Raw genomic sequence first — 56255 nt, 5'->3', positions numbered from 1 at the left:
GAAGGAGTTCATGTTCTTGAGCTCGGCTCGGGTGCCGAATTTCTCCTGGCCCCATGGACGAAGGCTGATGTTGGCGTCGCAGCGCAGGCTGCCTTCTTCCATCTTCACGTCGGACACGTCGCAATACTGCATGATGGCGCGCAGCTTTTCCAGATAGGCCTTCGCTTCCTCCGGGGTGCGGAGATCCGGCTCGGATACGATCTCCACAAGCGGAGTGCCGACACGGTTGAAGTCCACAAGGGAAGCGAAACCGCCTTCGACATGGGTCAGCTTGCCGGCGTCCTCCTCCAGATGGAGGCGGGTAATGCCGATCCGCTTCGTCTCGCCGTTCACTTCAATGTCGATCCAGCCGTTCTCGCCGATCGGCTGATCGAATTGGGAGATCTGATACGCCTTCGGGGAATCGGGATAAAAATAGTTTTTACGGTCGAACTTGCTGATATCGGCCACGGTGCAGTTAAGCGCCATGGCCGCCTTCATCGCGTACTCGACCGCCTGCCGGTTCAGTACCGGCAATACGCCGGGGTGGCCGAGGCAGATCGGGCATGTATGGGTATTCGGCGGCGCTCCGAACGATGTCGAGCAGCCGCAGAAAATTTTGCTGGCGGTATGCAGCTCCACATGCACTTCAAGCCCGATCACCGTTTCGTACGAATTGTATTCCGTCATGGATAACGTTCCTCCTGCTTGCAAGATACGGGCGCTTACAGCTGCGGGCGCGCCTTGTGGTGGTCGGTGTGCTGCTCGAAGGCATGGGCGGCGCGAAGCACGGTCGCTTCGTCGAACGCCTTGCCGATCAGCTGCAAGCCGACAGGCAGTCCGTCCGCGAAGCCGCACGGCACGCTGATGGCCGGCACGCCGGCCAGGCTGACCGGGATGGTGACGATGTCATTGAGATACATCGTCAGCGGGTCGCCGATCTGCTCGCCGATGCGGAATGCAGGCGTTGGAGCCGTCGGTCCGAGCAGCAGGTCGAAGTTCTCGAACGCCTGGTCGAAGTCGCGCTTGATCAAGGTGCGTACCTTTTGCGCCTTCAAATAGTAAGCATCGTAGTAGCCGGAGCTGAGCGCATACGTGCCGAGCATGATGCGGCGCTTCACCTCGTCGCCGAAGCCTTGACTGCGTGACTTGCGGTACAGGTCGATGAGATTGTCCGGATTGTCGGCTCGCACGCCGTATCGGACTCCGTCGAAGCGGGCCAGGTTGGAGGACGCTTCAGAGGAAGCGAGCAGGTAATAGGTCGCGACCGCATACTCGGTATGAGGCAGCGATACTTCTTCCCATGTCGCTCCAAGGCCCTCGTACACTTTGAGCGCGGCCAGGACGGCCTCCTTCACTTTAGGATCGATGCCTTGACCCATATATTCCTTCGGAACGCCGATGCGAAGACCTTTGACATCTCCTGTCAAAGCGCTGACGTAATCCGGAATGGCAACGTTCGCCGAGGTCGAGTCCATGCCGTCATGTCCGGCAATGGCTTGCAGAACATAAGCGGAATCCTCGACGTTTTTGGTCAGCGGCCCGATCGCATCCAGCGAGGAAGCAAATGCGACCAGACCGAAGCGGGACACAAGGCCGTAGGTCGGCTTCAAGCCGACGACGCCGCAATAGGATGCCGGCTGGCGGATGGAGCCCCCGGTGTCGGACCCTAGAGCGAAATACACTTGGCCGGCTGCAACCGACGCTGCCGAGCCGCCGCTGGAGCCTCCAGGGACGTAGTCCGTATTCCAAGGATTGCGGACCGGGTGGAAGCTCGAGTTCTCATTGGAGCCGCCCATCGCAAATTCGTCCATGTTGAGCTTGCCGATCGTGACCGCTCCGGCATCGCGCAGCTTGGAAGCCGCGGTCGAGTCGTAGATCGGATTGTAATTGCTCAGGAACTGGCTGGCGCACGTGGTGCGAAGCCCCTTCGTCACAATGTTGTCCTTGATGCCTGCGGGGAGTGCGTGCAGCAGCCCCTTCTCCGCTCCTGCATCGCGGTCCAGCCCTGCAGCCCTGGCACGCGCGGATTCCTCGTTCAGCGTCAGGAAAGCCCCTATCTTGCCGTCCGTCTCCGCGATGCGCTTGAAGGAAGCATCGGTCAGCTCAGCAGCCGACAGCTTGCCGGCGGCGAGCTCGTTATGTACATCCTGAAGTCTCTTGTCAAATAAAGCCAAGCGTTGTTCCTCCTTTCAGCTAGGGATCCTATTCCAGCACGGCAGGCACTTTGAACTGCCCGTCCTCTTCATCCGGCGCGTTCAGCAAAGCGGTCTCGTTGGAAACCGATCCGCGCACCTGATCTTCCCGCATGACGTTCGTCACCGGCAATACATGGCTCGTAGGCTCCACATCCGTCGTATCCAGCTCTCCGAGCTTATCCGCATAAGCGAGTATGGCGCTGAGCTGCTGGGCAAATTGCCCCTTCTCCGATTCCGTGAACTCCAGCCGGGCCAGTCCCGCCACATGCTCCACATCCCGAATCGTTATATTCATCGCGCTGTTCCCCCCTTGCCTCTTCGTCATTCCTTGTATTATACCTTGAGTTCCACAACATTCTCAATGAGCTGCAAATGCAAAAAAGAAGGCGTCCGCCAAGTTGGCGGCGCCTTCTGCGCTTACTTGCTTGCTGTGCCGGAATATCACTTCCAGGCAGAGAGATCGACCTTGGAGCCCGGCTCCACGACCTGGCCCTTCAGGCCGAGCCCTCTCAAGCTCTCGACAAAAGCGCCGGCATCCTGACGGATGGGCGGAAACGTATCGTAATGAATCGGGACGACATGCTCCGCTCCATACCATTCGGCCGCCTGCAAGGCATCCTCTGGTCCCATCGTGAAATGGCCTCCGATCGGGATGAAGGCGATATCCGGCTTGCTGCGCTTGCCGATCAGAGCCATGTCCGAGAACAGACAAGTATCGCCGGCGTGCAAAATCCGCTTGCCGTCCACCTCAATGACAAATCCGGCCGGCATGCCGCCGTAAACGATTCTCTGCTCGTCATCCAGCACGATGCCCGAACTGTGGAAGGCCGGTATCATCGTCGCCTTGGCGAACCCGAGGTCGACCGTTCCGCCCATGTTCATGCCGATCGTCTCGGCACCTTGCCAGGACATGTAGGCAGCCAGTTCGGGAATAGCGACGATCGGAGCTCCGTTCGCCTTGGAAATGTCGGCGGCGTCCAGGATATGATCCTGATGCGCATGAGTAAGAAGAACGTAATCCGTGCGGATATCGGACGGATTGCTCTTGGACAGCGGATTGCCGCTTAGGAATGGATCGACCAGCAAAGATTTCCCGTTATCCGCCGTAATTTGAATGCAAGATTGGCCGTGAAAAATAATTTCCATCCTCATCATCCTCCTCTATCGACTAAAATCCGCTCCGCTTCTTAAATCCAGGCCTTGAGATTGACTTGCCGGATAAAGTCGTCGCGGCTTTGCAGCTCTTTGGATCCGGGCTCTTCGGCAGGCTCTTCGGCTGCGTCGCCATTCATGATCCGGTTGAACAGCTCTTCGTTGCGGGTCGCCAAGGCATAATCGATCAGAGCCTCCCGCTCCACGCGGTCAGCCTCCAGACGAAGCAGGATCTCCTCCAGCTCCACGTCATCTCCCGGAACGAGAAAATTGCGGTTTTCCGCTGGTATGCGGATGACATAATCAAATACATTGTCCGCATTGCGGTCATAGGCAATAATATATCCATACTCCCCGACAGGAAGATTCTGCTCATATTGATCAGCGATGATAACGACCTTGTCTCCGAGCTTCAGCATTGTCACTCGCCCCCCTGCTCTTTGCCGCGGCCTATTGAAATAAACAGAAATGATAGGCTCGCGGACAGCTCTTTTAAAAAGTTTACTAGAAGTAGCGGGGTGAGTGCAAACGGATATGTTCAAGAGCCGGCAGATGAAGAGAATAAACCGGGCCGGAGGCATGGAAATTAACAGTATTGACATGGTTTTCCTGCACGGCAGCACCCTATGCTGCGGCTCCAAATCAAAAGCTAAGTGCTGTGGTTCTTATTAGGCTGTTAGCTGTGGTCTGATAAGGAGCTAAGTTCTGCTGACCTGATTAGGTTAAGTGCTGCGGTTCCCGATCAAGAACTAAGGCTTGTATAGACTGTATTCATCGGGCCGGTCAGCTCGGCGGTTCCTTTCACATGCCAGACAACCGGCTCCATCATGGAAAACAACCGCGGGTAAGAGACGGCTATGATCATGACGACGCCGGGCCGATCGAGCGTCACTTCGTAATTGTACCGGGAATTGCGGTACGTGAAAGGAAACGGCTGGCCGGCGTTGATGACTGCCCAGTCTTCCAGCACGACGCGCTGGCGCAGCCTGGAGCCGGGAAGCGGATGACCCGAAGCATCCAGCAGCAGATTGAGCCGCAAGTATTCCATCGCCTTCTCGTACGCCGCCTCTGCATTGATCGTGAACCGGCCTTCGGCCAAATCCTCCTTGTTCAACTGCTGGGCGGCCGCATGGACGGCTCTGCTGACGGAATGCTTGCTCTCGAACAAGGTGCGGATCGATCTTTCCTCATCGATCTGCAGCGCATGGGCGGAAGCCCAGACGGTCAGCATAAGCATGATAAGCAGCAATTTGGACATGGTTTTCCCCTTGCGTGATCAGGATCAGGCATTACGGTACGTATTCGCTCATTTTAATGCCCGATGCGGACATTCTCTCCTCGGGATCAGGCCCAGCAATCCCTATCAGGCTGTCGATCTGGAACAGCCTTTCGTAGGGATAGCTGATCGTAAGAAGCAGCCCCTTTCCTCTCAGCAAAGGTCTGGACGAAGAAGTGGCGACGCCTCCATCCGAAGCCGATATGCGGTACCGGATCTGATCCCGCCTCATTCCAGCCTGCTCCAGCCTGCTGCGGGAGGCTTCGACCATGGCATCGTCAATATAGCCGCGGCTGCCGCTCGCCCCCGTTTCGAGAAGGTAATCCACTTCCTTCTGGAGGAGAGCTTCCCTGACGATGAAGACATGCTTGTAAATCGGCGAAAACATCATCCAGCACAGCATTCCCGCAAACAGGACGAATACCAGAATCTGCTTCATGGATCGGTGCTTCGGATTTCTTCCGCCATCCGGCTGCCCATGGAGGCCAACCGGACTTTCGATCCTTCCTCTCCGTCCACGACGGATAGGTAAATGGCGATGACCGTTACCAATAAAAGCATGGATACGAGCAGTTCCTTCATGGATCCCCCTTGCTTTCAGCCAGTCGATTGGAGACTTAGGAACTTAAGGCAGCAGGCTGCTGATTTGGCCGTTCGCAGCCGTTCCGTGATTCTGAATCTGCACCCGCGTACCGGTGCCGTTGTCTGCGATTATGGAATTGAACAGCAGCATTACGACAACCAGCATCATGACCGTAACTAAAATATTGCGCATCATCTCACCTCCTTGAATAGCATTTGCCTTGCACGGAAGCATGAAACGATGGATTCAAGCAGGAACACAACTGCTGAGCTGCTTGAGCTGTCGAGTTGGATGAGCCGTTGAGCTGCATAAGTGTCGAGTTGGATGAGCCGTTGAGCTGCATAAGTGTCGAGTTGGATGAGCCTTGAGCTGCTTGAGCTGTCGAGTTGGATGGGCCGTTGAATTGAATGAGCTGGAACAGCTGCTTGATCGGCTTAGAGAATTGCGCTAGTTGAGCGAATCGAACAGAGCCTGGCTCTCCCTCACCCACGGATAGATGAAGACCTGAAAGGTATACAGGATCGGAATACCCGCGAGCATGAACAGCATGTACGAGCTCGACTCCTTGCGGCTTTCCTTCAATAGCTCCAGCTTGTCCTTATAATCGCGGATACGTTCCCTTAACAGGACGTAATAGGCCTCGTGATCATGCACCCGCAGCGATTCAATCGTCTCGGCGAAGCTCATTCCCTCCTCCGTCCCGATCCGATGCTTGAACTGGCGGATGGATTGTTCGGCATCGTGATACCATTCGCCCAGCAGCCGCTGAAGGTCGCTCCGAATGAATCGTGTATAGGGCACGCATCTCATGAGTTTGGCGTGGATATGCAGGCTGGAGCCTTGCATGTACAGCAGTTGTACGCTTATGGCATGCACTTCCTGGATGACACGCCTCGATCTGGCTTTCTTCCAGGCACCGAGGATGGATTTGTCGGCATAGGCGCAGACAAACACCGCCGCGAATACGGCCATGATAACTGCTTGAACGGGTCGCGCCTCTCCTATTGCCAGCCAGGCTCCGCATCCTGTCACCCCGAGAATGCAAGACTGCATGGCTATCCTCCGGACAAGCAGGTAAAGCCCCGGATCGTACTCCAGACCGCATCCGGCCAACAGCGCCGCTCTTGCTTTATAATCGAGGCTATCCCTATAAAGCTTCCAGAATGCAAGCCTTTCATCCGTCACCCGAACATGCTTCCAAGGACGATCGGGAAGATGGAGCCAGCGCTTGCGCTTCGCAGGAAGCAGCTTCCCTAAGAAAAAGATCGAAACCGCGACAAGCACAAACTGTCCCAAAACAGATGCATAGAATAAGACAGCGGCCCAGCCTTCCATCATAATCATAACCACCTGTGTCCTTTACATTTTTTTGCGTGAGAGCCAAAGCCCCATCAAGAAAGACATGAAGATAAGCAGCAGCGCATTCAGCAGCATGTCCCTGCCAGCGGCGTCCTGCAGATAGTACCGATAGGAATTGTCTGCGTTGTACCGGATATTGATCCCCATGAAAACGGCAAGAAAGAGGATCGGCGTAAAATTCGCGATTCGGATCTCCAGAAGCTTATGGCGTTCCTGTTCTGCAATCCGCCTCGACTTGCGCATGTCTCCCACCAGCTCCCGCAAATTTTCGGATACCGGATTGCCTTCAACGAGTGCGATTCGGAGAATTTCGACCAAATAATCGCCCCACATATGACCGAGCGACGAAGCGAAAACTCGAAGGCTGGCTTCGTCATCCCCTCGGACGGACAAGTTGCGGTACAACTGCTCGAATACGGGCTGCATCGGTCCAAGAAGCCGCTGTTCCTCGACAACCCGCTGCAATGCCCTGCGAATCTGCCGTTCGCCCGTAATCATATAGCACTGGTAAAAGAGCTCCACCGCCGGAAGGAAGTCCATTCTCGCCTGCATCTGCCGATGCAGCAGCAGGCTTCTAAGGAAAACGTAAGGGATCAGCCCTCCCATGGCTCCGGAAAGCAGACTTCCCTTGAAGCTCAAAAACAGCAGCGCCCCTCCCGCAGATCCGGCGGCCAAAAGAAAGAAGGAGAGAAGCAAAAAGCCTTCGGGTTTGATTTTAGACTGCACCGATTCAAGCAAGAGGGAAATATGACTGTACAACCGCTCCTGCTTCGCTAACAAGGAAGCAAGCCTTGCCTTGACGCTGCGGTCGCGGCGGTAGTGAAGTCTGGCAGCCGAATAATAGGCCCTCTCTCCGTGACGAAGCATCGCCATCACCAATATGAAGAGGCATAGTCCGAGAAGCAGAGAGGCCGCTGCGGCAAGTACCCCTCCGCTCACAGCTGCAGCGCCTTCATCGGAATCTCCGTCCGATATTCGCCAGCTTCAGCTTCGGTGACCGCAAATCCGGCAGAAGACATCGTAAATCCTGCTTCGGCAAAGCGCCTGCAATCGTCCGGATCAGGAGAAGCAGCCACATGCCAGCTGCCTGATCCGCGTACATAGACGGCCCAGTCGAGCACGCTTGCTTGTCCCCGATCCCAGCGGATCCGGCCTATTCTTACGATTCTCCGCCTGCCGTCCAACACTTGCATCTCGATTCCGATCTGGGTCACATAACCCGCGATCCGCTTGGAGAGCCGGTCCGGATTCATGGCTCTGCCGTCAAGCATACACATATCGCAGATCGTATCCGGTATATCTTCAAGACGGTTCGCATGAACGGTCGTCATGCTGCCCGAGTGCCCCCGGGTGCAGGCTCTTACGTAGATGTTCGCATCGTCATCCCGAATCTCGGCATGGATGATCCTATCGGGAGATTGTCTGAGCGCCAGCTTGAATGCTTGCTTGGAACGGTGGAGCGGATCATCCTCGTCCATTTCGTATTCCACCGCGTTTTTGTTTGGAAAGTCTCGGCTAAGCATCATCTCCAGCCGGCTTTCCAGCGTGACGAGACGCTCGTCATCGGGCAGCTCGGCGATGAGAGCCTTGAGCAGATGGGTTTTGCCCGAACCCGTCGGACCGATAATGACCAGATTGTACCGGCAATCAAGCGCGGCTCTCAGCATGGCCGCCATGGCGGCGTTCATCGTGCCGCATTCGGGAGAGATCAGCTCTTTCAGACGAAAAGCCTTTGATGCGTAAAAACGAAGCGTAAGCGTCGGCTGGGACGTGAATCCGAATCCCGTCATCGTAACGCGGGTGCCGTCTCGCAGCATGACTTCGGCCCATCTTTTGCGGGGATTGATGCGGTCGTTATTGTAAAGAACAAGATTTTGCTGGATCCGCTCCACTTCCTTCAATGACTGGAAACGGTATGGAGACCGCGAGACCCGACCTTCCCGCATCACATAAATTCTTGTTCCTACGACCTGGATTTCTTCCAAGCCGATCCGCTCCTGAAGGACAAGCTCCAGCGCCCCAAGCCCGATGACTTCCGCGAACAGCGCCTCCGCCAAGGAAGGATATCCGCCAGCTGTTCCGGGCAGCTCGTGAATGCGCAGCCTCAACAGCCTGTCCGTGATAAAAGCCAGAATCTCCTTGCGCTCTCCTGAATAACCGAGAACGGCCCGATTCAGCTTCTCGCCGTATTCACGCCGCTCTTCCTCCGTCAAGCCGCGGGGAGAAGCTAGATATGCCCTCATGTCATCCGCCGCTTTGGCAAAGTCGGACGGCTTCCGAGCCTGATCCTCGTCAGCTTCATCGACGTCTTTCATCATCATCCGGACGACCGGAACGGTTCCGGCTTGCTTCGGCTTGCTTTCGTTCGGGTCGTCGTTCTTGAGCTTCGCGGAATAGGCGGAGGGAGAGAATCGCTTCTCTCCGCTCATACTCCCAGCTCTCCCCGATGAGCGCGCAGTCTGCGGTACCAAGGCTGCGATTCCACATCCGGCCGCTGCCTCAGGCCATGCCGTTTCACAAGCGTCTCTGCAGGACCGCTCATAGCCTGGGCTCCGGCAGCATCCTTCTTGAGCCAATGCCCGTATCGGCCATGGTCAAGGGAATCATAAAAAGCTTCATTCGTTTTAAAACTCCCGATTAGCGGCAGTCCTGTTTCTTTTCCAATTTCCTTCATCTTGTATCCTCCGGTTCTCCAAGGGGTTTGAATGGGAAGCAGTTCGTATCGGCTCGGATCGACTCCGAATAAAGGGGACACCTGGCGAATCCAGCGGCTGCAATCCTCCTGGAAATGCGAGAGCGCTCCGGTCGTGCACAATATCCGGGAATCTGCGCGCCGAGCCGTACTGATCGTCGCGGCATTGTCCCAGCAGCAGCCGGCGTCCGCCACGACCGCCGAAAAGGTCCGTGCAGCTGTCTCCAACAGATGCTCCGCTTCCTCCGGCGTGAAATATTCGGCCTGATCCCTGAGCAGATTGCCAAAGAGAGCATGTACGCCAGGCTCATCCGGGAAAGGCCAGCAAGCCCGCCTCAGCATCCGAGGCGTTAGGGAGCGGGATTTCAGCTCGGGACGGATCGCGTCCAGCGTATGAGCAGGAGCATCGCTCCCAAGGTAACGATGGATTTTGGCGCTCTTCAAGTTCAGGCATAGGAAGCCTACCTCTCCGCCGGTCTGCTCCGCGATTCGGCAGGCTGCCGCATAAGCCGCCGCCGTCGTCCCGATGTTGGGCGTCGTCCCGATAAAGGCGATCAGCGGTGCCGTCATGGCCTGCCTCCCGCGGCGGCAGCCGCCACAGCGTTGAGCGAGTCGGGGCTATAGGCCACGACGAGCTTGCTCTCCCCCGACTTGCAAAGCGAATCGATCCGCAGCCATTGCTCTTCCGTCAGATTCAGGTTGATGTCCTCGATTCTTCCGTTCGCATCCCGGCGGGAAGCATACATCTTCTCGCGGTCGCCAGAGGCAAGCGACAGCAGATTGGGATTGTCCATGTCGTCGATTTCCTGGTTTCCTCCGGTCTTCACCGAAGCGACGATGACCGGTTCCGGGAACAGCCTTTCCGACAGCTCAGCCGCTCCCGATACGTACAGCTGCACCCGATCGCCGGCACGGATGCCGTTGGATACCGAAAGCACATAGCTTCGGGGCAGCTGGAAGGTAGATTCGTTTTTGGCCGGCATGAGCCGGTATCCGTCCATCTTCCAGCTTCGAAGCGGCTCTCCTTCTCCAAGCGGGACGATTGCCTCCTTGCCCGCAGCCAAACCCATCTCCGTCATCATGTCGGCATTGAACGCCATCTCCGGAATCGACATATAACGCAGATCTTCCGCAGCTATCCTCTCTCCGGCTGCAATGAAGCGCTTGGGAGCGACGATCTGCACCGATTGCCGCCTCTCCAGCATGTTGGATTGGACTTGATAAAGGCCGTATACAAGTACGGCGGATAGCGCAGCTGCCAGAAAAACGGTTGATTTTTGATTTCTTTTGAACATGTCGCTCCCTTCTCTGCCCCGGAAAAACAAAAAACGCAAGCAGGAACCGGTAATCCGGTTCAACTGCTTGCGTTCTTCGCGAGCAAAACGATGCCATGCATCGTATACGGTTATGTTTGAGTCTATAGTATCAACAGAATAAATACCTGTCCAGCATTTTTTTCCATATTTTCCTCATCGGACACAATCGCCAGGCAGAAAATGGCGGAGCCGATTATCTGCCGGCTTAAAAGTCGATCAGACCGACGCTGATCTGCAGCGCGTCGTCGACATGTCTCATCATCTCATCGTCGAGATGCGTAATCTTGTCAGTAAGACGCTGCTTGTCGATCGTACGGATCTGCTCGAGCAGGATGACTGAATCGCGATCGAAGCCATGAGCCTTGGCGTCGATCTCAACATGGGTAGGAAGCTTCGCCTTCTGGATCTGGGCCGTAATGGCCGCTACGATGACCGTCGGGCTGAAGCGGTTGCCGATATCGTTCTGAAGGACAAGCACCGGGCGCACGCCGCCTTGCTCGGAGCCTACGACGGGAGATAAGTCTGCAAAGAATACGTCGCCGCGTTTGACGATCAAGAGCTACACCCCGCTGACGAGGCGGCCCAGCGCACGGTCTGCGTCTTCCTCCGCGTGGAAAGCTTCCGAGGCCATGTTCAAGTTGATCTTAGCCATTTCCAGATAACCGCGCTGCATCAATTCACGGATCTGACGTTTTTTGCGCTCCACGAGATAAAGCTTCATCGCCTGCCGAATGAACTCGCTGCGGTTGGAATTCTCCTTGGCCACGATTCCGTCCACTTCTTCCAGGAGCTGGTCCGGGATACTGATCATGATTCGTTTGGTATTCTGCAGATTGGCCACCAACTCGCACCTCCAAAACTTGTCAAAGCCTATTACCATTATGTCTCCGTTGGTATCGAGCTATACTCAACCATACCTATGAAAGGGCACTTTTCGTTAGAACGGCAAGATCCTTCAATAGTCGTTAAAAGGCTATTCGCCGCATAGCGACGCGATTCCTTCTTGACTTCTTCAAAAAATGACAAGAAGCCTCACATCCCTCCGCCGAGAAGCGGATTCGACACTTCGACGACCGCACCGCCGCGAATGTAAATCCGCGGGACGCGCGCAGCAAGCATGCAGGTAAGCTCGTAATTGATCGTGCCGAGCTTGTCGGCAACCTCTTCGGCCGAGATCCGCTCTTCCCCTTGCGAGCCGATGAGGATGACTTCCTCGCCCGGCAGCACCGGGAATGTACCCGCATTGTCTGCGGCTGCAAGCGCAATCATGCTCTGATCCATGCAGATCGTGCCGACAACCGGAACTCTGCGGCCGCGCAGCAGCGCTTCTGCCTTGCCGGTGAGCATCCGGCTGAAGCCGTCGGCATATCCGACCGGCAGCGTGCCGATCCGGGTATCTTCGTCGGCGACGAAGCGGGTGCCGTAGCTCACTCCCCAGCCAGGGGGTACCGTCTTCACGTGCACGACTTCGGTCTTCAGGGACAAAACCGGACGCAGATTCACTCTGCCGAATTCCACTTCATTCGACGGATATAGACCGTACATGCCGATGCCGAGACGGAGCATGTCTCCGCCCAGCTCCGGCGTATCCATGCCTGCCGCCGTATTGGCGCTGTGCAGGATTGGAATCGGAAGGCTGCGGCTGCGCACGTAATGCATGATCCCGGCAAACCGCTCGTATTGCAGGAGCGTGTAGCTCTTGTCGGCCTCATCCGCTTTGGCGAAGTGGGTGAACACACCGTCGACCTGAAGCTGAGGAATCGCGAGCGCCTTCTCGATGAACCGTTCGGCCGCTCCGCTGCCGTCGGCGAGCGTCCCGAGCCGGCCCATTCCGGTATCCACTTTGATATGAACCTTAAGCTTGCGCCCATCATCCTCGGGCAGCGATGCCGCCGCCTCCAGAACATCCTCCCGGAATAAGGCGATTGATACATCATGCCGTCGCGCCGCCGGCAGTCCCTCCGGCGGAACGTATCCCAGCACGAGAATCGGCGCGGAAATGCCCGCTCTGCGGATCGTGAGAGCTTCGTCAAGAAAAGCCACACCCAGATAATCGATTCCGCAAGCCTCGGCTTCGCGGGCGACCTGGATGAGGCCGTGTCCATAGGCATTCGCCTTGACGGATGCCATCATCTTCATTCGTGCCGGCAGCGCGGAGCGGAAGGCTGCAATATTGTGAGCCAGGGCATCCAGGGAAATATGAGCTGCGGTCGGCCGATAAAATGCCGCTTCATCCATCGTATTTCAGTCCTTTTCTTTTGAACCCAGTGCCTCTAATGTTAAACGCTGACCTCGGGACTGTCAATGAAACGGGGCCGGTTCGGCACTGGCACCTGTTGCCAATTCGGCATCGGCAGGTAGGGAAAAGAGGCGCCGCCCAATGCCCGCGAACGCCTCTTGCATGATTGTTTATTTGCCCATTTCATCCACTACAGACTGGGCTACCGCAATCATTTGGTCCTGCGGAAGATCGCCGCTGGTCAAGCGGAATTCCTTGCCTCCGTAGGTCCAGGTGAGCGTCGTCTGGTCGCCTTCGTTAAGCTGGGCCCACGTATAGCCGAGATCCACCAGCCGGCCGCTGCCCATCGCCACCGCCGTATCTTCCGGCTGGGTTTCGATCAGCGTGTAATTGTAGGTGCCCGTATAACGCTGGATGTAGCCGGGCTCACCGCCGAATACGATCTCGCTGGAATCCTTCAGCGCAATGCCGTCGCCGCCAAGATAGGATGGCTCCATCGGCACGAAGCTCGTCGGATCTGCCGCTGCATCCTGCTGCCCATCCTCGTCCTGCGCTCCGGATGGATCCGCCGAGCCTGCGCCCTGCTGATCATCGCCTGCAGACGCTGCTCCGCCTTTGCCTGCGTCGCCGTCCTTGCCGGCCGGGTCGGCCGCCTTGCCGTCCGTCGCATCCGACTCCGGAACGGCTGTCGTAGGCTGCGAGCCGGCCGCAGGTGAGGACTGGAGATTCGACTTCGTGTCGAACACGCTTTTGTCCAGCTTTTCATTGAATTTGAAGGAGTCGAACTTCACATCGACCAGCACGGAAGCATTCGAATCGCTTACTTCGACCTGCTTGGGCGCATAGTCGGATTTATTCAGCCAGATTTTTTGCCGGGCCAGGGAAGCATTCTGATAATTAGCCATGACATCGAACACATAGCTGTCCTTCTCGGAAGCGAACTGGAGCGAGTTGTCGAGCAGGATGCTCTTCACCAGCGTCTGGTACAGATAGACTTGACCTTGGTCTTCCGGCCAGTTGCTTTGGAAGCGGAATACCTTGTTCAGGCTCGGGGTCAGGACGAACACGCCCTCGTCGTTGCGCAGCACGATCTGTGTCAGGTCCTTCTTCTCGTTGGTAAGCGCGATCCGGTAATAGTTGGGCTTCTGGAACTTCACATCCACCTTGTACTCCAGCGGCTGCGTGGCGGTATGAAGCGTCATCGTCCCCGTTCCCTGGTAAGTCTCGGTCTTGTCCTGCAGCTTGCCAAGCTCCTTCACCACGGAGCCGGCGTCCTTGCTGCCGCATCCGGCCAGCACCAGCGTAAAGCAGGCAATCAAAGCCGCGATCCATGTGATGCGACGCATGTAAATCATCCCCTCTGCACATTGGTTTTCCTAAGCTGATAACATGTCTATGAGGGGTCTTGGCCAATTATGCGGACGGGTTTCAGCTTGGCCGAGTTTTTGTCTGGAGCAAGCCCAAAGAAGGCCTGTGATCCAGCTAATTCCGATATGTGCAGGGTTTTGCCGAGCGGGGGCCGCAGGACGCAATGCCAGCCAACTCCGCTTTAATGATAGAAAAGAATTCTTATCTCTATCGCTGGCCGTGCTTTCCACAAGCTTGCCATGCAGGAATGCCTCCAAAATCCAAGTGATTCGGGAACACAGACCTTCAGACCTTCAGACCTTCAGACCTTCAGACATTCAGACCTTCAGAACTCAAACCTCTAAATCATCAGAACTTCAAATCTGCAGAACTCGTCAGGGCTTCAAATCTGCAGAACTCGTCAGGGCTTCAAATCTTCATAACTCCAGAATCCCAGACCTCCGCCGCAGCCTCCGAGCTTTTAATCGGCAGCGCGACTTGCGGCCCATTGATTTCATCCCTGCTGCCCTTCCACTGCCCCAGCTGGAAATAAAAAGATGATTTTCCCCTATTGGCCATAAAATAATCCCCCATGTCCATAGGAATATCCCCCTCCTTTAGAACCAATCTTGCCTTGGCGGGCTGCTGGAAACCTTCTAGACTTTATCTAAGCAGATCAACGATCTGTACGATAAGACTTAGCTAAACTAAGGGGGATCATCGTCGATGAAGAAGAAGTCCCAAGCTCTGTGCGCCCTTTCCGTGGCGACTGTGCTGCTCCTGTCTGCATGCGGCAGCAACGGAAACAACAACTCCGGAAATACCGGCGGAGACGCAAGTCCGGCACCAAGCCCGGCAGCAAGCACATCGCCGAGCCCGGAAGCGTCCAAGGCTCCGGAAGCCAAGGACGTCACGCTCCGCGTATTCTCCACCTTCGCCGGAACGGACGCAGCCAAGCCTGCTTTCCAGAAAGCGCTTGACGATTTCTCCGCCAAATTCCCGAACATCAAAATCACGAACGACGCGATGTCCGCGAACGACGACAGCTTCCGCACGAAGGTCAACACGGACATGTCCAGCGGCAACGAGCCGGACCTGCTCTTCTACTTCGTAGGAGCCGACGCCAAAGGCTTCGTCGATGCCGGCAAGGTCGTTCCGCTGAACGCTCTGCTCGACGAGGACGCAGAATGGAAAGCCGGCTTCAACCCTGCGGCTCTCGATGCCGTCAAGCAGCCGGACGGCAACATCTATGCCGCTCCGCTGACGGGCTACTACGAAGGCCTGTACGTCAACAAGGACATCTTCAAGAAATATAATCTGGAGCTTCCAACCGACTGGGACAAGTTCACGACGGCCATCAAAACGCTGAACGAGAACAAGGTCATCCCGCTCGCCGCTCCATTCGATCAATCGCACTACCTGATCGAGCACTTCGTCCTCGGCGCCGCCGGCGGCGCAGGCCACAACTCCGGCATTCTGGATGCCGTCAATCCGGACTGGGAGCTCGGCCTCTCCAAGCTGAACGAGATCGGCAAGCTCGGCGCCTTCCCTAAAGACGCCGCCACGATCGACCTGAACATGGCTGCGAAATACTACTCCCAAGGCAAGGCTGCCATGGTCATCGAAGGCTCGTGGGCGCAAGGCAGCTTCTCCGACGAAGTCAAAGCGGCTTCGACCGTGCTTCCTTTCCCGGCCATTCCAGGCGGCAAAGGCGACGGCAAGTCCATCATCGGCGGCTTCGGCTCCGGCTTCTACTTGTCGAAGAGCACGTACGACAACGCGGACAAGAAAGACGCTGCCGTCCAGCTGCTCAAGTTCCTGACGTCGCCTGATACGATCAAAGCGATCGCGCAAGCCAACTCCGGTACGCCTGCCGCTGCCAACGTGCAAGTGGAAGGCCTGCCGCAGCTCGCTCTGGACGGCTTCAAGATGGCCAGCGAAGCTCCGACGATCAACGCTCCGATCGACACGCAGGTCGCTCCGGAAACGTTCACGACGATCCGCCAGCATATCCAAGGCATCGTATCCGGCAAGGATACGGCGAAAGCAGCCCTGGAAGCCGCTCAGAAGATCGAAGTCGCAAACAAGAAGTAAGGCGTCCATATCCAGGCGATAGCCAACCCGACTCGCCGCCCGCTTGCTTGAAGGGCGGCGAGTTTCTTTAAAAGACAGGGGCTCGACGATAAACCGCAAAAAGGTGATTGAATGAAGGGCGATAAGAACTATATTTTGGCTTTCCTGCTGCCGGCTTTCCTGCTGCTCGGCACCTTTGTCTACTATCCGTTCCTGAAAAGCTTCTATCTCAGCTTCTTCCGCACGAACGGCTTCTTCAACAAGAAATTTGTCGGCTTGGACAATTACGAGCGCCTGTTTTCCGATGATCTCCTGGGCGCCGCTACCTTGCATACGCTGGAAATCATGCTTTACGTCCTGATCTTCCAAGTCGGAATCGCGCTTGTGCTGGCCGTCATGGTCGACAGCATCTCCAAGGGCAAGCAGTTTTTCCGAACTGTCTTCTTCTTCCCGATCGTCATCTCCGGAGCCGCGATATCCCTCCTGTTCGTGCTCATCTACAACTACCAGTTCGGCCTGCTCAACGGCATCATCGCCAAGCTGGGCTTCGAGCCGATTCTGTGGATGAGCGAAACGGGCTCCTTGAAAGCCGTCGCGGTTCCGACCGTATGGCATTACGTCGGCTTTTACTTCGTGCTCTTCCTTACCGCCATGTCCAAGATTCCCTCCGATTTCTATGAAGCAGCCAAGCTGGAAGGAATCGGCGGCATCAAAAAGACAACCATGCTGACCATCCCGCTTATTTTGAGCGACATCAAGGTCGTCATGATCCTTGCCATCACCGGCACGCTCAAAATTTTCGACTTCGTCTTTATTTTGACCCGCGGCGGCAACGGGACGGAACTGCTCGGCACGTACATGTACAAGAAGGCCCTTGTGGACCAGAACTTCGGTTACGGTTCCACTATTGCGATCTACATCGTCATTTTCGGGGTCGTCCTGTCCTTGATTACGAACCGTCTCCTTAAGAGAGAAGAAGTCACATATTAAGTTGCAATGGGGTGGAAAGTGAATGCAGCAAGTCAATCCTGCCAATGCCGTACCTGTAACGAGAGGCCGCTCCGGCAAGCGATTCCCGTTCGGGATGGCCTTCGTTTATCTATGCCTTTCCTTATGGGCGCTCACGACGATCTATCCGCTCATCTGGATCATCAACAATTCGTTCAAATCGTCCGACGAGGTCATGGACAATTCGTTCAAGCTGGCGATTCCGCCGGACAAGCTGAATTACACGAACGCTTTCGAGAGCATCAGCATCGGCCGGGCATATGCCAACAGCTTGATCATGTCCGTCTCCGTCGTCCTGCTTGTCCTGATCGTCGCCGGGCTCGCGGCGTATATTCTGTCGCGCTTCAAGTTCCGGGGACGCAACCTCATCAACTCGCTGCTGGTCGCGACGCTGCTCATTCCGACCTTCGCCACCGTCGTGCCGGTGTACGAGCTGCTGATCAAGTGGAAGGTGGTCAACACCTACTTCGGCCTCATTCTGCCGCAGACGGCTGGCAATCTGTCCTTCGCCATCCTCGTTATCGCAGGGTATCTGGCTACAATCCCCAAGGAGCTGGAGGAAGCCGCCTTCATCGACGGCTGCAACCGGTTCAACATGTTCACGAAAATCTTCCTGCCCGTTGGAAGGCCGGTCTTCGCCTCGACCAGCATCTTCGTCTTCCTGTGGTCCTACAATGACCTGTTCTCCGCCATCATCTTCGTCAACAAGGATTCGGTAAGGCCGATCGTGGCGCTGCTCGCTCAGATCAGCTCCCAGTACGGCACCGACTTCGGCCTCATGGCCGCCGCTGTCGTGCTCACCGTCATCCCCGTTCTGATCGTATACCTCTTCATTCAGAAGTACATTGAAAAAGGGATGACCGAAGGCGCGATCAAAGGCTGAATTCATTTTCAAAAAAAGAACCCTGCGGTCACAGCTGTGACCGCAGGGTTCTTTCGTTTTGCGTCAATCATGAATGATGAGGCTTGCTGCTAGCTGGATCCGTTCTCCGGGACCTCTGCGTCCCCGGAAGGAACGGACTTGGATTGATCCTCCGCAGCTTGAGGAGGAAGGCTTTTGAGCCTGCCGCTCTTCTTCAGCGATTCGCGGAGCAGATATTCGATATGCGCGTTTACGCTGCGGAATTCGTCGCCGGCCCATTTCTCCACGGCCTGGTACAGCTCCAGGTCCAGGCGCAGCGGAAACGCCTTGCGTTCTTTGGCCATTAGACGGCTGCCTTAATTATAGAGCGTACCGGTATTGATGACCGGCGTCGTTCCCCGTTCGGAGACGATGGCAACCATAAGATTGTTGATCATCGCCGCACGCCGTTCGTCATCCAGTACGATTCCGTGGTGCTTCAGCTGCTGCAGGGCCGACTCCACCATGCCGACAGCACCGTCTACGATTTTTTGCCGAGCCGCTACGATCGCTTCCGCCTGCTGGCGCTGCAGCATCGCACCTGCAATCTCGGCTGCATATGCAAGGTGGGACAGACGGGTTTCCAGCACTTCCACGCCAGCTACGCTGAGGCGCTCCTGAAGCTCGGCGAGCAGCCGTCCGGAAATTTCGTCCGCGTTGCCCCTAAGCGAGATGACGGAGCTGTCCTCGTACGTGTCATAAGGGTACTGCGCCGCGATATGGCGGATCGCCGTCTCGCTCTGGATTTCCACGAACGTCTCGTAATCGTCGACGTCGAATGCCGCTCTGGCCGTATCCGTTACCTTAAATACGACCACCGCTGCAATTTCGACCGGGTTGCCGGAAGCATCGTTGACCTTCAGCTTCTGGCTGTTGAAGTTCCTGACCTTGAGCGACATCCTGGATTTGACGGTGAACGGAACGACGATCCACAGCCCGCTATCCGATACCGTGCCTTTGTAACGTCCGAAAAACGTAATGATTTTCGCCTGATTCGGCTGAACGACCGTAAGCGAGCTGAACGCCACGAGCGCCAGCAGCAGCAGGACGACGCCCAGCACATTCATGCCAGCCGAACCATCGTCGGCATTGCCCGATACAAAGCACCAGATCGCTGCCGCTGCCGCCGCGATAGCAGCCAGCGTCGCCAGGAAACCGTTCGCATGCCAAGCCTGATGTTCCTTCATCCCCATCACACTCCATATCAACTTGATATGATTATGATATCACTTTTTCTTTGAAATGGAAAATAAAAAATCCTTCCTTATGGGAAGGATTTTTATCGAACCTAAAGGTCGCTGCCCCATCGCCCTCTCTTCCATCAAGAGGGCCGTGTACCGTCCATCTGATGAGGTCCCTTCGGCGCTGGAACCTTCAGCTTCCCCTGCTCATGCAGGCTTTTCAGCTCGTCGCGAAGCTGCTGCTCCGACTTTCCCTCGACTTTGATGCCTTGCTTGGCGGCAAATTCCTTCATTCTCGCGAAGCGTTTTTCCTTCATGCTCGCTTTGAAGGCCGTCCATTTCTCCGGCTGCTTTTCCTTGGCCGCGTGAATTTCCTGACGGAGCTGCTCCTCCGTCTTGCCGTCGGCTTTGATGCCGAAATAAGCCGCGGCTTCCTTCAGCATGGCGAGCTTGCGGGCTTCGCGGTATCGATCGTGATGCGGATGGCCTTTCGGATTCCGCAGATCTCCTTGATGGTTGTAGCGGTCCGGAGCGCCCATATCCTGCGATGCATGCGGAGATGCCTGCGGAGCTGCCGGAGACGCCTGCGGCGCGGCGTAAGCGGCGGCTGGCAGGGCAAGAGCGGCAAGCAGCAAGGCAGCCGCTGTCCAAGTTGCTTTCATCGATGCTGTCATCCTTTCGGTCTTGGATTCCTTCCTTTCGTATACTTCCCTCTTATTGTTTAATTATTCCAACCTTGCTGAAAATCAAAAAAGCGTCCCCGGAGGGACGCCCGCTGCTGTATGAAAAGGAATGGATGTTATACGGACTGGCTCTGGAGCTTCTCGCTGAACTGCTGCTCCGTCATATCGTCCTCCAGCACTTCCGACACGGGGATTTCCGGACAATCCGCCTTCGTGAACGATTTGCCTTTGAGATAGTAACCGTTCTTCCTCGCAATGGAGTAGAAGCTGCACAGCTGATCCGCGATCTTGACCGCTGCTTCTTCCGAAGTGGAGCTGGCCAGGTTGTTGCCGAAGCTGAGCGGATTTTTGGAGCTCTGAATATTGACTCGGTACGGAGCAACAGAGTCCGACTCTTCATGCTTGACCAGAATCTCGATGTCGGAGCAAGTATTACGATATTTGATGGTCATCATCAACACCGCCTGTTGAGACCTCGTATGAGGTAGATTCGGTCAGTGCATTCCAGCGCTGCCGTACTAGCTATTACACGGCTCAGGCAGCTGTTAAACAGCGTGCCCAAGCCTTCCGCCAACATTTTCTGCCGCATGCCCGTCACAGCCGTTCCCGTCGGTTGTCCTCCCGGAGAAGATCCCCCATCCAGCCTTTCGTCCGCATCCAGAAATAGACGCCGACCGTAGCCGCCAAAATGACGGCAAGCCCGAATACGTATCCAAGCTTCCACTTCAGCTCCGGCATCTGCTCGAAATTCATCCCCCAGATCGCGCCGATCGCCATCATAGGCGTGCAAAGAATCGTGAACACCGTGAGCGTCTTCATGATTTCGTTGCCGCGGTAGTTCGAGATATTGTCCTCGAGCAGAAGCAGCGACTCCACCTCCTGCCGGTACTCTTCCTGCAGCATGATCATCCTCTCCAGACGCGAGTTGAACGCCTGATGGATGAGACTCTCCTTCATCTCCTCGGGAAACGCTTCTTCCAGAGCAAACCGGATTTCGCGGACCGGCCTCGTCAGTCCGGTCCAGTGAAGCAGGCCGTAGCGGAGCTCCAGAATGCGGTGAAACATATAGCCGCCATTGCGGTCCCGGATATTCTCCTCCATCTCGCGCAGCTTCTGCTCGAAATTGTCCATCCCGTCGAAGAACGGCTCCATGATGCCGGCAAGCAGCTTGATGAATCCGTCCAGAGCCGTCTCCGACTGCTCGATTTCCGCAAAAAAATGAGCGGCTCCTTCACAGCCGTCGACAATATCCTCTTCATCGAAACCGATCGTATACAGATTGCGGTGCCCGAGGTAAAAATGCATCGTGCAGTTGCTTCTCTGGTCATCATCCGATCTGCCCACGACAAGCGTCCCGAACACCGCATTTCGGCTCCCTTGAAAGGAAGTAGCCGCAAGATGGTTCACATCCCGATCCTTGCTTCTTTCGATCCATTTCCGCACGGACTCGTCCTGCCGCCACATTTCCGCCGCTTGCCCGCTGTCGCCGCTCCGATGCCACGCCCAGCTCCGGCCTTCCGCCGACGAGCGCTTATCCTCGTTCCCCATCGTTCCCACTCCTGACTGACTGCATCTTGACCGTTTACTACCCTTCCATTACCCTGCCCAGCCGCCCTCGGAATCAGTTGGCGACATGGCAATGATTGAAAAAAAGCCCCGCAAAAATGCGGGGCTGCTGAAAAACAAGCGAAGGGCGCGGAATCGTTCCGGAGAAACGGAATGTGGTCGCCTTTGTCACCGGATTTCAACCGCAGAAACGGCAACAATCAAAGAAATACGGGGACAACAGCGATCGGAAGAATGATTCGCGCACGCAGCGACTACTTTTTCAGTGGCCTCAAAAATGCGGGGCTGCTCTCAGCCGATAATGATCCGGCCCTCCGGATATCGGAACGGTTCTTTTTTGGATTTGGAGCGGATCGCGAACGCCAAGGTTAACAGCCCGAGCCTGCCGGCAAACATCAGGAAAATGATGACCCCTTTGCCGACAGGGGTAAGATCAAAGGTGGCTCCAAGGCTGAACCCGACCGTGCCGAACGCCGACACGGCCTCAAAGAGAAGAACGAGGAAGGAAGCATTCTCCACGGTCGTCAGGATCATCGTGGAGGCGACGATAATGATGACCCCCATGAGCGTGACCGTGATGGCCCGATACAGCTCCTTGGCTGCAATCCGGTACCGGAAGATCACCGCATCCTCGCGGCCGCGCAAAATCGCATGGATGCCGGCAAGCAGCACGACGAAGGTGGTCAGCTTGATCCCTCCTCCTGTAGAGCCCGGCGCGGCTCCGATGAACATAAGGATGATCATCAGAAGCTGGGTCGCCTGACGGAGCTCCTCGATCGGCACCGTATTGATTCCTGCCGAGCGCAAGCTGAATGATTGAAAAAAGCTGGCCCAGATCTTGCCGTTCAGCCCCAGATGGCCGAAGCTCCTTGTATTCGTAAATTCAAAGATAAAGAAAAGAATGGCGCCGCCCAATGTGAGGACGACAGAAGCCCACAACACGACCTTGCTGTGCAAGGAGATTTTGCGCCTCTCGGGAAACCGGATCAGATCCGCCATGACAATGAAACCGATGCTGCCGAAGAAAATAAGCGTCATCGTAATCAGATTGATCGCGGGATCGCTGACGAACTGGCTCCAGCCCCCGATAATTTCGAAACCGGCATTGTTGAACACGGAAACCGCGTGGAATACGCCGAAGTAGGCCGCTTTGGACAGCGGCATGGAGTCCATCCAGATGAACGTGTACAGCAGCGCTCCGACCCCTTCGATAGCGGCGGAGAACAAAAAGATCCTTATAACGAGCTGGACGATTCCGCTCATTTCCGTCTGATTGAGGGACTCCTTGAGCACGAGGCGGTCACGGAGCGATATTTTGCGGCCGAACGCCAGGGCAAACCAGGTAGCGGCCGTCATGAAGCCCGTCCCTCCTAGCTGGAACAGCACGAGCAGCACGATTTGTCCGAACAAGGAATATTCGGTGCCTGTGTTCATAATGGTGAGCCCCGTCACGCATGTAGCCGAAGTCGCCGTGAACAGAGCATCCAGTACAGGAATCCGCACCCCGTCAGCCGAAGCGGCAGGGGTAGCGAGAAGAATCGTGCCAAGCACGATCAGAGAAAGAAATCCGCCCGCAAGCACCCTCGGAGGTGTCAGGTAGGTAGAGCGGATATAACGATTGGACAGCACGGCTCGAAGCCCCTTTCCGCTTCATTTCTAAAAGCGTGGTGAAAAATAGATGACCTGCGGTCGGAACGGGTCGCCAATCGCTGTTGTCTCCTTGGCAAGCCTTCCCGGCCCGGACATGCAAAAAGCAGCCCACATCAATGCGTGGACTGCCTGCCCATGGTCCAGTCATAATCCAGATACCGGCCGATAATCGCTTCAAGCATCTCCAGCCGGATCGGCTTGCTGATATAATCGGTCATCCCGGCTTCCAGACAGCGCTGCCTGTCTCCCGGCAGCACGTTGGCGGTCATCGCCACGATGACCGGCTGCTTGCCGGCACGCGCGTCTCCGTTGATGAGCCTTGTCGCCTCAAGTCCGTCCATGACCGGCATTTTCATATCCATGAAGATCATATCATAGAATCGGTTTTTTGCCATCGCCACGGCCGCTTCCCCGTTCTCCGCCACATCCGCTTCGATGCCGAGACGATCGAGCAGCTTGAGGATCAGCTTCTGGTTCACGTCGTTGTCCTCGACGACGAGAACCCGGGAACGCTCGCTCGGCGCCGGCACGCCGCGATCTCCAGTGCCGAGCGTGAATGGCAGGACGTTGGCCTTCAGGACAAGGCGGCTGGCTGCGCTCGTCTCGCTGGCCGCAGTAGTCTCGGTATAGGTCTCGCTCAGCATGGCGGAGAAGGAAAAGGAATCCGAATGAGGAGGGGCTTCCCATGGACGTGAGCCGGGCAGCGGGTGGTCTTCGGCTGGATCTCCCTCCAAAGCCGGATAACATTCCTCCATCTGCTTGAGGCGGACGGTGAAGGTGAAGCAGGCTCCTTTGGGCTCATTGGCGCACGCTTCGATCGTCCCGCCCATCAGCTCCACCAGATTTTTGCAGATGGCTAAGCCTAGTCCGGTTCCTCCGTACTTGCGGGTCATGGAGGAGTCCAGCTGGGAGAACGGCTGGAACAGGAGGGGGAGCTTATCCTCCGGAATGCCTACCCCGGTATCGCTCACTCTGAACTGGACAACGATGCCCTCTTCCTGGCGCTCGGCATCGTCGGGCGAATCCTCGGCAAGGCGAACGTCGACATCAATATGCCCTTCATGCGTGAATTTGATCGCATTGCTGATCAGGTTCATCAGAATCTGGCGCAGCTTGGTTACGTCCCCGTACAGATACTCCGGCAAATCCGGGGATATCGAACAGAGGATATCGAGATTGCTCTCGCGCGACTTGGCGATGAACAGATCCAGCGATTCGTCCACGCAGCTCTTCAGATCAAAAGGAACCATCTCAAGTTCCAGCTTGCCGGCTTCGATCTTGGCGTAGTCCAGAATGTCGTTGATGACGCTGAGCAGGCTGTCGCCGCTCTTCAGGATGATCTCGGCAAAATCCTTCTGCTCCTCGTTCAGTTCCGTCTCCATGAGAAGATTGGTCATGCCGAGAATGCCGTTCATAGGCGTTCGAATCTCGTGGCTCACCATCGCCAGGAACTCCGTTTTGGCTCTGTCGGCCACCTCCGCTGCTTCCTTGGCCGCTAGAATTTCCTCCTCCGATTTCTTGCGCTCGCTGATGTCGCTGACCGTGCAGGCGAAGATGACTTCCTCATCCACCAGCGTGCTGCCGAGCTTGATCTCGGCATGGAAGACACTGGCGTCCTTGCGGCGCGGCATGACTTCGATCAGGCGCCCGGAAGAGATTCCGTCCATCGCGGCTTCGCCCATGAGATCCAGCTGCCTGACGCATATTCCCGGGATAAGCTCATCGACCTGCTTGCCGACGACTTCTTTTTCCCGGTACCCGAACATCGGATAGACCGACGGATTCACCGTCAAAATGGTTCCGTTCTTGTCAAACGTAATCATCGTATCCATCGAAGTCGAGCTGATGACGCTTTTGACGGCTTCCGACTTGGTCAGCTGGTAGGCCGTGCGCATCAGCTCCTTGTTCATGCGCTCCAGCTCCTGCGTCTGCTGCTGAAGCAGGACGGCTTGCTGCTGCAAGGTTTTGTTGCCGACGTACATCCGGACAAAGCCTTCGATCTTGGAACGGAAAATTTGGGGAACGAAGGGCTTCAGCATATAATCGATCGCGCCGACGGCGTAGCCGGCGAACATATGCTGGGCTTCCTTGCTCGTCGCCGACACGAAAATGATCGGTATCTCCTTGGTCTTATCCCTGGATTTGATCATTCGAGCGGTTTCGAAACCATCCATCCCGGGCATCTGGACATCCATGACGATGACGGCAAAATCATCCTTGAGAAGCGCCCGCAGCGCCTCCTCGCCGGAAAGGCATTTGACGAGATTGTAGTTGAGATCGCCAAGGACGGCTTCGATAGCCAGCAAATTTTCGGGGTAGTCATCGACCAGCAGGATATTGATAGGCCCGTCATAAGAGATCATGGTTTCCCCCCTCCCTTGTCTGTGGCTTTACTTGACTTTGCGGTAGATCCGGTTGATCAGGTCCAGCTCATCGAACTGATCCGCATGCCGGGTGAAGTTGATGCTTTCCTTGGTTCCCAGCAGCAGCACGCCGAACATGCTGAGACTGTCGTAGAGCAGCCCATGCACATGGTTCTGGAGATCCTTGTTGAAGTAGATCATGACATTGCGGCACAGGATGACATGAAATTCGTTGAAGGAGCCGTCCGTGACGAGATTGTGCTGGGCAAAAACGATATTTTTCTTCAGGAAGCTTTGGAAAATAACCGATTCGTACTTGGCCGTGTAGTAGTCCGAGAACGACTCCTTGCCGCCGCCGTCCTGGTAATTGCGCGTATACTGCTGCATCCGCTCAATCGGGAATACGCCCTGCCTCGCTACATCGAGAACGGTCGAGCTCATATCCGTGGCGTAGATTCTCGTGCGGTCGTAAAGCCCTTCCTCATGAAGCAGAATCGCCATCGAATAGACTTCTTCGCCGGTCGAGCAGCCGGCATGCCAGATCCGGATGAACGGATACGTCTTGAGCAGCGGAACGACATTTTTGCGGAACGACTTGAACACTTCCGGATCGCGGAACATCTCGGTGACATGGATCGTGAGATCCGACAGAAGCCTTTCCATGCAGCCACGGTCGTGGATCACCCGGTCCGTCAGCGACGTGATCGTCGTCAGCCGTTCCGCATGCACCCGATGCCATATTCTCCTACGGATCGAGGCATAGGCATAGTTCCTGAAATCATAGCCGTAGAGCTTGAACATGGCCACGAGCAGCATCTCGATCTCCAACTGTTCTCTTTCGTCCGAGTCGCTCGGACGAGGTTTGACGCTATTTATACAACCACACCCTCATTAGTGAAAGAAGTTGATCAACGTTGACCGGCTTGGCGATGTAATCGCTGGCCCCGGCTTCAATGCATTTGTCCCGATCGCCTTTCATCGCCTTGGCGGTGACGGCAATGATCGGCAGCTTGTCGTAGCGGGAGTCGGCTCGGATGAGCCTCATCGCTTCGTACCCGTCCATTTCCGGCATCATGATGTCCATGAGCACGAGATCAAGATCGGGATTTTTCTCGATCTGCTCGATAGCCTCCCGGCCGTTCTCGGCATAGGTAATGTTCATCTTATACCCTTCAAGGACATTGGACAAGGCGAACACGTTGCGGATATCGTCGTCGACGATGAGAACGTCCCTGTTTTCGAAAATGGTCTCCACGCTGTGAAGCTTGCGCAGCACGTTGCGCTTGTCTTCCGGCAGCTCGGCTTCGACCCGGTGCAGGAAAAGCGTCGTCTCGTCAAGCAGCCGCTCCGGCGACTTGACGTCCTTCACGATAATCGTCTCGGCGTATTTCTTGAGCATCATTTCCTCGCGCTTCTCCAGGTCGCGGCCGGTGTAGATGATGATCGGCAGATCATGCAGCTCTTCGTTGCGCCTGATCTGGTCCAGCAGCTCGAAGCCGGTAATGTCCGGCAGGCCGAGATCGAGGACCATGCAGTCGTAGTGATGCTCGCTCAGCTCCTTGAGCGCCTCGCGTCCGGACGATACTCCCGTAATGACCAGATCGTCATGGCCGATCAGCTCTTCGATGGCGTGACGCTGGATCTCGTCGTCCTCCACAACGAGCAGACGCTTCATATTGCGCTCCATGAACAATCCGATCTGCGTAAACAGATTGTCGAGATGCTCCTTGGAGACCGGCTTCTTGAGATAGGCGATCGCTCCGAGCGCGAGACCCTGCTGGACCTCGTCGATAACCGAGATCAGATGGACCGGAATATGGCGAGTGTTGGAATCGTTTTTCAGATGATGGAGAACGGACCAGCCGTCCATGACCGGCATTTGGATATCCAGGAGAATCGCATCCGGAAGGTACGTTCTTGCATAGGACAGGCCCTTGTCTCCCTGTCCGGCAACGATGGCCTTGAAGCCTCGCGAGCGGGCGATATCGACGAGAACTTTGGCGAAAGCGACGTCATCCTCGACGATGAGGACGACTTTATCCCCTTCCTTCAATTCCTTGAGGTCGTCTTCCACATCGAACGCATGGCGGGCAAGCTCGGGCTTCGGCTTCCGTTCCGCCGGGATGACCGGCGACGGAAGCGCCGCCGCCGCTTCGTCCATGCCGCTGAACGAGCTTCTTGAGACTTCGAAGTCGGATCCGTCGTTCATTTTGACGAGATGGAATTCCGGAAGCGTGAGCACGAAGGTGCTTCCCTCTCCCGGCTTGCTCGTCAGATGGATGTCTCCGCCAAGCAGTCTGGCCAGATCCCGGCTGATCGCGAGGCCAAGTCCGGTACCGCCGTATTTGCGGCTTGTCGTCCCGTCGACCTGCTGGAAGGCTTCAAAGATGATCGCCTGCTTGTCCTCGGGAATTCCGATGCCCGTGTCCTTGACTTCGAACGAAATCCAGCTGCCCTGGGCGCCTTCCGGCATCTCGGCCGGGGTGGATTTGCGGATCCGCATGCTGATGGAGCCCTGAGTCGTGAACTTGAACGCATTGGACAGCAGATTGCGCAGGATCTGCTTGACCCGGTGGCTGTCCGTGAACATTTCCGCCGGCACGTCCTCCTCCGTCTCCGTAAGGAACGGCAGCTCCTTCTGGATGCTGACCGGCTGGAAGCTGCGTACGGCATACTGCTCCAGATCCCGCAAAGGAACATGTTCGGTGACGACGTCCATCTTGCCTGCGCCGATCTTGGACAGGTCGAGAATTTCGTCGATCAGCTTGAGCAGATCGCTGCCCGAAGTATGAATGGTCGTTGCGAACTCGATCTGCTTCTGGGTTAGATTTCCGTCCTTGTTGTCCGACAGCATTTGGGACAGAATAAGCAGGCTGTTGAGCGGAGTCCGCAGCTCATGCGACATGTTGGCCAGGAACTCGGACTTGTACTTGGAAGCGAGGCCGAGCTGGACCGTCTGCTTCTCGAGCGCGTCCCTCGTCTGCTCGATCTGCTGGCTGTGCTTTTTCGTTTCCTTCATCTGCAGCTCCAGCAAATGGGTTTTCTGCAGCAGCTCCTCGTTCGTCTGCTCCAGCTCTTCCTGCTGGCTCTGCAGCTGCTCCTCGGAAGCCTTGAGCGCCCTCGTCTGCTCTTCGAGACGGTCGTTGGAGCTGCGCAGCTCTTCCTGCTGGCTGATCAGCTCTTCGGATTGGGATTGGAGCTCTTCGCTCATCGTCTGCGATTCGCGCAGAAGCTCCTCGATCCGGATCCTTCCGAACAGGTTGTGAAGCACCATGCCGGCAGACTCGCCGATCTGCTCCAGCAGCTCGTGGTGCAGGCTTGTGAACGACTGCAGGCTGCCGAGCTCAAGCACAGCCACGACGGAATGCTGATAATGGACCGGCAGCAGATAGAGCTCCCGGATCTGCGTCTGCCCGATGCCCGAGCGGATGTTGAGATATCCTTCCGGCACCTCGGTCAGATGCATCGACTTGTTGTCCGCCGCGATTTGGCCCACGAGTCCTTCTCCGAACCGGAAGGAGGAAGCCGCTTGCAGACCCTCCGTCCCTGCATAAGAAGCACGCAGCGTGAAGGTTCTGCCTTCACCGAGATGATCGCGGATATAGAGAGCTCCATAGGTCGCTCCCGTAAGAGGGGCGACGGAGGAAATGAATTTCTCCGCCAGGTTCTCCAGCTCCGTGATGCTCTGAACGCCAACGATGACGTTGGCCAGGCTCGTTTTAAGCCAGGTCTGATCCTGCATCATCTGGTTGTATATTTTCTCCGCCTGCGTCTTTTCATCCAGATCGTCCGCGAGCTTGTAGAAGGAGTCCGCTACCTCCTTGAACTCGCCCTCTTGGACCATCGCATCCAGGCGCGTCTCCCGGGTCGATTCTCCTCGAGAGAACCCGACAATCGCGGAGGAGAGGAACCGGAAGCCGCGGTTGAGCGTCTTTGTATTCCAGATAATGATGAACAGGCCGAGCAGGACGCCCGCAATCGTCACGGCAACCATGATATTGGTCGTCGCCTCGTTATCGTTGCGCGTCTGTTCGACCAGCTGGTCCAAGGCGCGCTGATGATAAGCGGCCATCTCGTCGGCATTATTGACGAGCGTCTCCTGATAGCGGAGGCCTTCGCTTTCCCGCAGGGCGACGGCTCCCGCTCCGTTGCCGGACTCTACGAGCTTCATCGCCCGGTCGACATACGAGAAGAAGTCGGATGTTCCGGCTTCCATCTTGTCCAGCATCTGAAATTCGGATTCGGATGAGGCAATGCCTTCCAGCTTTTTAAGGGCGGCCTGGACCGATTCTTTGTTCTTTTCAATGCTGTCTCGGTTGCGGTCGACCGTTTCCTTGGTAGGCACGGTCAAGATATTCACCATATACTTGGCCATGTTGTTCACGTTGCCGCGCATGCTCGTCGTGGTGGCCACCTTGGTGTATCTCTGATCGTAGATCTCGTTCAGCTGATTGCTGAGATTGAACAGATTGCGAATTCCCGCGCCGCCCAGGACAATCATGATGGCGAGCAGGATGACAAACCCCAGTTGAACTTTTGTCCGTATTTTCATGTCAGCCGATCACCGGATCCCCTCTGAAGTAATAGTGGATGAGCTGTATATGTGAGAACCTTAATCTTTCCCTCTATGAATTCTCTATGAATCCTCTATGAATCCATTCACTCTATGAATACAATTGTACAAATAATAGAGCCGGGAGTCATCCTCTCTCGACGTATTGGCAGCATTTCCTGGCCAACACACGAATCGGCCGCCTCCCTCAAGGGTTGCGACCGGACGTTGGATCAAAGTTTTCTATTCTTTACCCTGCCGAAATGAAATTGAACCACCTTTTCGACAGAAATCTATGTTTTTTTCATCCGCGGTTATTCCTCTACTCCATGTCCGCCCAGAAGAAGTCGACGGATAGAACTTGGCCCGTCTTCTGATTCAGGAACAGCTTGGCGGCAAAACCGTTGGCATCCACATATCCGACGCCATCCTCGGCCTTGTACTGAGGCTCTCCATACCGGCCTACCCAGCCTTCCAAGGTGACCGGAAGCTCCTCATCCCCTACCCGAACCGACCGGTTCGAGGAAGGCACGCTTACATAATCCACTTCCGTACCTGTGAAAGCGATGTTCATGTCGGGATAAGTCCAGCGCGTCTGCTCGGCGAGAAGCTCATCCTGAGCCGCTTCGAGCGGAAGTCCAAGCTCGGAGACGATCTGCTCCTTGTCGTCGGTCAAGCGGACTCCGTTGATCGTGCCGAAGTCCATCGTCCCCGGAACGGCATTTGTCGAGGAAGCGGATTCCTCTTTCAGCAAAGCAATGACAGCGGGAGGAGCAGGCTGGCCTGCTGCCGTCTCCGTCCCCTTGGCCGGCGCGGCGGCAGACGGCAAGGATGCGACGGGGCGGGTCAAGGAAATCGCCATTCCTATAACCAGAAACAGGCAGGCAACCGAAGCTGTAAGGATCGTCTTTTTCACATTGCTTCCTCCCTTTCCACATGCTGCTGATCCAATAGTATCCATTAACCAGCGGACTCAGCGCGCGAAACAGCAAATCAGCCTGCCGGAAGCCGGCAGGCTGGAGGTCGTCTTTATTCGGCTTGATCCGTATGCCCCGCCTCCAGAACGGCAAGCCGCTCCAGCACTTCGCCTCGCGAGAAATGCTCTCCGATGAACACGATGGCGTCGCGCATGCTCTCGGCCGGAGACAGAGGAATGAAATCCGTCTCCCTGTACGCGAATTGAAAATGGTACCGGCTCGCCGTGTCGGCGAATGTGACGATTCCTTTCGCCCGGTACACGTTGTCGGGCAGCGTCTGGAGCATGCTTTCGAAGTCCATGCTGTCATAAGGCCGCTGCGGATAATAAGTCACTGCCATCAGATGCTCGTGGGCATGGGCATGGCTTTCTTCCTTCCTGGCAGCGGATGCATCCCCTGTTCCCCCATCGGTCCTAGCGGCGACCTCCTCGGGCCTCAGGGCAGCTCCGGGATCAGCGGACAGCACGCCCTCGATCCATTCCGCCTCTGCGCGGCCATGCCGGACGGTGACGAGCGAAGCATGGGAATTGAGCTCCCGAATCCGCTGCTGAACCTCGACCAGCTCCTCGGGATGGAGCAGATCGGCTTTGTTCAGCACCAGCTTCGTGGCGCAGCGGATTCCGTCCTCCATCAGCTTCATCGTACGCCGGCTCCCCTTGAGGCGAAGCACGCCCGGGCCGTCGACGACAGTGACGACAGCGGACAGGTAGAGCGATTCGTGCAAGGCGGCGTCCATTACGCCTTCCACCAGCTCCAGCGGATTCGCAGCTCCGGTAGCTTCGATGAGAATGACACCGGGCCTCTCCCTCCTCGCCAGCAGGACCAGCTCTCCGGCCAGATCGCCTTTCATCGTGCAGCAGATGCAGCCGTTCAGCATTTCCTTGAGCGGAACGCCGGAATCGAATCTCGCCCCCTCCAGATGAAGGTCTCCCAGCTCGTTGAGAACGACTGCCGGCTTGATGCCGGCTTCCCGGCAGCCGTCCAGCAGGCGTGTCAGCAAGCTCGTTTTGCCGCTGCCCAGAAATCCGGCCAGAACGACGACCGGTACAGGAGTGACTTGTTCTTCCATTTTCTCCCCATCCTCTTCCGCTAATCGTCTTTAAACCCTTCCAGTATAACGGATTCCGTTCCGAAGGCACAAAAAAACGCCCGGCCGGATCGAATCGATCCAGCCGGACGTCCAAGCTTCGGGGGCATCTCAGTGAGGCTTGGCGATGACCAGGATTTTGCCTTGGTCAAGAACTTCCTCATAGCGCTCGGCTTCCATTTCGGTCAAACCTACCGACTCCAGCTTGGAGCGCAGCGCATCGCCGCGGGAGCGGAACATATTCGCCATGGAATCGAAGACGCCTTCCTCCTGCATGCCGATGCTGTTGGCTTGTGAATTTTCGGCCAGGCGATCCGTCTGGTCTTTATCGTGGGCAAGCACATAAATCTCGTCCTTGTCATATCCGCGTCGATTGAGCTCGCGTACTGCCGACATTGCGTCCATTCCGCTTTCTACAACTTGAATGCTTGGTTTCATGGTGTATCCCTCCAAATGGTATAGTTGTCGGTTCGGCCCCGCCGTGGCAGGGCGTTCAAGCTTACAGGTTAGTACCCCTGCCCCGATGCTCGTGAAACATTCCGCTTGGCGACGCCGAGGCGGCCATTCCGACTCTCTACAGATTAAAATGCCTGCGGAAAATCTAGGGAAAAGGATATCATTGGAATTTTCTCATCTTGGTTTCAAAGATTTTCAGGCCGTTTACTTATACCGTATAAAGAATTCGAACGAGACAACGGAGGTAACACAGATGAATGTTAACAACGAATGCATGGCAATGCTCCTCGCGGGAGGAGAAGGCAAACGGCTGGCGCCGCTGACGAACCGGCTGGCGAAGCCGGCTGTTCATTTTGGCGGCCGCTACCGCATCATCGATTTCCCGCTGAGCAATTGCGTTAACTCCGGAATCGGCAGCGTGGGCATCCTCGCTCAATATATGAAGCAATCCATCAGCGGCCACGTTGGCGACGGCTCCGCTTGGGACAACACGGACATCACGATCCTTAATTCCGAGGATCAAAAGACCGGCTACAAGGGAACGGCAGACGCCATTTTCCAGCACATCGATTTCATCGATTCCCATCAACCGGAGCATCTGCTCGTCATCTCCGGCGACCATATCTACCAAATGGACTATAAGGAAATGCTCAGCTTCCATAAAGCCCGCGGCGCGGCCGCGACGATCGCCGTCAAAGAGGTTCCTTGGGCAGAGGCTTCCCGCTTTGGCCTCATGAATACGGATGAGCGGCTGAACATTACGTCCTTTGAAGAAAAGCCGGCCAAGCCTCAGAGCAATCTGGCCTCGATGGGCGTTTATATTTTCCGGTGGGCCGATCTGCGCGAAGCGCTCATTCTGGATGCCATGCGCGCCGATTCTTCCCATGATTTCGGCAAGGACATCATCCCTTCCCTTCTGGCCTCGGAGGAGAAAATCATCGCCTTCCCATTCAAAGGCTACTGGAAAGATGTCGGTACGCCGGGAAGCCTGTGGGAAGCCCATATGGATCTGCTCCAAGGCACGATCGACCTCAACCGTCCCGAATGGCCGATGTATACCCCATCCCTGTCGGTAAGCCCGGCCATCTATGTGGAAGGCAAAGGGGAAGTAAGCAATTCCATCGTCCAGCGGGGCTGCCGGATTCAAGGAGATGTGGAGGGGTCCATCCTCTTCCACAGCGTCCAGATCGGAGAGGGCAGCACGGTGACGGACAGCATCATCATGCCGGGGGCGAGAATCGGCCGCAATGTGAGCATTCACCGCGCCATCATCGGCGAGGGCGCTTATGTCGCGGACGGATCCTCCATCGAGGGCAGCGATGACAACCTGACTGTCATCGGCGCGGGCGAGTTCCGCTACAGCCGCTCCCCGCTCCGCAGAACCCGCCCGACGGCTATGCTGGGAGACGTACGGACCGGTTCTTGATTATGAAGATGCACAAAAAGTCTGCCTTTGACGGGCAGACTTTTTGTTGTGTTCAGGGATGCTGCTGCACTCGCTCCTGCCCATCCAAGAGTCTGGAATCAAAAAATGTCCATGCTGAGATATCTCTCTCCGCTGTCAGGCGCGATGCAAAGAATGCGCTTGTCCTTGCCGATGCGGCGCGCTTCCTGAACCGCCGCCCAGACGGAGGCTCCTCCCGATGGACCGAGCAGGATGCCTTCCTTGGCCGCAAGCTCCCTGCATGCGGAAATGGCCGCATCGTCCTCGACCTGCACGATGTCGTCGTAGACATCTGTATTCAGAATCGGAGGCACGAAGCCTGGACTCGTACCGACCAGCTTATGGGGTCCGGGCTCGCCGCCCGACAGGACGGGGGAACCCTGCGGCTCCACGACAAGAATGCGCAATGCCGGCAGCAGCTTGCGAAGCTCTTCTCCCGTTCCGGTAATCGTTCCTCCGGTGCCGCTGGAGGCGACGAACACATCCATTCGCCCTTCCATCTGCTCCATGATCTCCAGCGCCGTCGTTCCCCGATGCGCATCTGGATTGGCGGGATTTTCAAATTGAAGGGGAATGTAGCTGCCTTCAATTCCTGCAGCCATCTCCTTCGCCTTGCGGATCGCTCCCGGCATCCTCTCCGCTGCCGGCGTCAGCACGACCTCGGCTCCGTAAGCCCGCAGGATGCCGATCCTCTCCTTGCTCATATTGTCCGGCATGACGAGAATGGACTTGTATCCTCTCGCCGCCGCATTCATGGCGATGCCGATGCCCGTGTTGCCGCTGGTCGGCTCGATGATCGTCCCCCCCGGCTTCAGGAGACCGTCCTTCTCCGCTTGCAGCATCATATTGGCGGCGGCCCGGTCCTTCACGCTTCCGCTCGGATTGAACTTTTCCAGCTTCACGTACACCTCGGCGTCCTCGGGACCGACGAGCCGATTGAGCCTGACTGCCGGGGTATCTCCGATCAGCTCAGTGACGGAATTCACGATTTTAGGAGGCATTGGCATCTTCCTTCATTAAAGTTTCAACAATTCGATTACTATGCATGTTACAGGAATAATCCCGGATTCTCAAACGCGCAGCCGCACCCTAAATCGATCGTAGTCATGGAGTGGTCAAAAGAACAAAAAAGGGACCCCGGAGGGTCCCTTTTTCCTTGCTGGATCAGGCTTGGCGGCCCGGCACTTACATCATGCCGCCCATTCCGCCCATTCCGCCCATGTCAGGCATAGCCGGTTTGTCTTTTTCCGGTTTGTCGACGACAACCGCTTCGGTCGTCAGAACGACAGCCGCTACGGAAGCGGCGTTCTGCAGCGCGGAACGCGTTACCTTCGTCGGGTCGACGATGCCGGCTTCGAACATGTTCACCCAGTCGCCGGTAGCGGCGTTGTAGCCGATGCCGATCGCTTCTTTTTTCAGGCGCTCGACGATGACGGAGCCTTCGACGCCTGCATTGGTCGCGATCGTGCGGACCGGCTCTTCGAGAGCGCGCAGGATGATGTTGACGCCGGTTTTCTCTTCGCCCGTCACGTCCAGAGCTGCAACAGCTCCGTACACGTTCACGAGTGCCGTGCCGCCGCCGGATACGATGCCCTCTTCCACAGCTGCACGCGTGGAGTTCAGGGCGTCCTCAATGCGCAGCTTGCGCTCTTTGAGTTCCGTTTCGGTCGCTGCTCCGACTTTGATGACTGCAACGCCGCCGGACAGCTTGGCCAGACGCTCCTGCAGCTTCTCGCGGTCGAAGTCGGAAGTCGTTTCTTCCAGCTGCGTGCGGATCTGCTTCACGCGCACATCGATGTCGGTTTTGTCGCCGGCGCCGTCAACGATGATCGTGTTTTCTTTGGTTACGCGGATTTGGCGAGCGGAGCCGAGCTGCTCGACCGTCGTGGACTTGAGGTCCAGGCCGAGCTCTTCGGTGATTACTTGGCCGCCCGTCAGAGCGGCGATATCGCCCAGCATCGCTTTGCGGCGGTCTCCGAAGCCAGGAGCTTTGACGGCTACGCAAGTGAAGGTGCCGCGCAGGCGGTTGACGATAAGCGTAGCTTGAGCTTCGCCTTCGACGTCTTCAGCGATGATCAGCAGCTGCTTGCCGGATTGAACGACTTTCTCCAGAACAGGCAGGATCTCCTGGATGTTGGAGATTTTTTTGTCGGTGATTAGGATGTACGGGCTGTCGAGGACAGCTTCCATCTTGTCCGTATCCGTGATCATGTATGGAGATACGTAGCCGCGGTCGAACTGCATGCCTTCTACCACTTCGAGCTCCGTGTAGAAGCCTTTGGATTCTTCAACCGTGATGACGCCGTCGTTGCCGACTTTTTCCATCGCTTCAGCGATCAGCTGGCCGACTTCGTCGTCGCCGGAGGAGATGGCCGCAACCTGTGCGATGGAATGCTTGCCTTCGATCGGCTTGGAAATATTTTTAAGCTCTTCCACGGCAGCGCGGACAGCTTTCTCGATGCCTTTGCGCAGAACGATCGGGTTCGCGCCGGCCGTTACGTTTTTGAGACCTTCGCGGATGATCGCTTGAGCCAGAACCGTAGCGGTCGTCGTGCCGTCGCCGGCAACGTCGTTCGTTTTCGTTGCGACTTCTTTGACCAGCTGGGCGCCGGCATTTTCGAACGGGTCTTCCAGTTCGATTTCTTTGGCGATGGATACGCCGTCGTTCGTGATCAGCGGGCTTCCGAATTTCTTCTCGAGCACCACATTGCGGCCTTTAGGACCGAGCGTTACTTTAACTGCATTTGCAAGAGCGTCGACTCCGCGCAGCATGCCGCGGCGTGCGTCTTCGCTGAACTTGATTTCTTTTGCCATCGTCCATTACCTCCCGGTATATAGTTGTGGATGGAATCCTCTAAGTATGAAAATCCGATGTATGGCGAAGCTTCGCTGCAAGAAGCCTTAGCCGAAGATCGCGTGGATGTCGCTTTCTTTCATAATCAAATACTCTTTGCCCTCGTATTTGATCTCCGTTCCCGCATATTTGGAGAACAGAACACGGTCGCCGACTTTCACTTCCAGCTCAACGCGCACGCCATCCTTAAGCGCACCGCTTCCTACAGCGACGATTTTGCCTTCTTGCGGCTTTTCTTTCGCCGTGTCCGGCAGCACGATACCGCTGGCGGTAGTCTCTTCTTTAGCGATCGGTTCTACCAATACGCGTTCACCCAAAGGTCTGATCATGAAAAAATAGCCTCCTTAATTAGAATTTGTCGTATTTTGTTAGCACTCATAAGGCCTTAGTGCTAATAACAAGTTTTATGATACTCAACTTGGGACCGGATTTCAAGTGGGAGGCATCGATTTTATGTGAAGTTTACATCCCTTCTCATCCAAACAAAATAGCCGCCGGCTGGGCCGACGGCTAACAGAGGGGATAGAACGTCATTTGTTGGAGGAATCGTCGAGTGCTTCAAGCTTCTCCGAGACGAGATGAAGCGCCGCTCCGGAGGTGTAGATGAAGACGCTGCCGATAAGGAATCCGATGCCGACCATAAGGGTCATATTCGTGTCGCTGAAGTGGGTGATGTCCCACAGGCAAGCTACAACGCCGATCAACAAGCAGGTCCAAGCCATTATATTCATGAATTGGAAGAGACGATCGACCGCGGTTTTGCTTTGCTCGATTGGCTTGACAGAAATCATCTTGGCCATGAATGTCACATCCCGTTCAAAGTTGTAAGTGGTTTCATATCTATACTATACCACATTCCGCCTAAATATGTTCAAATATTTTTCACTTTTTGATCAAATATTGGACATGGATCGGTCTCATATGGCTTGAAACGCCTATTTATCAGGCTTGACTGGGGCAAAGTCAATGCTCATACCCTCTCCATCTTGTCCGATTCATGTCCGTTTTATGACGTTCCGGACGGCAGGCAGCAAAAAAAGCCTGCCGCATGGGCAGGCTTGATGCATGCTTTCTATTTGCTTGCAGCGACGGCGTAATCCTGCTCGAACCGCGCATCCTTCTCCTGCTGGCGCTTGTAGATCCGGGCGCACATCAGGATGCTCAGCTCGTAGAGCAGGATGAGAGGTATCGCCACCAGCGTGTCCGAGACGACATCGGGCGGAGTGACCGTGACGCCGATGAACACCATGATGAAGTAGGCGACTCTCCTCATCTTCCGCAGGCCGCCCGGCGTCAGAATCCGGATCGCGGTCAGGAACATGAGCAGGAGCGGCAGCTCGAACAGAAGCGATATCGGCACGATGATGTTGACCATGAACGTCAGATACTGCACGATGCCGTACGTTTCTTCAAGTCCAAGGCTTCGGGCGACCTTGGAGGTGAAGTGGAAAGCCATCGGGAACACGACGTAATAGGAGAACGCCAAGCCGAGCAGCAGCATGAACAGCGCGTAGGGAACGTACCGGAGCGCGGCCCGCTGCTCATGCACGCGAAGAGCCGGCTTGACAAAGGACCAGAGCTGGAAGAAAGCGACCGGAACCGCCGGAACGAGCGCGATGATGAAAGCGAACTTCATATAGATTCCGATGCCGTCCCAGAGGGAGAAGGTATGGAAGCCTCCGATCTCCTTGGCCTGTTCCGTGGACGTCAAGTAGTTGTACATCGGTTCGGCGAAAAAGAGGCCAAGTATCAATCCCGCTATGAGCACCAGCAAAATCACGAAGATCCGCTTGCGCAGCTCTCCCAGATGGTCCATGAGGGACATCAGGCCTTCTTCCCGCAGCCGCGTGCGCTGCCCTGCCTTATTCCCCGTGGGGCTGGCCATACGCGATCCTCCTTACATGTACAAGTTGAATCATTCCGGCTGTCCGCCGGTTATTCCGGAAGACGCTTCGAATCCGCGCGGACAGGCTCGACCTCTCCGTCTACTTCGATGCGCGACGCAGCGTCGCGGCGCGCAGGCTGCTGCTGATTGTCGTCTTCCATCAGATCGCGGGCGCCGGCCTTGAATTCCTTCAGCGTGCGGCCGAAAGCGCGGCCAAGCTCCGGGAGCTTGTTGGGTCCGAACAGCAGGAGAGCGATAACGGCGAGCAGCAGGAAGCCTGTAGCTCCAATTCCACTAAACATGATGAATGATTCCTCCTCTGGATTTCGCGAGAATCTCGCTGGATGTCTGGCGTCTCCAGTCATCCTTCCTTCCAGGAGCCATCGTGCCTGAAGGGAAGGATGCTGAAGACAATCGGTAATGCGCGCCGCGGAAGCTTCAGCAGCCGTAAAGGCCGCCGTAGCCCATCGCGGCAATATCCTCTTTGACGATCTTCTCCCCGGCCAATATCCGGGGAAGCAGCACATCGAACGACGTATAGGGGTCGTGCATGACGCAGCCCGGAAGGCCCAGCACAGGCGTCCCGCCTAGATAGCCGATGAGCAGCATCGATCCCGGCAGCATCGGCGTCCCGTAGCTGACGATGTCGGTGCCGGCCGATCTGATGGCGCCTGGCGTGCGGTCGTCGGGGTCGACGGACATGCCGCCTGTAAGCAGTATCATATCATACTCTTTATTTTTGTACTCAAGGATTTTCCTTGCAATGGCGTCCTTGTCATCCGGCATGATCGCCTGCTCGGCAACCGCCGAGCCGAGCGCCTCCAGCTTCGCCCGGACCGCCGGCCCGAACCGGTCCTGGATCCGTCCGCTGTGCACTTCTCCGCCCGTCGTGATCAGTCCGGCCGTCATCGGACGAAGCGGCTTCACCTCGATAGGAGCCCTGCCGGTAGCGGAACGATATTCGGCGGCGAGGCTTTCCACGGCCTCGATCTTGGTTTGGGATACAACGAGCGGAATGACGCGCGTCGCCGCGAGCTGTCCGCCCGCTTCGACAAGGCGGTTGCTGCTGATCGTGGCAAGGGCGATATCGCCGAGGGCGTTGACCGCGTTCACATAGTCGGAGTCGATCTTGGCGAGCCCCTGCATCGAGGACTTGACCGCAACCTTGCCCTCGTGCGGCTCGCCGAGCTGCGTTCCATCTCCTTGTAGAGCCTTGGCCATCCTCAGTGCCGCATCGTCCTCGTGCAGCTCGTCCTCGGCCAGCTCCATGACATAGATATGGGCTTTGCCGATATCCAGCAGGGCCGGTATATCGGCTGCTTCAATGACATGGCCTTTCTTGAACAGCCTGCCCTTGAAGCTTCCGGGAACGATTCGCGTCAAATCATGGGCCAGCCGGAGGCCGAGCGCATGCTCGACAGGCACTTCGCGCAGCTTGGTTTTCATGGTCACCCTTCATGCTCCCCTTCCCGGCCCGATACGATGCCGAGAGCATGAGGCAGCTGGTCGATGACCGCCATCAGGCATTCATGGACGCCCTTGGGATTGCCCGGCAGATTGATGACCAGCGTCCGGCCCCGGACGCCGCTGACGCCGCGAGAGAGCATCGCCTTGCGTGTACGCGACATCGTGCTGCTGCGCATCACTTCCGATATGCCGGGAACCAGCCTCTCGACGACCTTGAGCGTCGCCTCCGGCGTCACATCCCGCGGTCCAAGCCCTGTGCCTCCGGTCGTAAGCACCAGGTCGGCCTGATAATAATCCGTCATTTCGATCATGGCCGCCATGATTTCGTCCTGCTCGTCGGGCACGATCCGGTAATCCACGATATCCCCGTGCAGCTCCTCCTCGACCAGCTCGCGGATGACCTGCGCGCTCGTGTCCTCCCGCTCTCCCCTGAAGCCCTTGTCGCTTGCTGTGAGAACCGCTACCTTCCATCGCATCTGACGTTCCTCCCGTCCCCTGTCGCCGTTCTTATCCCCGCATGAAATCCCCGTTTTTGCCGCCTGACTTGGATACAAGCTCGGTCGGACCGATCACCATATCCTTTTGCATCGCCTTGCACATGTCGTACACGGTCAGCGCAGCGGCGGATACCGCCGTAAGAGCTTCCATTTCCACTCCGGTCACGCCTTTGGTCTTCACTGTCGCCTGGATGTAGAGCTTGTCCTCGCCATTATCCGAGAAGGCGATGTCTATGCCCGTGAGCGGGAGCGGATGGCACATCGGAATCCATGACGACGTGTTCTTGGCCGCCATGATTCCGGCCACTTGAGCCACGGCCAGCACATCCCCCTTGGAGATGCCGCCGGATTTGATCCTGGCCAGCGTATCCTCCGCCATCTGCACGGTTGTCCGCGCCGCAGCCGTTCTCGACGTCGTCTCCTTGCCCGTCACATCCACCATCCGGGCCCGTCCCTGTCCATTGAAATGGCTCAGGCTGTCCGCCTCGCCGCCATCCACGCCAGCAGGCAGCCTGTCATCTGCAGTCGCCATCCGCTTCCCCAGCTCCCTTCAACTATCGTTATCCGCCGTCAAGCCTGACGGGCGAACCATTGCATGCCCTCTTCCGTAATGAGGCCGTCCAGCTTGGCGTCATGCGGCTCCATCGGTACGGCATCGACGATCTGGAACGCGAACCCGATGCCGATCCATGGAGGCGGCTCTCTCCCGGCCGACCGGGCAGCATGCTCGAGCTTGAGGCGGTAGCGGTCGTAATAACCGCCGCCGTAGCCGAGCCGGCCCCCCTTGCCGTCGAAGCCGGATCCCGGCACCAGCACCGCATCCGGCAGAAATCCTTCCGGCAGCGCCGGCGCGACGGCCGGGTCGGGCTCCAGGATTCCGTAGGCTCCGGGCTTCAGCTCCTCCCAGGAAGCAAGGCGATGCAGCGTCATCGACCGGTCCGGCAGCGACGCGCGGGGAACGAGGACATCGATTCCGGCTCGCCAGGCCCATTCGATCAGCGGCGACAGATCCAGCTCGGAGCGGAAAGCCGCATAGGCCGCCAAGCTTGCGCAGCCGCTTCCCTGCAGCCATTGGGCCGCTCGGTGGCATGCAGCCGCGGATGCGGCCATCCTTGCTTCGGGAGAGGCGGAATCCCGAATGTGAAGAAGACGTGCTCTTACCGATGATTTGTCGTCCGGATGATTGCCCATCGTTCGAAGTAACCCCTCGCAGGCTCTTGGTCATAATTGTCTATAGTTTACCACTGAGACCTTTGTTTCGCCAATAAGGGTCGATTATGGCGGTCAATTGCGTTATTCTTAATAGAAGAAGAACGATTGAAAGGAACTAGGGTTCTATGCTGCTGCAAGTAAACGATCTGACCAAAAGCTACGGCATCACAACCATACTCTCCCGCATCTCCCTGCAGATCCAGGAGCGCGAGCGCATCGGACTTGTCGGGGTGAACGGCGCCGGCAAGTCCACCCTGCTCCAGATTCTGGCCGGCGTCCAATCGGCCGACAGCGGCGTCATTCATCGCGCCAAGGAAACCCGCATCGGCTACCTCGCCCAGAACAGCGGCCTGCAGTCGGGCAAGAGCATCGACGAGGAGATGCGTCTGGTTTTCGCCCATCTCGTGGAAGCCGAGCAGGAGCTGCGCAGGCTGGAGCATGAAATCGCCGATCCTTCCCTTCACAGGGATGAAAAAAAATACAACGACACCCTCGAGCGCTACGCCCGCAGATCCGACTGGTACCGGGATCAAGGCGGCTTCGAGATGGAGACCCGCATCAAAAGCGTGCTGCACGGCATGGGTTTCGGGGATACGGATCCCGCCACGCCGGTCTCGACGCTGAGCGGAGGACAGAAAACCCGTCTCGCGCTGGCCCGGATTCTGCTGCAAGCCCCCGACCTGCTGCTGCTGGACGAGCCGACCAACCATCTGGACATCGCGACGCTGACCTGGCTGGAGGATTATTTGCGCAGCTATTCGGGCGCCATTCTCATCGTCTCCCATGACCGCTACTTCCTGGATGCCACGGTCGGCACGATCATCGAGATCGAGCGGCATCAAGCCCGGCGTTATGCGGGCAATTACTCCCGCTATGTCGATCTCAAGGCGGCGGAATACGAATCGGCCATGAAGCAGTACGAGAAGCAGCAGGACGAAATCGCCCGCATGGAAGAATTCGTCCGCCGCAACATCGTGCGGGCATCCACGACCAAGCGCGCGCAGAGCCGCCGCAAGGCGCTCGACCGCATGGAGAGGATCGACCGCCCCGCGGGCGATCTCAAGCGGGCCAGCTTCCGCTTCGAGATCGAGCGCGCGACGGGGCGCGACGTGCTGGAGGCGCTGGATTTGTCCGTCGGCTTCGGAGACAGCGTCGAGCCGGTCTTCCGCGACGTCACGCTGCGCCTCGAGCGAGGGGAGACCGTCGCCCTCGTCGGCCCGAACGGCATCGGCAAGTCGACCCTGCTCAAGGCGCTGATGGGCAAGCAGGAGGTGCTCGCCGGAACGGTCCGGTGGGGCACCCATGTGAAGCTCGGCTACTACGATCAGGAGCAGACGGAGCTCAGCGGGACCAATACCGTCCTTGAAGAGGTATGGAGCGCCTTTCCCGGCGTGGAGGAAGCCCGGATCCGGACGATCCTCGGCAACTTCCTGTTCAGCGGAGACGACGTCAAAAAGCGGGTCGGCTCCCTCAGCGGCGGAGAGAAGGCGCGCGTCGCGCTTGCCAAGCTGATGCTTCAGCAGGCGAATGTCCTTATCTTGGACGAGCCGACCAACCATTTGGATCTATTCAGCAAGGAAGTGCTCGAATCGGCGCTGCTCGACTATGAGGGCACGCTCCTGTTCATCTCCCATGACCGGTATTTCCTGAACAAAATCGCGGAACGCATGGTGGAGATGACACCGTCCGGCACGGTCGACTACCTCGGGAACTACGACGACATGATGGAGAAAAAGAAGGAGATCGCAGAGCTCCTGCTCGAAGCCCGCGAGGCTGCGCGCCCCGCATCCGGCGCCTCTGCGGAAGGCGGCTCAACGGCTCCGGCCGGCAGCGCCTCCTCTTACGAGGCCGACAAGCAGGCTCGCCGCGACGAGCGGGCGCGGCAGCGCAGGATCGAGCAGCTCGAAGCCGACATCGCCTCGCTGGAAGCCGATTCCGAACGCCACGAGGAGCGGCTGGCGGATCCTGAAGTTTACCAGGACTATATCCGCCTTCAGGAAGTGCAATCCAGCCTGGACGCCGTCCGGGTCCGCCTGCAGGCGGCGTACGAGGAGTGGGAAGGACTTCTTGCCTGAGCGAAAGCCGGGCGGCGATATGCAGGTTCCTTCCATCCTTATCCGCAAAAGAACCTTTCCGCCCTGGAGCCGAAGGGTTCTTTTGCGTGGGCATGTTTGAGCATGTATGAAATTAGTTTCAGTCCAACGCTTGCAAATCATTCAATTCAGGCGTATAATAAGTCCCATTGATTAACCCGCCTATTCCCCTTCTTTAGGAATCGATCATAACCCCCGATTCCGCCGTTTCTTGTTTCCCTTTTGATGAGACTGGCCTTAAAGCAATTCTGATTCACGCTGGCGCGGTCATTGGAGCCGCAAGGACGGAAGAGAGGTAGGGCTTCCGTTGTTTTGGAATGCGCAGTACGTAGAGAGCAGGACCAAACAAGCAGTTGCAGATGGAAAAGAAGCAGGAATGCAGTCGTTCTCCCGGGCCAAGCGCCGATCACCCGGTTGAATGGGTCAATCATAGACACGGAGGCAGCAAGCTCCGTACATCAGGAACCGGCATGCCGGTAAGCCGCATGAGGCGCAAGCAACTCAAATAGAAGGCCCTCCGCCTGAGCCCGCAAGGGGCCGGGAAGAGGGCCTTCGTCCATTTTCGGCTGCCGCTTTCAGTTATGCACAGCGTTATCCACAGCCCTGAATAAGTTGTCAGGCAATTCTGTATTGGAATTCAATTCAGACGCCGCATTGCACTTGGATCTCTGGATCGGCAATGAAACAAGAACGGAGCTCCAAAAAAATTATCCTCATTATCCACATTGTCCACAAGGCTGCTATGAAAAAAATGTCCCCATTTTCTGCACAGCGTTTGTCCAGCAAGGAATTATCTGCAATGCACATGTCCACAAAGCAGTGGGCCACATCTTTCAGCAGCCGGAAGGCAGGCATAGCCGTCCTGCCTTCCCCATTTCTTCCGCTTCTGACCGCGGATCGATTCCGAGGCTAATTCACGCCGGCTTGTTTTCTCCCCGCTCCGACCCGGCTCATCACGGCTGCATTGCATGCCGAGACGTAAGCCTGCGCCGCCGCCAGGACGATGTCGTCATGAACCGCCGTGCCGCGATAACGCTCGCCGTCCATCAGGACAGAGACGACGGCTTCTCCATGGGCATCCTCGCCTGTAGAGAGGGAATGCAGCTCCAGGTCCTCCAGCTCCGAGGCGGCGGGAATGCCTTGGCGGATGCAGGCGATAACGGCTTCCAGAGGGCCGTGTCCAGCCGACGTGTACGTATGCTCGCGGCCGTCCTGCTCCCTCAGCGTGACCGTCGCCATGCGCGTGCGCTGGCTGCCTGCCAGCACCTGCAGATCGACAAGCACATACGGATCCGGCTGGGTTTCGGTCTGCTCTCCGGCGATCCGGATCAGCTGCTCGTCGGTGACGATTTTCTGGGCGTCTGCCTTGGCCTTGAACGCCTCGTACACCTGCTCCAGCTGCCCGCTGTCCAGCTCGATGCCGAATTCCGCAAGCCGGTGCTTGATGGCATGCCGTCCGGAATGCTTGCCGAGCACGATCATGCTGCGCGGAATGCCCATCGTCTCGGGATCCATGATTTCATAGGTGTTCCGATTTTTGAGCAGGCCGTCCTGATGGATGCCCGATTCATGCTGGAAGGCGTTGCGGCCGACGATCGGCTTGTTGAACGCGATCGGAAAATGCATCATCCGGCTGACGACGCGGGAAGTCTCGAAAATTTCCGCGCGATTGATGTTCGTGCCGACTCCAATGACCGGACCCCTCGTGTCCAAAATCATCGCCAGCTCCTCGACGGAGCAGTTGCCGGCCCGCTCGCCGATTCCGTTCACGGTCACCTCTACCTGGGAAGCGCCGGCCCGAATCGCCGCCAGGCTGTTCGCTGCCGCGAGGCCGAGGTCGTCATGGCAATGGGCGCTGTAGCGGACGCCCTCTCCGCCTCTTGCCCCCTGCCGTACAGCGGTGAACATCTTGGTGATCTCTTCGGGAAGCGCATATCCGAGCGTATCCGGCAGATTGATAATGGTGGCGCCGGACTCGATCGCCGCTTCGACCAGCTCGGTCAGAAAAGCCAGATCCGTGCGGGTCGCATCCATCGCCGAAAATTCAATCTCCTCGACGAACTGCTTGCCGTACGCCAGCACCTCCCGGGTTCGGGCGACGACCTGCTCCCTCGTCATCCGCAGCTGATGCTGCAGGTGGATGTCCGAGGAGCTGATGAAGATATGCAGACGGCGCCTTGCGGCATCGGCGGTCGCCTTGACGGCCGCATCGATGTCGCCGCGCACCGCGCGCGCGAAGCCCGCGATCTCCACCTGCTGCAGCTCCCTCGAGATCTGCTGGACGGCGGCGAATTCGCCGGGACTGGATACCGGGAAGCCCGGCTCGATGATGTCGACGCCAAGCTTCGCCAGCTGCCGGGCGATGATGATCTTCTTCTCCGGAGCGATCGCGGCTCCCGGCGATTGCTCCCCGTCTCTCAACGTCGTATCGAATATATGGATCGTTCTGTTTCCGGCTGCGTTCATCATTTGGAATCCCTCCGAATTTGGTTTGGTCGACATGCAAAAAGCCCGCCGTCCCTCGCGGAAGAAAGAACCTATCGTTCTGTCTTCCGCAAGAGACGGCGGGCTGAAAAAAAGGCCTCGCCGCGGTACCACTCTTGTTGCCCGTCCTTGCCGCGGCAGCCAGATCAGGCGCAGCGGCAGGAGCGGACCCGCTCATGCTCGCCCGCGCGCCGAACTCCATGACGAAGTCCAGCCGCAGGCGGCATCCCGATGACGGGGGACAGCCGTAACCGGGTACCGGCTCGGCCGCAGCGGCCTTGCCCTCCCCGATTCCGCTCCCAGGCGAGTTCGGATCGGCCCTTCGGCTGCGTCGCACCTTGCCGCAGCTCTCTGAAGGTTCCGGACCGGTCCTACTGCTCCTGATCCTAGCGTTTGAACCTATTCAAGTTAAGTTGTCGATTGATTTGCCCTGCCAGATGGATGCCAAAAAGCCTGCCGTCTCTATGCAAGAGACGACAGGCTATGCCCGCGCGGTACCACTCTCGTTGACGCCGCCATGAACGGCGTCCCCTTGATTGCGATTCAGCGCCGTCCGGACGGCGTTGAATCGCAAAGCCGATGACGGGGCCAGCCGTAATGCCCTGAGGCCGCGTCCGAAGCCTCTCCGCCTCAAGGGCGTCCGGCTTCGTGACCGTTCAGGCATTCCGCTCCCAGGAGAGCTTCAGACGTCCATCGGCTGCGTCGCACCTCCCCGCAGCTCTCTGCCGGCATCCCTCTCGGGCATGCCCTTCCCGGACGTTCCTACTGTTCCTGTTCACAGCGTTTACACTCTATGGCTGCTCAGCAGCAGCATCCAACTGTTGAACTGAGTATATCGACGGCGGCCCCAGCTGTCAAGCTGGGAATCGGAACATAGGCTCCATCTTTCTTTTCGCGGCTTGACGGGGAAATCGGTTTGGTCCGCTGATTTCCGGCATCGGCAACGAACATCCCCATCGTCCGTCGGCCGCCGGAAGGGCATGACGGAGCATGGCGCCCTCCCTGTCCGGGGTGACCGGGCAGGGAGGCTATGGTAGAATAGGACCCACACCGGAAATGGATGCAACATGTTCCAGTCTTTTGCCGTCATAGATTCCATTCAGCAATACCGCAATGATCAAGAGGTGATTCCAGCATGAACCAAGACACGCCGGCCGTCTATTCGCGAATGGAAGCGGCCGTTCCCCGACGCACTGCCCGCAGGTCCCCCGTTCCGTTCCTGATCGCCTGGCTCCTCATTACGGCTGCAGGCATAGCCGGAGCCTGGTTTTATACGCAGCACTTGCAGCAGCAGATGTCCTTGCAGATCCAGCAGCAGACCGACATGCAGATCGCCGAGCTCCAAGCCAGGTACGACGAGAAGCTGGACAAGCTGGAATCGGGCTACCAGACCGAGCTCGCCGCCTTGAACAGCAAGGTTCAGAGCCTCAATGAGCTGCTCGCCTTCACCCGCGACAACGCCAGCGACAAGACCGACAACAGCAACAAGCTGTTCACCCAGCTGAGCGAAGTCCAAAAACAGCTCGACGAGCTGAAGAAAAACCTGGATGTGCTGAAATAATGCGGGGCGTCGACGTGCGCGTCATCAATCGGCGCATGCTGCTCATGACCGCCCCATTCCTCGGCGCGCTTCTGTTCCTGCTGCTGCATCAGCCTGAGGTGAGGCTTCCCGGCTCGGCGGCCCCTGTTCCCGCAGCGCCCAAGGATACTTCCGGACAAGTGCAGGCCATCGGGACCGGATTCGATCAGGCCAAGACCAGCGCCCTGCATACGGCCGGCTCCATCCAGAAAGCCGCTGCGCTGTACAGCCAGTCCAGTCAGCGGATGAACGCCATTGCAGGCATGGCGCGATCCCAGAGCGGCCGTCCGCTCGCCGTCTACGACCGCCGCATCAGCATTCCGCTCGGAAGTCCGTCGGAGACGATCCAGACGGACAAGCTGACCGCCCAGCTGTATTTCATCAAAGCCCAGAACTTCAACGGCTACGCGCTCAAAGTGAGGCTCAAGCAGGAGGGAGCGATGAAGCTGGCGATCGGCGGAGACAAGCCGGGCCGGGCGGAGACGACGCTCGAAGCGGTCAAGCGCTACAATGCCGTCGCCGGCATCAATGCCGGCGGATTCGCCGACGACGGTTCCGGCCGCCGGTACCCGCTGAGCACGACCGTCATGGAAGGGAAATACATCGGCGGATTCGAGCCGTCCTACAAGGATTTGTTCTTCGTCGGTCTGAACAAGGAGCGCAAGCTGATCGGCGGAAAGTATTCCAGCCGCGAACAGCTGGACCGGGAAAAACCCGAATTCGGCGTCTCGTTCGTCCCTGTCCTGATGAAAGGCGGCATCGCCCAGCCGATTCCGCTGAAGTGGCAGCTGAGCCCGCTGCGGGCGCCCCGAACCGTCGTCGCCAACTACAAGGACGACCAGCTCCTGTTCATCGTCGTGGACGGCTACAATGAAGCCGGCAGCTCCGGGGCGACGCTCGGCGAGATGCAGATCCTGCTCTCCCGGTTCAAGGCCGTGGACGGCTACAATCTGGACGGCGGCGGCTCCTCGACGCTCGTTTTCAACGGCCGCATCGTCAACCATCCGTCGGACAAGAAGCTCCGTCCGCTTGCGACGAATTTCCTTTTCTTCTCTTGAACCGCAAAGGGGCAGCCGCCAAGTCATTCACTGACTTTGCGGCTGCCCCTTTTTCATGATTGCAAAGCAAGTTATTCGGCCGGAATCGCAGGCCTGGCCTCGCGGACGGACCACTCCTCGAGCGACAGGCCGGGATCGGCCTTCAGATCAAAGCCGGTGAACTGGCTCCGCGTCCATTTCAGATGGGCGGCGGCTCCGATCATCGCGGCGTTGTCCGTGCACAGCGATTGCGGAGGAATGAGCAGCGGCAGCCGCTCCGCCGCGCACAGCTCTTCCAGCCGGCTGCGCAGGCCGCGGTTGGCGGCGACGCCGCCGCACAGGAGCAGCTGCCGCGCTCCGAACTGCTTGGCGGCACGGATAGCCTTCACCGTCAGCACTTCGATGACGGATTCCTGGAAGCCGCGCGCAAGCGCAGGCACATCAAGCTCCAGCCCTTTCATCCGGGACTGGTTGATGGCTGCGAGCACGGCGGATTTCAAGCCGCTGAAGCTGAAATCGTAGGAGCCCGGCTCCAGCCAGGAGCGCGGCAGCTCGGCCGCATGCTCCGCCGCCGCTGCCTGCCGGTCGATATGAGGGCCGCCGGGATAAGGAAACTTCAACGCCCGGGCGACCTTGTCGTAGGCCTCGCCGACCGCGTCGTCCCGCGTGCGGCCGACAATGCGGAAGACGCCCTCCTCCTCCAGCATGACGAGCTCGGTATGGCCGCCGGATACGACCAGCGCCAGGCATGGATATTGAATCTCGTGCACGAGAGCATTGGCGTAGATATGCCCGGCGATATGATGGGTGCCGATAAGCGGCACGTCCAGCGCCATCGCGAGGCTCATCCCGGACACGATACCGACGAGCAGCGCGCCGACAAGTCCCGGTCCCTGGGTGACGGCAATGGCGGACAGATCCTTCGCCTCGATGCCGGCTTCGGAGATCGCCTGCTCGATAATCAGCGTGATGACCTCGACATGCTTGCGGGAGGCGACCTCCGGCACGACGCCGCCGAACTGGCGATGCGTTTCGATCTGGCTGGAGACGATGTTGGAGAGAATTTCGCGTCCGCCGCGAATGACGGCAGCCGAAGTCTCGTCGCAGCTGGTCTCAATGGCTAGAATAAGTTCTTCTTCCCTGTTCAACTGTGCGTTCATTGGGCTCGTCCCTCCGCTTGCGCCTGCCCAAGCTCCGCCCACATGATCAAGGCGTCCTCGTTGTTGTCGGAATAATAGCCCGGACGGATGCCGGACGGCTCGAAGCCGAACTTGCGGTACAGCGACTGCGCCACCTCGTTGGTTACCCGAACCTCCAGCGTCATGCGGACGGCTCCGAAAAAGACCGCGAGCTTCTTCAGCTCGGACAGCAGCCGCGCTCCCAGCTTGCGCCCCCGGAACTCCCGGCTTACTGCGATGTTGGTCACATGAGCCTCGTCCATGATCAGCCACATGCCGCCGTAGCCGATGATTTCTCCATGCAGCGTCATGACCATGTACCGCGCGAAATGGTTATGTGTCAGCTCGTTGACGAAAGCATCGGAGGTCCACGGAGAAGTGAACGCTTCATGCTCGATGGCGATGATGGACGGGATGTCGTCGAGCTTCATCGAACGGAACACCAGGTCATCCTCGCCGGATGCAGCGTGAAGCTGCATGACGTCGTAATCCGCCATCGTTTTACGCCTCCCCGGGTTTCTCCAATAATTTAGCTTCCGCTTCAGCCAATTGCGTGTAGTTTGGAACAAATGCGTGCGCGTCATCCGCTTCACCTCCGGCTAGCCGCCTGCTTCCAAGCCAGGCTGCGCTGCGGCCTTCCATGACATGAGGCTGCCTTGCGACAGCAGGAGCTCCGCCGGGCAGGCCCGCTAGGAGGGACTCCAGCAGCGAGATGGATCCCTCCTGCTTTTCCAGGTCTCCCGTAAAGACAATCCGTTCCGGCCTCTCCGCGGCATTCGTAATCTCCAGCCGCTCATAAAGCCTGCGCGCCCAATCCGAAGCGAGCCGGATGGCGTCCGTTTCCAGGCGCTGCCAGCCCTCCCTGCCGGAAGCGGCAAAGAGAGCCGTATAGGCTTGTCCTCTCCGGGCGTCGATCAGGGGAACGGCCCAAGACGCTACAACCGCATCAGCGCCCGACTGCACAGTACGGCGCTGATTCCTGTCCGTATCCGGCTGAGCAGCGCCGCGCCGATCTCTATCGGTGTCCGCTTGCACGCCGGCCCCCGCCAGCTCCATCGAACCGGCGACGGCTGACGCCGCCGCATCCGCCGCTCCGCCATGGCTGGCTGCAGCCGCCTCGGAGCCTTGGCCTGCATGCTCGCGCCATGCGCCGACGGCCAGCGCCTCAAGCGTCGACACGCCGACAATCGGCAGCTTCCAGGCCCAGGCCAGCGTCTTGGCGACGGATGCCGCGATGCGGACGCCCGTATAGGAGCCCGGGCCGATGCCCGCAGCGATGCCGTCCAGCTGCCCGGGGGAGATGCCGGCATCGGCGAGCAGCTTCTGTACGGCCGGCACGACATGCGCCGAATGGTTGCGCTCGGCCGGCGACTGGACGCTGGCGAGCACCTCGCCGCCCCGCGTCAAGGCGGCGGCAAGCACCGCCGTCGACGTGTCCAGCGCCAGGACGAGCAGCTCTTCGCTCGGCTTGGCCCGCTGCAAGCCCGTCTCCGTTGCGCCCTTAGCTTGCGGAGGGCTCTCCGCCCCGGCTTCTGCGGCCGAATTAAGCTCCGTCATTGCTCTGCTCCTCCCGTCTCGGCGATAAGCCTGCACCATTCCGCATAAGGGAGTCCGCGGCCTTCCAGCCGTATCCGCCTCTCGCTGCCTCCCAGATGCTCGATGTACAGCTCCAGCCTGGATTCCGGAAGCAGCTCCGGAATCAGGCTCGCCCACTCCACGAGGGAGACGCCGCTTCCGTAGAAATACTCGTCCAATCCGAGCTCGTCGGCCTCTTCCTGCGACAGCCGATAGACATCCATATGGTACAGCGGCATCGTTCCGCTGGCATACTCTTTTATAATCGTAAAGGTCGGGCTGTTAACCACGCCCTTCACCCCGATCGCGGCGGCGAACGCCTGCGAGAACCGGGTTTTGCCCGCGCCAAGATCGCCATCCAGCGCGATCACCGTTCCGGGAGCGGCCCATGCGGCCAGCATTTCCGCGAGCCGGACCGTGTCCGACTCCTCCCGCGCGCGCCAACTGGCTGCTGCTGCGGCCTCTGTCATCTGTGTATCCCACCTTGCTCATGTTCCGCTTTCATCCGGTTCCGGAAGCTTGTTCTCATTATATCGGCCCCCTACCTCTGCCGCAACCGCGGCCGGACGGGCTCGCAATGACATCCGGACGCCATACCGGACAGCAGCATGCCGTCCTTCGCACCGAGCCGTCGAAGCCTTGGCTTGCCTGACCGCTCCGCACAGAAAAAAAACTCCGAAGGCAGATGTCTGCCTTGCGGAGCATGCGTCCTGCCGCCGAGCGCGCTAGTGAATATCGCGCTTCTTGAAGCGGCCGCCCTTGACGTCATGGATATTGCCGACAGCCAGGAAGGCGCCGGGGTCCATGTCGGTCACGATCGATTTGAGCTTGGCTTCCTCGAGGCGCGTCACGACGACGAACAGCACTTTCTTGTCGCCGCCGGTGAACCCGCCTTCGCCGTTGAGATAAGTGACGCCGCGGCCCAGACGGCTCATGATGGCTTCGCCGATCTCGCGGTACTCGTCGCTGATGATCCAGACGGCCTTGGATTCGTCGAAGCCCTCGATGACGATGTCGATCATCTTGTAGGCAATATAGTAGGCGATGAGCGAGTACATCGCACGATCCCAGGAGAACACGAAGCCCGCGCTCGACAGGATGAACAGATTGGCGAACATGACGATCTCGCCGACCGAGAAAGGCAGCTTCTTGGAGAAGAGGATCGCGACGATCTCCGTGCCGTCGAGCGAGCCGCCGAAGCGGATGACGAGACCGACCCCGACTCCGAGCACCATGCCTCCGAAGATGGAGGCGAGGAATTCGTCGATCGTAAGCGGATCGACCTCATGCAGCAGATAAGTCGTCAGCGACATGACGGCTACGCCGTACAGAGTCGACAGCGCGAATGTCTTGCCGATCTGCTTATACCCCAGGAAGAGGAACGGAAGGTTGAGAAGAAAGAGGAAAAGTCCGAGAGGAACGTCCGTCAAATAAGAAAGCATGATGGAAATGCCGGTGATGCCGCCGTCGATAATGTTGTTCGGCACCAGGAATATCTCCAGGCCTACCCCCATCAGGACGGCTCCGACGGTGATGAACAAGACCCGCTTGAACACTTCAAAGAATGGCAGCTTGAGATGCTGCCCCTGCGCTGTTACCATGCCCCCACACCCTTTCAATCTGTCTTGCTTATGACCCTGTATACTAATTATAAAGTATTTTCGCTCTAAATTAAAGGAAAAGGGTGGATTTAGCTAATTTTTAACCTAATTCATGAAGAAAAGAGCCTTTATCTCCGTTTATCGATGGTTATCTTGCTTTACCTTGATTTTAAACCTGTCATGGCATGATAAGGCTTGTATCCCCATCTATCTATATGTATTTTCGCCCCTTCCCGTTATTCCGCTCATTTGGTATCGTTAGGAATGCCGGACATTTCCGGCGGAAGGAGAACCTCCAAGTGGCAGCAGCACGCAACAAGCCGTCGTCGAAGAAATCATCGCCTCCCGCTCAGCACGAGCTCGATCTGACGAGGGGAGCCTGGTCCCGCAAGCCGGCTACGCAAGTACAGCCGAACCGCAAAAAAGAACAGCGCCGCTCCTGGTGCCGCAAAGGCAACGGGAACGACGCTGTTTTTTTGTGTCCGAAAACTCATCGCGGACATCAGTTTTCTCTGTGCGGCTGTCCTTCATGAAGCTGGTCGACCGATACGGTCTGCGTGTTCTGAGGGGTCGTGCCGACCTGCACGGTCGCCATGCCGTTCGCCTCGTCCACATTCTCGATCCAGACCGAGTGCCCGCCCAAGTGGACGGCCACCATATCCTTGGAGCCGTAGATTTCCATCGCTCTTTTTACATCCACCGCGAGTTCCCTCCTATTCTCCGTCCTCTGCTTCTTCCTTCAGCATCATCGTATCCGTCGTCGACTCTCCGATATGGCCGTTGTGGATCGTAACCTGTCCGCCTCCTAGACCTTCGCCCACCATGCGGTCGATATCCATCTCATAATCGACCCTGCCGCCATGGTCGGCCGTCCGGCCGACGCCGGCATCCGTCATCGTGCGCGCTCCGCCTTCCTCCAGCGAGCCGTCCAGCTCCGTGCTCATTTCGGCAGCCAGATCCGGAAGGCTCTTCTCGTCGCGGCTGCTGGCCAGCATATGGCGGCTGTCCAGCCTCTGCTCGAGATGGCGGCGTATTTCCTGCTCGTCCATTCGCCTCACGCCTCCTTCCCGGGGCTGTCGTCAGCCTTAATGAGAAATATGCCCGCAGCGGCCGGGCTTCATGCATGGGACCCCCCTCCGGATGGGCACACTGGTAGGAAATAATAATGCCGGAGCTCCGGCTGCAAGGAGGCGCGACAGCTATGCATACCGTATGGAAGGGCGCGATCAGCTTCGGACTTGTGCATGTGCCCGTCAAGATGTTCTCCGCCACAGAGGACAAGGATATCTCGCTGCGCATGCTGCATTCCGTCTGCGGCAGTCCCATCGCTTATGTGAAGGAATGCCCCGTATGCGACAGACGGATCGAAACGAATGAAATCGTCAAAGGCTACGAATACGAGAAAGGCCGCTTTGTCACCTTTGAAAAGGAAGAGCTGGACCAGCTCGGCGGAGAGAAGTCCAAAACGATTCAGATCATCGATTTTGTCGCCCTGGAGGAGATCGATCCGATCTATTTTCAGAAAACCTATTACCTCTCGCCCGATCAGGCGGGGGGAGGAGCTTACTCGCTGCTGATGGAAGCAATGAAGGAATCCGGCAAGATCGGCATCGCCAAAATTTCCATCCGCTCCAAATCGAGCCTCGCCGCGATTCGCGTTCTCGAAGGCTGCCTCGCGATCGAGACGATCTTCTATCCCGACGAAATCCGGCCGATCCAGCAGGTTCCGAACCTGCCCGGAGCGGTAGCTCTGAATGACAAGGAGCTGTCGATGGCCAAGCTTCTCATCGATCAGCTGACGACGCCGTTCGAGCCCGAGAAATACACCGACGATTACCGGAGCGCCATGCATGATCTCATCCAGGGCAAGATTGCCGGCGAAGAAGTCCGCATCGCGCCGCAGCAGGAGCCCGCACATGTGCTGGATCTGATGGCAGCCCTGCAGGCGAGCCTTGAATCGGTCAAAGGACCTGCCGCAGCGCCCGTGCTCGATACCGGCGCCGCGGACAAGCCCAAGAAGAAAAGCGCGAAAGCGCCGGCAGCCGGTCTTGCCGACTCCGGTGAAGCCGATAAGCCCGCGAAGAAAGCGGCCAAGCCTCGCGCCAAGAAAACCAAGGAATCCGGCGCTTCCTGATGCGCGCCGCGAAAGGCAGCCTTCCGCTTGGCCTGACGGCGCCGATGGCGCCCATAACGAGAGCCGATCTTCCGCAGGGAGAAGACTGGGGCTACCAGATCAAATGGGACGGCGTCAGGCTGCTGGCCGACATCGGGCCGGACGGCAAGGCGCTGCTGTATTCGCGCCAAGGATTGATCAAGAACAACATTTACCCCGAAATTGTCGTCCTAATAGAGAAGGCTGCTCTCGGCCGCTGCATTCTGGACGGAGAGCTGATCGCCTGGACGGGCAGCAGGCCCAGCTTCCAGAGGGTGCTGCAGCGCGAGCGCATGCGCGGCAATCAGGGCGGAACCCGACTGACGCCGCTTCGCAATCCGGCCGTGCCGGCGGAGGTGATGGCCGGCGGCGCGGACAGCAAGCGTTCCGCCCCCGGCAGCCTGGCCGGCTCGGACGACAGGCTGCTGCGTCCGCAGCAGCCTCCGGGCTTGGGCAGCCATGCCGATTCGGCCGATCAGCCCCAGCCTCCCGCCGGACTCGCCTATGTGCTGTTCGATGTGCTGGCGGCGGGAGACCGGGATCTTAGAGGCCTGCCTTA

Annotated in this window: 60 protein-coding genes (2 of these 60 cut by a window edge); 11 read left to right on the top strand and 49 right to left on the bottom strand. The window is 57.7% G+C overall.

Annotated elements, in window-relative coordinates; translation table 11 throughout:
* The 19 genes from gatB to PHU01S_RS25705 all read right to left on the bottom strand — a co-directional run.
* On the bottom strand, positions 1-669 hold the start of the coding sequence (gatB, locus tag PHU01S_RS08770; protein ID WP_127507169.1) for an Asp-tRNA(Asn)/Glu-tRNA(Gln) amidotransferase subunit GatB. It extends 774 nt beyond the left edge of the window; 669 of the gene's 1443 nt are visible here — the first part of the coding sequence; it begins with the start codon at positions 667-669; the stop codon falls past the left edge of the window.
* Between the two features lie 35 nt (positions 670-704).
* Positions 705-2156 (bottom strand): Asp-tRNA(Asn)/Glu-tRNA(Gln) amidotransferase subunit GatA, encoded by a 1452-nt coding sequence (gatA, locus tag PHU01S_RS08765; protein WP_127507167.1) that lies wholly within the window; start codon positions 2154-2156, stop codon positions 705-707.
* A 28-nt stretch (positions 2157-2184) separates the two neighbouring features.
* Positions 2185-2472 carry an Asp-tRNA(Asn)/Glu-tRNA(Gln) amidotransferase subunit GatC gene (gene gatC / locus PHU01S_RS08760; RefSeq protein WP_127507165.1) on the bottom strand — a complete coding sequence of 96 codons (288 nt, stop codon included), beginning with the start codon at positions 2470-2472 and terminating at the stop codon, positions 2185-2187.
* A 146-nt stretch (positions 2473-2618) separates the two neighbouring features.
* Positions 2619-3323, bottom strand: coding sequence for a metal-dependent hydrolase (locus tag PHU01S_RS08755; RefSeq protein ID WP_127507163.1), 705 nt, complete (start codon positions 3321-3323; stop codon positions 2619-2621).
* A 41-nt stretch (positions 3324-3364) separates the two neighbouring features.
* Positions 3365-3748 carry a hypothetical protein gene (locus PHU01S_RS08750; RefSeq protein ID WP_021877246.1) on the bottom strand — a complete coding sequence of 128 codons (384 nt, stop codon included), beginning with the start codon at positions 3746-3748 and terminating at the stop codon, positions 3365-3367.
* A gap of 323 nt (positions 3749-4071) precedes the next feature.
* Positions 4072-4566: a hypothetical protein gene (locus tag PHU01S_RS08745; protein WP_246029177.1), complete on the bottom strand. Its 495-nt coding sequence runs from the start codon at positions 4564-4566 to the stop codon at positions 4072-4074.
* A 52-nt stretch (positions 4567-4618) separates the two neighbouring features.
* The gene (locus PHU01S_RS08740) at positions 4619-5044 is read right to left on the bottom strand and encodes a hypothetical protein (RefSeq protein WP_021877244.1); all 426 of its coding nucleotides are present in this window, start codon (positions 5042-5044) and stop codon (positions 4619-4621) included.
* A complete protein-coding gene (locus PHU01S_RS25720; protein ID WP_021877243.1) occupies positions 5041-5187 on the bottom strand; it encodes a hypothetical protein in 147 nt (48 codons plus the stop codon). Before PHU01S_RS25720 ends, PHU01S_RS08740 begins: the two co-directional genes overlap by 4 nt.
* Before the next feature lie 43 nt (positions 5188-5230).
* On the bottom strand, positions 5231-5383 hold the full coding sequence (locus tag PHU01S_RS25715) for a hypothetical protein (protein WP_157054033.1): 153 nt from the start codon (positions 5381-5383) through the stop codon (positions 5231-5233).
* Between the two features lie 252 nt (positions 5384-5635).
* Complete coding sequence (locus PHU01S_RS25710) at positions 5636-6241, bottom strand: hypothetical protein (RefSeq protein ID WP_218032433.1); 606 nt, start codon at positions 6239-6241, stop codon at positions 5636-5638.
* A 306-nt stretch (positions 6242-6547) separates the two neighbouring features.
* The gene (locus PHU01S_RS08730) at positions 6548-7420 is read right to left on the bottom strand and encodes a type II secretion system F family protein (RefSeq protein WP_127507192.1); all 873 of its coding nucleotides are present in this window, start codon (positions 7418-7420) and stop codon (positions 6548-6550) included.
* Between the two features lie 62 nt (positions 7421-7482).
* Positions 7483-8976, bottom strand: coding sequence for an ATPase, T2SS/T4P/T4SS family (locus tag PHU01S_RS08725; protein ID WP_127507159.1), 1494 nt, complete (start codon positions 8974-8976; stop codon positions 7483-7485).
* Positions 8973-9809 carry a CpaE/TadZ family protein gene (locus PHU01S_RS08720; RefSeq protein ID WP_127507158.1) on the bottom strand — a complete coding sequence of 279 codons (837 nt, stop codon included), beginning with the start codon at positions 9807-9809 and terminating at the stop codon, positions 8973-8975. The genes PHU01S_RS08725 and PHU01S_RS08720 overlap by 4 nt, the downstream gene beginning before the upstream one ends.
* Positions 9806-10534, bottom strand: a complete 729-nt coding sequence (locus tag PHU01S_RS08715) for an SAF domain-containing protein (protein ID WP_021877238.1) — start codon at positions 10532-10534, stop codon at positions 9806-9808. Before PHU01S_RS08715 ends, PHU01S_RS08720 begins: the two co-directional genes overlap by 4 nt.
* A 226-nt stretch (positions 10535-10760) precedes the next feature.
* Positions 10761-11111: a type II toxin-antitoxin system PemK/MazF family toxin gene (locus tag PHU01S_RS08710; RefSeq protein ID WP_021877237.1), complete on the bottom strand. Its 351-nt coding sequence runs from the start codon at positions 11109-11111 to the stop codon at positions 10761-10763.
* 3 nt (positions 11112-11114) lie between these two features.
* Positions 11115-11396, bottom strand: a complete 282-nt coding sequence (locus PHU01S_RS08705; protein ID WP_048745833.1) for a CopG family ribbon-helix-helix protein — start codon at positions 11394-11396, stop codon at positions 11115-11117.
* A gap of 191 nt (positions 11397-11587) precedes the next feature.
* Entirely contained in the window at positions 11588-12793 is a 1206-nt protein-coding gene (gene alr / locus PHU01S_RS08700; protein WP_127507156.1) for an alanine racemase, read from the bottom strand.
* Positions 12794-12964: 171 nt separating this feature from the next.
* A complete protein-coding gene (locus PHU01S_RS08695) occupies positions 12965-14140 on the bottom strand; it encodes a LolA family protein (RefSeq protein ID WP_127507154.1) in 1176 nt (391 codons plus the stop codon).
* 430 nt (positions 14141-14570) lie between these two features.
* On the bottom strand, positions 14571-14741 hold the full coding sequence (locus PHU01S_RS25705) for a hypothetical protein (protein WP_164763024.1): 171 nt from the start codon (positions 14739-14741) through the stop codon (positions 14571-14573).
* A gap of 126 nt (positions 14742-14867) precedes the next feature.
* Between PHU01S_RS25705 and PHU01S_RS08690 the strand changes: the two genes are divergently transcribed.
* The 3 genes from PHU01S_RS08690 to PHU01S_RS08680 all read left to right on the top strand — a co-directional run bounded on the left by PHU01S_RS08690 (position 14868) and on the right by PHU01S_RS08680 (position 18105).
* Complete coding sequence (locus PHU01S_RS08690; protein WP_021877232.1) at positions 14868-16235, top strand: ABC transporter substrate-binding protein; 1368 nt, start codon at positions 14868-14870, stop codon at positions 16233-16235.
* Positions 16236-16346: 111 nt separating this feature from the next.
* Positions 16347-17204 (top strand): carbohydrate ABC transporter permease, encoded by an 858-nt coding sequence (locus PHU01S_RS08685; protein WP_127507152.1) that lies wholly within the window; start codon positions 16347-16349, stop codon positions 17202-17204.
* A gap of 22 nt (positions 17205-17226) precedes the next feature.
* Positions 17227-18105, top strand: a complete 879-nt coding sequence (locus PHU01S_RS08680; RefSeq protein ID WP_021877230.1) for a carbohydrate ABC transporter permease — start codon at positions 17227-17229, stop codon at positions 18103-18105.
* 89 nt (positions 18106-18194) lie between these two features.
* On the opposite strand, the gene PHU01S_RS08675 is transcribed toward PHU01S_RS08680, so the two are convergent.
* From PHU01S_RS08675 to PHU01S_RS08655, 5 genes are all read right to left on the bottom strand, one after another.
* Positions 18195-18428 (bottom strand): type II toxin-antitoxin system antitoxin, encoded by a 234-nt coding sequence (locus PHU01S_RS08675; RefSeq protein WP_021877229.1) that lies wholly within the window; start codon positions 18426-18428, stop codon positions 18195-18197.
* Positions 18429-18440: 12 nt separating this feature from the next.
* Positions 18441-19310, bottom strand: a complete 870-nt coding sequence (locus PHU01S_RS08670) for an SPFH domain-containing protein (RefSeq protein WP_049869283.1) — start codon at positions 19308-19310, stop codon at positions 18441-18443.
* A gap of 134 nt (positions 19311-19444) precedes the next feature.
* The gene (locus PHU01S_RS08665) at positions 19445-19966 is read right to left on the bottom strand and encodes a hypothetical protein (RefSeq protein WP_048745842.1); all 522 of its coding nucleotides are present in this window, start codon (positions 19964-19966) and stop codon (positions 19445-19447) included.
* 137 nt (positions 19967-20103) lie between these two features.
* Positions 20104-20442: a hypothetical protein gene (locus PHU01S_RS08660; RefSeq protein WP_127507149.1), complete on the bottom strand. Its 339-nt coding sequence runs from the start codon at positions 20440-20442 to the stop codon at positions 20104-20106.
* 139 nt (positions 20443-20581) lie between these two features.
* Positions 20582-21535, bottom strand: coding sequence for a magnesium transporter CorA family protein (locus tag PHU01S_RS08655; RefSeq protein ID WP_048745844.1), 954 nt, complete (start codon positions 21533-21535; stop codon positions 20582-20584).
* Positions 21536-21620: 85 nt separating this feature from the next.
* On the opposite strand from PHU01S_RS08655, the gene PHU01S_RS26255 reads away from it, so the two are divergent.
* Positions 21621-21791 (top strand): hypothetical protein, encoded by a 171-nt coding sequence (locus PHU01S_RS26255; RefSeq protein WP_218032432.1) that lies wholly within the window; start codon positions 21621-21623, stop codon positions 21789-21791.
* A 53-nt stretch (positions 21792-21844) separates the two neighbouring features.
* Here PHU01S_RS26255 and PHU01S_RS08650 read toward each other — a convergent pair whose 3' ends face one another.
* From PHU01S_RS08650 to PHU01S_RS08620, 7 genes are all read right to left on the bottom strand, one after another.
* Positions 21845-23182: a TrkH family potassium uptake protein gene (locus PHU01S_RS08650; RefSeq protein ID WP_021877224.1), complete on the bottom strand. Its 1338-nt coding sequence runs from the start codon at positions 23180-23182 to the stop codon at positions 21845-21847.
* 134 nt (positions 23183-23316) lie between these two features.
* On the bottom strand, positions 23317-25566 hold the full coding sequence (locus tag PHU01S_RS08645) for a response regulator (protein ID WP_021877223.1): 2250 nt from the start codon (positions 25564-25566) through the stop codon (positions 23317-23319).
* Between the two features lie 27 nt (positions 25567-25593).
* A complete protein-coding gene (locus PHU01S_RS08640; RefSeq protein ID WP_083436370.1) occupies positions 25594-26382 on the bottom strand; it encodes a CheR family methyltransferase in 789 nt (262 codons plus the stop codon).
* 52 nt (positions 26383-26434) lie between these two features.
* Positions 26435-30118 (bottom strand): response regulator, encoded by a 3684-nt coding sequence (locus PHU01S_RS08635; RefSeq protein ID WP_048745847.1) that lies wholly within the window; start codon positions 30116-30118, stop codon positions 26435-26437.
* Between the two features lie 322 nt (positions 30119-30440).
* Positions 30441-31034: a hypothetical protein gene (locus PHU01S_RS08630; RefSeq protein ID WP_049869279.1), complete on the bottom strand. Its 594-nt coding sequence runs from the start codon at positions 31032-31034 to the stop codon at positions 30441-30443.
* Between the two features lie 113 nt (positions 31035-31147).
* Positions 31148-32164: a CobW family GTP-binding protein gene (locus tag PHU01S_RS08625; RefSeq protein WP_048745848.1), complete on the bottom strand. Its 1017-nt coding sequence runs from the start codon at positions 32162-32164 to the stop codon at positions 31148-31150.
* A 129-nt stretch (positions 32165-32293) separates the two neighbouring features.
* Complete coding sequence (locus PHU01S_RS08620; protein WP_021877218.1) at positions 32294-32620, bottom strand: YflT domain-containing protein; 327 nt, start codon at positions 32618-32620, stop codon at positions 32294-32296.
* 271 nt (positions 32621-32891) lie between these two features.
* Between PHU01S_RS08620 and PHU01S_RS08615 the strand changes: the two genes are divergently transcribed.
* The gene (locus PHU01S_RS08615; protein WP_048745850.1) at positions 32892-34064 is read left to right on the top strand and encodes a glucose-1-phosphate adenylyltransferase; all 1173 of its coding nucleotides are present in this window, start codon (positions 32892-32894) and stop codon (positions 34062-34064) included.
* A gap of 98 nt (positions 34065-34162) precedes the next feature.
* Here the strand turns inward: PHU01S_RS08615 and cysK are convergent, their stop codons facing one another.
* The 10 genes from cysK to PHU01S_RS08565 form a co-directional block, all read right to left on the bottom strand.
* Complete coding sequence (cysK, locus tag PHU01S_RS08610) at positions 34163-35083, bottom strand: cysteine synthase A (protein ID WP_127507147.1); 921 nt, start codon at positions 35081-35083, stop codon at positions 34163-34165.
* 184 nt (positions 35084-35267) lie between these two features.
* The gene (groL, locus tag PHU01S_RS08605; RefSeq protein ID WP_021878822.1) at positions 35268-36896 is read right to left on the bottom strand and encodes a chaperonin GroEL; all 1629 of its coding nucleotides are present in this window, start codon (positions 36894-36896) and stop codon (positions 35268-35270) included.
* 87 nt (positions 36897-36983) lie between these two features.
* Positions 36984-37265 carry a co-chaperone GroES gene (gene groES, locus PHU01S_RS08600; protein ID WP_021878821.1) on the bottom strand — a complete coding sequence of 94 codons (282 nt, stop codon included), beginning with the start codon at positions 37263-37265 and terminating at the stop codon, positions 36984-36986.
* A gap of 201 nt (positions 37266-37466) precedes the next feature.
* Positions 37467-37736: a hypothetical protein gene (locus PHU01S_RS08595; protein WP_021878820.1), complete on the bottom strand. Its 270-nt coding sequence runs from the start codon at positions 37734-37736 to the stop codon at positions 37467-37469.
* Between the two features lie 272 nt (positions 37737-38008).
* A complete protein-coding gene (gene tatC, locus PHU01S_RS08590; RefSeq protein WP_174806344.1) occupies positions 38009-38821 on the bottom strand; it encodes a twin-arginine translocase subunit TatC in 813 nt (270 codons plus the stop codon).
* 50 nt (positions 38822-38871) lie between these two features.
* Entirely contained in the window at positions 38872-39123 is a 252-nt protein-coding gene (locus tag PHU01S_RS08585; RefSeq protein ID WP_048748655.1) for a twin-arginine translocase TatA/TatE family subunit, read from the bottom strand.
* A 136-nt stretch (positions 39124-39259) separates the two neighbouring features.
* On the bottom strand, positions 39260-40267 hold the full coding sequence (locus PHU01S_RS08580) for a molybdopterin-binding protein (RefSeq protein WP_048748656.1): 1008 nt from the start codon (positions 40265-40267) through the stop codon (positions 39260-39262).
* Between the two features lie 2 nt (positions 40268-40269).
* Entirely contained in the window at positions 40270-40764 is a 495-nt protein-coding gene (locus PHU01S_RS08575; RefSeq protein ID WP_048748657.1) for a MogA/MoaB family molybdenum cofactor biosynthesis protein, read from the bottom strand.
* Between the two features lie 31 nt (positions 40765-40795).
* On the bottom strand, positions 40796-41317 hold the full coding sequence (moaC, locus tag PHU01S_RS08570) for a cyclic pyranopterin monophosphate synthase MoaC (protein ID WP_049869274.1): 522 nt from the start codon (positions 41315-41317) through the stop codon (positions 40796-40798).
* A 38-nt stretch (positions 41318-41355) separates the two neighbouring features.
* Positions 41356-41976, bottom strand: a complete 621-nt coding sequence (locus tag PHU01S_RS08565; RefSeq protein ID WP_021878816.1) for a 5-formyltetrahydrofolate cyclo-ligase — start codon at positions 41974-41976, stop codon at positions 41356-41358.
* 146 nt (positions 41977-42122) lie between these two features.
* Here PHU01S_RS08565 and PHU01S_RS08560 point away from each other — a divergent pair, with 146 nt between their 5' ends.
* The gene (locus PHU01S_RS08560) at positions 42123-44072 is read left to right on the top strand and encodes an ABC-F family ATP-binding cassette domain-containing protein (RefSeq protein WP_049869273.1); all 1950 of its coding nucleotides are present in this window, start codon (positions 42123-42125) and stop codon (positions 44070-44072) included.
* A 927-nt stretch (positions 44073-44999) separates the two neighbouring features.
* Here the strand turns inward: PHU01S_RS08560 and PHU01S_RS08555 are convergent.
* On the bottom strand, positions 45000-46556 hold the full coding sequence (locus PHU01S_RS08555) for a 2-isopropylmalate synthase (protein ID WP_048748663.1): 1557 nt from the start codon (positions 46554-46556) through the stop codon (positions 45000-45002).
* 134 nt (positions 46557-46690) lie between these two features.
* Between PHU01S_RS08555 and PHU01S_RS26870 the strand changes: the two genes are divergently transcribed.
* The 3 genes from PHU01S_RS26870 to PHU01S_RS08545 all read left to right on the top strand — a co-directional run bounded on the left by PHU01S_RS26870 (position 46691) and on the right by PHU01S_RS08545 (position 49211).
* Complete coding sequence (locus PHU01S_RS26870) at positions 46691-46825, top strand: hypothetical protein (RefSeq protein ID WP_281279744.1); 135 nt, start codon at positions 46691-46693, stop codon at positions 46823-46825.
* Between the two features lie 884 nt (positions 46826-47709).
* Entirely contained in the window at positions 47710-48135 is a 426-nt protein-coding gene (locus PHU01S_RS08550) for a hypothetical protein (RefSeq protein WP_049869271.1), read from the top strand.
* Positions 48135-49211: a phosphodiester glycosidase family protein gene (locus tag PHU01S_RS08545; protein ID WP_127507145.1), complete on the top strand. Its 1077-nt coding sequence runs from the start codon at positions 48135-48137 to the stop codon at positions 49209-49211. The genes PHU01S_RS08550 and PHU01S_RS08545 overlap by 1 nt, the downstream gene beginning before the upstream one ends.
* Before the next feature lie 71 nt (positions 49212-49282).
* On the opposite strand, the gene tsaD is transcribed toward PHU01S_RS08545, so the two are convergent.
* From tsaD to PHU01S_RS27120, 7 genes are all read right to left on the bottom strand, one after another.
* A complete protein-coding gene (gene tsaD / locus PHU01S_RS08540) occupies positions 49283-50350 on the bottom strand; it encodes a tRNA (adenosine(37)-N6)-threonylcarbamoyltransferase complex transferase subunit TsaD (protein WP_127507143.1) in 1068 nt (355 codons plus the stop codon).
* On the bottom strand, positions 50347-50865 hold the full coding sequence (rimI, locus tag PHU01S_RS08535) for a ribosomal protein S18-alanine N-acetyltransferase (protein WP_232317022.1): 519 nt from the start codon (positions 50863-50865) through the stop codon (positions 50347-50349). The genes tsaD and rimI overlap by 4 nt, the downstream gene beginning before the upstream one ends.
* A gap of 4 nt (positions 50866-50869) precedes the next feature.
* Entirely contained in the window at positions 50870-51925 is a 1056-nt protein-coding gene (gene tsaB, locus PHU01S_RS08530) for a tRNA (adenosine(37)-N6)-threonylcarbamoyltransferase complex dimerization subunit type 1 TsaB (RefSeq protein ID WP_127507141.1), read from the bottom strand.
* Complete coding sequence (tsaE, locus tag PHU01S_RS08525) at positions 51922-52413, bottom strand: tRNA (adenosine(37)-N6)-threonylcarbamoyltransferase complex ATPase subunit type 1 TsaE (protein WP_021881997.1); 492 nt, start codon at positions 52411-52413, stop codon at positions 51922-51924. The genes tsaB and tsaE overlap by 4 nt, the downstream gene beginning before the upstream one ends.
* 255 nt (positions 52414-52668) lie before the next feature.
* Positions 52669-53544, bottom strand: a complete 876-nt coding sequence (locus PHU01S_RS08520; protein WP_048744829.1) for a YitT family protein — start codon at positions 53542-53544, stop codon at positions 52669-52671.
* Positions 53545-54046: 502 nt separating this feature from the next.
* Positions 54047-54244, bottom strand: a complete 198-nt coding sequence (locus PHU01S_RS08510) for an H-type small acid-soluble spore protein (RefSeq protein ID WP_049869267.1) — start codon at positions 54242-54244, stop codon at positions 54047-54049.
* A gap of 13 nt (positions 54245-54257) precedes the next feature.
* Entirely contained in the window at positions 54258-54593 is a 336-nt protein-coding gene (locus tag PHU01S_RS27120) for a hypothetical protein (RefSeq protein ID WP_373864530.1), read from the bottom strand.
* Positions 54594-54745: 152 nt separating this feature from the next.
* On the opposite strand from PHU01S_RS27120, the gene ku reads away from it, so the two are divergent.
* Positions 54746-55678 (top strand): non-homologous end joining protein Ku, encoded by a 933-nt coding sequence (gene ku / locus PHU01S_RS08500; RefSeq protein WP_048744830.1) that lies wholly within the window; start codon positions 54746-54748, stop codon positions 55676-55678.
* Positions 55678-56255, top strand: the 5' portion of a protein-coding gene (locus PHU01S_RS08495) for an ATP-dependent DNA ligase (protein WP_127507139.1). It continues 547 nt past the right edge of the window; 578 of the gene's 1125 nt are visible here — the first part of the coding sequence; the start codon lies at positions 55678-55680; the stop codon falls past the right edge of the window. The genes ku and PHU01S_RS08495 overlap by 1 nt, the downstream gene beginning before the upstream one ends.

It is taken from the genome of Paenibacillus humicus NBRC 102415 (assembly GCF_004000905.1).
In the GTDB taxonomy this organism is placed as follows: domain Bacteria; phylum Bacillota; class Bacilli; order Paenibacillales; family Paenibacillaceae; genus Paenibacillus_O; species Paenibacillus_O humicus.
The sequence above is the reverse complement of the archived record's forward strand: the minus strand, read 5'-3'. Positions and strand labels throughout refer to the sequence as shown.

Coding starts and splice junctions, on each gene's coding strand:
- gatC (WP_127507165.1), bottom strand. CDS start 2,472: ATGAATATAACGATTCGGGATGTGGAGCATGTGGCGGGACTGGCCCGG.
- PHU01S_RS08755 (WP_127507163.1), bottom strand. CDS start 3,323: ATGGAAATTATTTTTCACGGCCAATCTTGCATTCAAATTACGGCGGAT.
- PHU01S_RS08750 (WP_021877246.1), bottom strand. CDS start 3,748: ATGCTGAAGCTCGGAGACAAGGTCGTTATCATCGCTGATCAATATGAG.
- PHU01S_RS08745 (WP_246029177.1), bottom strand. CDS start 4,566: ATGCTTATGCTGACCGTCTGGGCTTCCGCCCATGCGCTGCAGATCGAT.
- PHU01S_RS08740 (WP_021877244.1), bottom strand. CDS start 5,044: ATGAAGCAGATTCTGGTATTCGTCCTGTTTGCGGGAATGCTGTGCTGG.
- PHU01S_RS25720 (WP_021877243.1), bottom strand. CDS start 5,187: ATGAAGGAACTGCTCGTATCCATGCTTTTATTGGTAACGGTCATCGCC.
- PHU01S_RS25715 (WP_157054033.1), bottom strand. CDS start 5,383: ATGATGCGCAATATTTTAGTTACGGTCATGATGCTGGTTGTCGTAATG.
- PHU01S_RS25710 (WP_218032433.1), bottom strand. CDS start 6,241: ATGCAGTCTTGCATTCTCGGGGTGACAGGATGCGGAGCCTGGCTGGCA.
- PHU01S_RS08730 (WP_127507192.1), bottom strand. CDS start 7,420: ATGGCGATGCTTCGTCACGGAGAGAGGGCCTATTATTCGGCTGCCAGA.
- PHU01S_RS08725 (WP_127507159.1), bottom strand. CDS start 8,976: ATGAGCGGAGAGAAGCGATTCTCTCCCTCCGCCTATTCCGCGAAGCTC.
- PHU01S_RS08720 (WP_127507158.1), bottom strand. CDS start 9,809: ATGACGGCACCGCTGATCGCCTTTATCGGGACGACGCCCAACATCGGG.
- PHU01S_RS08715 (WP_021877238.1), bottom strand. CDS start 10,534: ATGTTCAAAAGAAATCAAAAATCAACCGTTTTTCTGGCAGCTGCGCTA.
- alr (WP_127507156.1), bottom strand. CDS start 12,793: ATGGATGAAGCGGCATTTTATCGGCCGACCGCAGCTCATATTTCCCTG.
- PHU01S_RS08695 (WP_127507154.1), bottom strand. CDS start 14,140: ATGCGTCGCATCACATGGATCGCGGCTTTGATTGCCTGCTTTACGCTG.
- PHU01S_RS25705 (WP_164763024.1), bottom strand. CDS start 14,741: ATGGACATGGGGGATTATTTTATGGCCAATAGGGGAAAATCATCTTTT.
- PHU01S_RS08690 (WP_021877232.1), top strand. CDS start 14,868: ATGAAGAAGAAGTCCCAAGCTCTGTGCGCCCTTTCCGTGGCGACTGTG.
- PHU01S_RS08685 (WP_127507152.1), top strand. CDS start 16,347: ATGAAGGGCGATAAGAACTATATTTTGGCTTTCCTGCTGCCGGCTTTC.
- PHU01S_RS08680 (WP_021877230.1), top strand. CDS start 17,227: ATGCAGCAAGTCAATCCTGCCAATGCCGTACCTGTAACGAGAGGCCGC.
- PHU01S_RS08675 (WP_021877229.1), bottom strand. CDS start 18,428: ATGGCCAAAGAACGCAAGGCGTTTCCGCTGCGCCTGGACCTGGAGCTG.
- PHU01S_RS08670 (WP_049869283.1), bottom strand. CDS start 19,310: ATGAAGGAACATCAGGCTTGGCATGCGAACGGTTTCCTGGCGACGCTG.
- PHU01S_RS08665 (WP_048745842.1), bottom strand. CDS start 19,966: ATGAAAGCAACTTGGACAGCGGCTGCCTTGCTGCTTGCCGCTCTTGCC.
- PHU01S_RS08660 (WP_127507149.1), bottom strand. CDS start 20,442: ATGATGACCATCAAATATCGTAATACTTGCTCCGACATCGAGATTCTG.
- PHU01S_RS08655 (WP_048745844.1), bottom strand. CDS start 21,535: ATGGGGAACGAGGATAAGCGCTCGTCGGCGGAAGGCCGGAGCTGGGCG.
- PHU01S_RS26255 (WP_218032432.1), top strand. CDS start 21,621: ATGGCAATGATTGAAAAAAAGCCCCGCAAAAATGCGGGGCTGCTGAAA.
- PHU01S_RS08645 (WP_021877223.1), bottom strand. CDS start 25,566: ATGATCTCTTATGACGGGCCTATCAATATCCTGCTGGTCGATGACTAC.
- PHU01S_RS08640 (WP_083436370.1), bottom strand. CDS start 26,382: ATGCTGCTCGTGGCCATGTTCAAGCTCTACGGCTATGATTTCAGGAAC.
- PHU01S_RS08635 (WP_048745847.1), bottom strand. CDS start 30,118: ATGAAAATACGGACAAAAGTTCAACTGGGGTTTGTCATCCTGCTCGCC.
- PHU01S_RS08625 (WP_048745848.1), bottom strand. CDS start 32,164: ATGGAAGAACAAGTCACTCCTGTACCGGTCGTCGTTCTGGCCGGATTT.
- PHU01S_RS08620 (WP_021877218.1), bottom strand. CDS start 32,620: ATGAAACCAAGCATTCAAGTTGTAGAAAGCGGAATGGACGCAATGTCG.
- PHU01S_RS08615 (WP_048745850.1), top strand. CDS start 32,892: ATGAATGTTAACAACGAATGCATGGCAATGCTCCTCGCGGGAGGAGAA.
- cysK (WP_127507147.1), bottom strand. CDS start 35,083: ATGCCTCCTAAAATCGTGAATTCCGTCACTGAGCTGATCGGAGATACC.
- groL (WP_021878822.1), bottom strand. CDS start 36,896: ATGGCAAAAGAAATCAAGTTCAGCGAAGACGCACGCCGCGGCATGCTG.
- groES (WP_021878821.1), bottom strand. CDS start 37,265: ATGATCAGACCTTTGGGTGAACGCGTATTGGTAGAACCGATCGCTAAA.
- PHU01S_RS08595 (WP_021878820.1), bottom strand. CDS start 37,736: ATGGCCAAGATGATTTCTGTCAAGCCAATCGAGCAAAGCAAAACCGCG.
- tatC (WP_174806344.1), bottom strand. CDS start 38,821: ATGGCCAGCCCCACGGGGAATAAGGCAGGGCAGCGCACGCGGCTGCGG.
- PHU01S_RS08585 (WP_048748655.1), bottom strand. CDS start 39,123: ATGTTTAGTGGAATTGGAGCTACAGGCTTCCTGCTGCTCGCCGTTATC.
- PHU01S_RS08580 (WP_048748656.1), bottom strand. CDS start 40,267: ATGAAAACCAAGCTGCGCGAAGTGCCTGTCGAGCATGCGCTCGGCCTC.
- PHU01S_RS08575 (WP_048748657.1), bottom strand. CDS start 40,764: ATGCGATGGAAGGTAGCGGTTCTCACAGCAAGCGACAAGGGCTTCAGG.
- moaC (WP_049869274.1), bottom strand. CDS start 41,317: ATGGCGACTGCAGATGACAGGCTGCCTGCTGGCGTGGATGGCGGCGAG.
- PHU01S_RS08565 (WP_021878816.1), bottom strand. CDS start 41,976: ATGGGCAATCATCCGGACGACAAATCATCGGTAAGAGCACGTCTTCTT.
- PHU01S_RS08560 (WP_049869273.1), top strand. CDS start 42,123: ATGCTGCTGCAAGTAAACGATCTGACCAAAAGCTACGGCATCACAACC.
- PHU01S_RS08555 (WP_048748663.1), bottom strand. CDS start 46,556: ATGAACGCAGCCGGAAACAGAACGATCCATATATTCGATACGACGTTG.
- PHU01S_RS08550 (WP_049869271.1), top strand. CDS start 47,710: ATGAACCAAGACACGCCGGCCGTCTATTCGCGAATGGAAGCGGCCGTT.
- PHU01S_RS08545 (WP_127507145.1), top strand. CDS start 48,135: ATGCGGGGCGTCGACGTGCGCGTCATCAATCGGCGCATGCTGCTCATG.
- tsaD (WP_127507143.1), bottom strand. CDS start 50,350: ATGAACGCACAGTTGAACAGGGAAGAAGAACTTATTCTAGCCATTGAG.
- rimI (WP_232317022.1), bottom strand. CDS start 50,865: ATGGCGGATTACGACGTCATGCAGCTTCACGCTGCATCCGGCGAGGAT.
- tsaB (WP_127507141.1), bottom strand. CDS start 51,925: ATGACGGAGCTTAATTCGGCCGCAGAAGCCGGGGCGGAGAGCCCTCCG.
- tsaE (WP_021881997.1), bottom strand. CDS start 52,413: ATGACAGAGGCCGCAGCAGCAGCCAGTTGGCGCGCGCGGGAGGAGTCG.
- PHU01S_RS08520 (WP_048744829.1), bottom strand. CDS start 53,544: ATGGTAACAGCGCAGGGGCAGCATCTCAAGCTGCCATTCTTTGAAGTG.
- PHU01S_RS27120 (WP_373864530.1), bottom strand. CDS start 54,593: ATGGACGAGCAGGAAATACGCCGCCATCTCGAGCAGAGGCTGGACAGC.
- ku (WP_048744830.1), top strand. CDS start 54,746: ATGCATACCGTATGGAAGGGCGCGATCAGCTTCGGACTTGTGCATGTG.